The 55,362-nt window shown below is 71.9% G+C and carries 54 protein-coding genes and 6 tRNA genes (2 of these 60 only partly in view); 39 read left to right on the top strand and 21 right to left on the bottom strand.

Annotated features, from left to right (window positions below; translation table 11 throughout):
* Positions 1–857: the 5' portion of a hypothetical protein gene (locus ACFRIC_RS23985; RefSeq protein ID WP_382789024.1), read on the bottom strand. 163 nt of this gene lie to the left of the window's left edge; only the first 857 of its 1,020 coding nucleotides appear in the window; its start codon is at positions 855–857; the stop codon falls past the left edge of the window.
* Positions 858–1,142: 285 nt separating this feature from the next.
* Between ACFRIC_RS23985 and argC the strand changes: the two genes are divergently transcribed.
* Genes argC through ACFRIC_RS23960 form a run of 5 tightly spaced genes read left to right on the top strand, consistent with a single transcriptional unit; the run spans position 1,143 to position 5,997 of the window.
* Positions 1,143–2,171, top strand: coding sequence for an N-acetyl-gamma-glutamyl-phosphate reductase (gene argC / locus ACFRIC_RS23980; protein WP_382789021.1), 1,029 nt, complete (start codon positions 1,143–1,145; stop codon positions 2,169–2,171).
* The gene (gene argJ, locus ACFRIC_RS23975; protein ID WP_382789018.1) at positions 2,168–3,322 is read left to right on the top strand and encodes a bifunctional glutamate N-acetyltransferase/amino-acid acetyltransferase ArgJ; all 1,155 of its coding nucleotides are present in this window, start codon (positions 2,168–2,170) and stop codon (positions 3,320–3,322) included. Before argC ends, argJ begins: the two co-directional genes overlap by 4 nt.
* On the top strand, positions 3,319–4,233 hold the full coding sequence (gene argB, locus ACFRIC_RS23970) for an acetylglutamate kinase (RefSeq protein WP_382789015.1): 915 nt from the start codon (positions 3,319–3,321) through the stop codon (positions 4,231–4,233). The genes argJ and argB overlap by 4 nt, the downstream gene beginning before the upstream one ends.
* Entirely contained in the window at positions 4,230–5,438 is a 1,209-nt protein-coding gene (locus ACFRIC_RS23965) for an acetylornithine transaminase (RefSeq protein WP_382789012.1), read from the top strand. The genes argB and ACFRIC_RS23965 overlap by 4 nt, the downstream gene beginning before the upstream one ends.
* A gap of 22 nt (positions 5,439–5,460) precedes the next feature.
* Complete coding sequence (locus ACFRIC_RS23960; protein WP_328454389.1) at positions 5,461–5,997, top strand: arginine repressor; 537 nt, start codon at positions 5,461–5,463, stop codon at positions 5,995–5,997.
* 81 nt (positions 5,998–6,078) lie between these two features.
* Here ACFRIC_RS23960 and ACFRIC_RS23955 read toward each other — a convergent pair whose 3' ends face one another.
* From ACFRIC_RS23955 to ACFRIC_RS23935, 5 genes are all read right to left on the bottom strand, one after another.
* Positions 6,079–6,816, bottom strand: coding sequence for an FAD:protein FMN transferase (locus ACFRIC_RS23955; RefSeq protein ID WP_382789597.1), 738 nt, complete (start codon positions 6,814–6,816; stop codon positions 6,079–6,081).
* 46 nt (positions 6,817–6,862) lie between these two features.
* Positions 6,863–7,663 (bottom strand): FMN-binding protein, encoded by an 801-nt coding sequence (locus ACFRIC_RS23950; protein WP_382789009.1) that lies wholly within the window; start codon positions 7,661–7,663, stop codon positions 6,863–6,865.
* Positions 7,664–7,682: 19 nt separating this feature from the next.
* Positions 7,683–9,020, bottom strand: a complete 1,338-nt coding sequence (locus ACFRIC_RS23945; protein ID WP_382789594.1) for a ferric reductase-like transmembrane domain-containing protein — start codon at positions 9,018–9,020, stop codon at positions 7,683–7,685.
* Between the two features lie 125 nt (positions 9,021–9,145).
* Entirely contained in the window at positions 9,146–9,658 is a 513-nt protein-coding gene (locus ACFRIC_RS23940; protein WP_382789007.1) for an FMN-binding protein, read from the bottom strand.
* A gap of 7 nt (positions 9,659–9,665) precedes the next feature.
* Complete coding sequence (locus tag ACFRIC_RS23935) at positions 9,666–11,027, bottom strand: ferric reductase-like transmembrane domain-containing protein (protein WP_382789004.1); 1,362 nt, start codon at positions 11,025–11,027, stop codon at positions 9,666–9,668.
* 205 nt (positions 11,028–11,232) lie between these two features.
* Between ACFRIC_RS23935 and ACFRIC_RS23930 the strand changes: the two genes are divergently transcribed.
* Together ACFRIC_RS23930 and ACFRIC_RS23925 are read left to right on the top strand one after the other, a co-directional pair.
* Positions 11,233–12,072, top strand: coding sequence for a response regulator transcription factor (locus ACFRIC_RS23930; protein ID WP_382789000.1), 840 nt, complete (start codon positions 11,233–11,235; stop codon positions 12,070–12,072).
* A gap of 86 nt (positions 12,073–12,158) precedes the next feature.
* Entirely contained in the window at positions 12,159–13,598 is a 1,440-nt protein-coding gene (locus ACFRIC_RS23925) for a sensor histidine kinase (protein ID WP_382789591.1), read from the top strand.
* A gap of 138 nt (positions 13,599–13,736) precedes the next feature.
* Here ACFRIC_RS23925 and ACFRIC_RS23920 read toward each other — a convergent pair whose 3' ends face one another.
* From ACFRIC_RS23920 to ACFRIC_RS23910, 3 genes are all read right to left on the bottom strand, one after another.
* Positions 13,737–14,438 (bottom strand): L,D-transpeptidase, encoded by a 702-nt coding sequence (locus ACFRIC_RS23920; protein ID WP_382788998.1) that lies wholly within the window; start codon positions 14,436–14,438, stop codon positions 13,737–13,739.
* A gap of 3 nt (positions 14,439–14,441) precedes the next feature.
* Entirely contained in the window at positions 14,442–15,029 is a 588-nt protein-coding gene (locus ACFRIC_RS23915) for a pyridoxamine 5'-phosphate oxidase family protein (protein ID WP_382788995.1), read from the bottom strand.
* Between the two features lie 134 nt (positions 15,030–15,163).
* Positions 15,164–16,006: a hypothetical protein gene (locus tag ACFRIC_RS23910; protein ID WP_382788992.1), complete on the bottom strand. Its 843-nt coding sequence runs from the start codon at positions 16,004–16,006 to the stop codon at positions 15,164–15,166.
* Between the two features lie 248 nt (positions 16,007–16,254).
* Between ACFRIC_RS23910 and ACFRIC_RS23905 the strand changes: the two genes are divergently transcribed.
* From ACFRIC_RS23905 to ACFRIC_RS23885, 5 genes are all read left to right on the top strand, one after another.
* Complete coding sequence (locus ACFRIC_RS23905; RefSeq protein WP_382788990.1) at positions 16,255–17,448, top strand: argininosuccinate synthase; 1,194 nt, start codon at positions 16,255–16,257, stop codon at positions 17,446–17,448.
* A gap of 137 nt (positions 17,449–17,585) precedes the next feature.
* On the top strand, positions 17,586–19,019 hold the full coding sequence (argH, locus tag ACFRIC_RS23900; RefSeq protein WP_382788988.1) for an argininosuccinate lyase: 1,434 nt from the start codon (positions 17,586–17,588) through the stop codon (positions 19,017–19,019).
* A 144-nt stretch (positions 19,020–19,163) separates the two neighbouring features.
* Complete coding sequence (locus tag ACFRIC_RS23895; RefSeq protein ID WP_382788986.1) at positions 19,164–20,135, top strand: aldo/keto reductase; 972 nt, start codon at positions 19,164–19,166, stop codon at positions 20,133–20,135.
* Positions 20,136–20,214: 79 nt separating this feature from the next.
* Positions 20,215–20,766: a TetR/AcrR family transcriptional regulator gene (locus ACFRIC_RS23890; protein ID WP_382788984.1), complete on the top strand. Its 552-nt coding sequence runs from the start codon at positions 20,215–20,217 to the stop codon at positions 20,764–20,766.
* Positions 20,763–22,280 (top strand): MFS transporter, encoded by a 1,518-nt coding sequence (locus ACFRIC_RS23885; RefSeq protein ID WP_382788981.1) that lies wholly within the window; start codon positions 20,763–20,765, stop codon positions 22,278–22,280. The genes ACFRIC_RS23890 and ACFRIC_RS23885 overlap by 4 nt, the downstream gene beginning before the upstream one ends.
* Positions 22,281–22,561: 281 nt before the next feature.
* Here the strand turns inward: ACFRIC_RS23885 and ACFRIC_RS23880 are convergent, their stop codons facing one another.
* Positions 22,562–23,251, bottom strand: a complete 690-nt coding sequence (locus tag ACFRIC_RS23880; RefSeq protein WP_382788979.1) for a lysophospholipid acyltransferase family protein — start codon at positions 23,249–23,251, stop codon at positions 22,562–22,564.
* A 390-nt stretch (positions 23,252–23,641) separates the two neighbouring features.
* Here ACFRIC_RS23880 and ACFRIC_RS23875 point away from each other — a divergent pair, with 390 nt between their 5' ends.
* From ACFRIC_RS23875 to ACFRIC_RS23865, 3 genes are all read left to right on the top strand, one after another.
* Entirely contained in the window at positions 23,642–24,805 is a 1,164-nt protein-coding gene (locus ACFRIC_RS23875; RefSeq protein WP_382788977.1) for a glycerophosphodiester phosphodiesterase, read from the top strand.
* 199 nt (positions 24,806–25,004) lie between these two features.
* Positions 25,005–25,496 carry a sigma-70 family RNA polymerase sigma factor gene (locus tag ACFRIC_RS23870; protein ID WP_382788974.1) on the top strand — a complete coding sequence of 164 codons (492 nt, stop codon included), beginning with the start codon at positions 25,005–25,007 and terminating at the stop codon, positions 25,494–25,496.
* Positions 25,497–25,554: 58 nt separating this feature from the next.
* Positions 25,555–26,058 (top strand): GNAT family N-acetyltransferase, encoded by a 504-nt coding sequence (locus ACFRIC_RS23865; protein WP_382788972.1) that lies wholly within the window; start codon positions 25,555–25,557, stop codon positions 26,056–26,058.
* A 27-nt stretch (positions 26,059–26,085) separates the two neighbouring features.
* On the opposite strand, the gene ACFRIC_RS23860 is transcribed toward ACFRIC_RS23865, so the two are convergent.
* Both ACFRIC_RS23860 and ACFRIC_RS23855 read right to left on the bottom strand, forming a co-directional pair.
* Positions 26,086–26,532, bottom strand: coding sequence for a hypothetical protein (locus ACFRIC_RS23860; RefSeq protein WP_382789588.1), 447 nt, complete (start codon positions 26,530–26,532; stop codon positions 26,086–26,088).
* A gap of 40 nt (positions 26,533–26,572) precedes the next feature.
* Positions 26,573–26,932, bottom strand: coding sequence for a hypothetical protein (locus tag ACFRIC_RS23855; RefSeq protein ID WP_382788969.1), 360 nt, complete (start codon positions 26,930–26,932; stop codon positions 26,573–26,575).
* A 547-nt stretch (positions 26,933–27,479) separates the two neighbouring features.
* On the opposite strand from ACFRIC_RS23855, the gene ACFRIC_RS23850 reads away from it, so the two are divergent.
* The 8 genes from ACFRIC_RS23850 to ACFRIC_RS23815 all read left to right on the top strand — a co-directional run bounded on the left by ACFRIC_RS23850 (position 27,480) and on the right by ACFRIC_RS23815 (position 38,972).
* The gene (locus ACFRIC_RS23850) at positions 27,480–28,571 is read left to right on the top strand and encodes a methionine ABC transporter ATP-binding protein (protein ID WP_382789585.1); all 1,092 of its coding nucleotides are present in this window, start codon (positions 27,480–27,482) and stop codon (positions 28,569–28,571) included.
* Complete coding sequence (locus ACFRIC_RS23845) at positions 28,568–29,320, top strand: methionine ABC transporter permease (protein ID WP_382788967.1); 753 nt, start codon at positions 28,568–28,570, stop codon at positions 29,318–29,320. Before ACFRIC_RS23850 ends, ACFRIC_RS23845 begins: the two co-directional genes overlap by 4 nt.
* A 51-nt stretch (positions 29,321–29,371) precedes the next feature.
* Complete coding sequence (locus tag ACFRIC_RS23840) at positions 29,372–30,202, top strand: MetQ/NlpA family ABC transporter substrate-binding protein (RefSeq protein ID WP_382788964.1); 831 nt, start codon at positions 29,372–29,374, stop codon at positions 30,200–30,202.
* A 210-nt stretch (positions 30,203–30,412) separates the two neighbouring features.
* Positions 30,413–31,051, top strand: a complete 639-nt coding sequence (locus tag ACFRIC_RS23835; RefSeq protein ID WP_382788961.1) for a GNAT family N-acetyltransferase — start codon at positions 30,413–30,415, stop codon at positions 31,049–31,051.
* Between the two features lie 396 nt (positions 31,052–31,447).
* On the top strand, positions 31,448–32,656 hold the full coding sequence (gene cbiE, locus ACFRIC_RS23830) for a precorrin-6y C5,15-methyltransferase (decarboxylating) subunit CbiE (protein ID WP_382788959.1): 1,209 nt from the start codon (positions 31,448–31,450) through the stop codon (positions 32,654–32,656).
* 345 nt (positions 32,657–33,001) lie between these two features.
* A complete protein-coding gene (cobT, locus tag ACFRIC_RS23825; protein WP_382788957.1) occupies positions 33,002–36,700 on the top strand; it encodes a nicotinate-nucleotide--dimethylbenzimidazole phosphoribosyltransferase in 3,699 nt (1,232 codons plus the stop codon).
* A gap of 156 nt (positions 36,701–36,856) precedes the next feature.
* Positions 36,857–38,089: a uroporphyrinogen-III C-methyltransferase gene (gene cobA / locus ACFRIC_RS23820; RefSeq protein WP_382788954.1), complete on the top strand. Its 1,233-nt coding sequence runs from the start codon at positions 36,857–36,859 to the stop codon at positions 38,087–38,089.
* 64 nt (positions 38,090–38,153) lie between these two features.
* Entirely contained in the window at positions 38,154–38,972 is an 819-nt protein-coding gene (locus ACFRIC_RS23815; RefSeq protein WP_382788951.1) for a TrmH family RNA methyltransferase, read from the top strand.
* Positions 38,973–39,136: 164 nt separating this feature from the next.
* Here the strand turns inward: ACFRIC_RS23815 and ACFRIC_RS23810 are convergent, their stop codons facing one another.
* Entirely contained in the window at positions 39,137–40,471 is a 1,335-nt protein-coding gene (locus tag ACFRIC_RS23810) for a serine/threonine-protein kinase (RefSeq protein WP_382789582.1), read from the bottom strand.
* Positions 40,472–40,667: 196 nt separating this feature from the next.
* On the opposite strand from ACFRIC_RS23810, the gene ACFRIC_RS23805 reads away from it, so the two are divergent.
* The 4 genes from ACFRIC_RS23805 (at position 40,668) to ACFRIC_RS23790 (ending at position 43,171) form a co-directional block, all read left to right on the top strand.
* Positions 40,668–40,901 carry a hypothetical protein gene (locus ACFRIC_RS23805; protein ID WP_326788867.1) on the top strand — a complete coding sequence of 78 codons (234 nt, stop codon included), beginning with the start codon at positions 40,668–40,670 and terminating at the stop codon, positions 40,899–40,901.
* Positions 40,902–41,142: 241 nt separating this feature from the next.
* On the top strand, positions 41,143–41,349 hold the full coding sequence (locus ACFRIC_RS23800; RefSeq protein WP_382788948.1) for a hypothetical protein: 207 nt from the start codon (positions 41,143–41,145) through the stop codon (positions 41,347–41,349).
* A 455-nt stretch (positions 41,350–41,804) separates the two neighbouring features.
* Positions 41,805–42,788: a phosphotransferase family protein gene (locus ACFRIC_RS23795; protein ID WP_382788945.1), complete on the top strand. Its 984-nt coding sequence runs from the start codon at positions 41,805–41,807 to the stop codon at positions 42,786–42,788.
* A gap of 74 nt (positions 42,789–42,862) precedes the next feature.
* On the top strand, positions 42,863–43,171 hold the full coding sequence (locus ACFRIC_RS23790) for a zf-TFIIB domain-containing protein (RefSeq protein ID WP_382788942.1): 309 nt from the start codon (positions 42,863–42,865) through the stop codon (positions 43,169–43,171).
* Positions 43,172–43,345: 174 nt separating this feature from the next.
* On the opposite strand, the gene ACFRIC_RS23785 is transcribed toward ACFRIC_RS23790, so the two are convergent.
* The 5 genes from ACFRIC_RS23785 to ACFRIC_RS23765 form a co-directional block, all read right to left on the bottom strand.
* Positions 43,346–43,417 (bottom strand) — tRNA-Val (locus tag ACFRIC_RS23785).
* A gap of 40 nt (positions 43,418–43,457) precedes the next feature.
* A tRNA-Val gene (locus ACFRIC_RS23780) sits at positions 43,458–43,529 on the bottom strand.
* A 34-nt stretch (positions 43,530–43,563) separates the two neighbouring features.
* Positions 43,564–43,635 (bottom strand) — tRNA-Val (locus tag ACFRIC_RS23775).
* Position 43,636: 1 nt separating this feature from the next.
* Positions 43,637–43,710: transfer RNA gene (locus ACFRIC_RS23770), tRNA-Cys, on the bottom strand.
* Between the two features lie 40 nt (positions 43,711–43,750).
* Positions 43,751–43,823: transfer RNA gene (locus tag ACFRIC_RS23765), tRNA-Gly, on the bottom strand.
* A gap of 156 nt (positions 43,824–43,979) precedes the next feature.
* On the opposite strand from ACFRIC_RS23765, the gene ACFRIC_RS23760 reads away from it, so the two are divergent.
* The 3 genes from ACFRIC_RS23760 to ACFRIC_RS23750 all read left to right on the top strand — a co-directional run bounded on the left by ACFRIC_RS23760 (position 43,980) and on the right by ACFRIC_RS23750 (position 46,973).
* The gene (locus ACFRIC_RS23760; RefSeq protein WP_382788940.1) at positions 43,980–45,026 is read left to right on the top strand and encodes a chorismate-binding protein; all 1,047 of its coding nucleotides are present in this window, start codon (positions 43,980–43,982) and stop codon (positions 45,024–45,026) included.
* A gap of 89 nt (positions 45,027–45,115) precedes the next feature.
* On the top strand, positions 45,116–45,937 hold the full coding sequence (locus ACFRIC_RS23755) for an aminotransferase class IV (protein WP_382788937.1): 822 nt from the start codon (positions 45,116–45,118) through the stop codon (positions 45,935–45,937).
* Between the two features lie 211 nt (positions 45,938–46,148).
* Positions 46,149–46,973: a GNAT family N-acetyltransferase gene (locus ACFRIC_RS23750; RefSeq protein WP_382788933.1), complete on the top strand. Its 825-nt coding sequence runs from the start codon at positions 46,149–46,151 to the stop codon at positions 46,971–46,973.
* 70 nt (positions 46,974–47,043) lie between these two features.
* Here the strand turns inward: ACFRIC_RS23750 and ACFRIC_RS23745 are convergent, their stop codons facing one another.
* Positions 47,044–47,577, bottom strand: a complete 534-nt coding sequence (locus ACFRIC_RS23745; protein ID WP_382788930.1) for a DsbA family protein — start codon at positions 47,575–47,577, stop codon at positions 47,044–47,046.
* Between the two features lie 244 nt (positions 47,578–47,821).
* Between ACFRIC_RS23745 and ACFRIC_RS23740 the strand changes: the two genes are divergently transcribed.
* Positions 47,822–48,268: a hypothetical protein gene (locus ACFRIC_RS23740; RefSeq protein WP_382788928.1), complete on the top strand. Its 447-nt coding sequence runs from the start codon at positions 47,822–47,824 to the stop codon at positions 48,266–48,268.
* 178 nt (positions 48,269–48,446) lie between these two features.
* Entirely contained in the window at positions 48,447–48,599 is a 153-nt protein-coding gene (locus ACFRIC_RS23735) for a hypothetical protein (RefSeq protein WP_167455603.1), read from the top strand.
* A 155-nt stretch (positions 48,600–48,754) separates the two neighbouring features.
* Here the strand turns inward: ACFRIC_RS23735 and ACFRIC_RS23730 are convergent, their stop codons facing one another.
* Both ACFRIC_RS23730 and ACFRIC_RS23725 read right to left on the bottom strand, forming a co-directional pair.
* Entirely contained in the window at positions 48,755–49,312 is a 558-nt protein-coding gene (locus tag ACFRIC_RS23730) for a CGNR zinc finger domain-containing protein (RefSeq protein WP_382788924.1), read from the bottom strand.
* Between the two features lie 245 nt (positions 49,313–49,557).
* Complete coding sequence (locus tag ACFRIC_RS23725) at positions 49,558–49,971, bottom strand: SsgA family sporulation/cell division regulator (protein WP_003959770.1); 414 nt, start codon at positions 49,969–49,971, stop codon at positions 49,558–49,560.
* Between the two features lie 191 nt (positions 49,972–50,162).
* On the opposite strand from ACFRIC_RS23725, the gene ACFRIC_RS23720 reads away from it, so the two are divergent.
* The 7 genes from ACFRIC_RS23720 to ACFRIC_RS23690 all read left to right on the top strand — a co-directional run.
* Positions 50,163–50,597 (top strand): TIGR02611 family protein, encoded by a 435-nt coding sequence (locus ACFRIC_RS23720; protein ID WP_382788921.1) that lies wholly within the window; start codon positions 50,163–50,165, stop codon positions 50,595–50,597.
* A 42-nt stretch (positions 50,598–50,639) separates the two neighbouring features.
* Positions 50,640–50,711 (top strand) — tRNA-Val (locus ACFRIC_RS23715).
* Between the two features lie 688 nt (positions 50,712–51,399).
* Positions 51,400–52,689, top strand: coding sequence for an ABC transporter substrate-binding protein (locus ACFRIC_RS23710; protein WP_382788919.1), 1,290 nt, complete (start codon positions 51,400–51,402; stop codon positions 52,687–52,689).
* 11 nt (positions 52,690–52,700) lie between these two features.
* Positions 52,701–53,657, top strand: coding sequence for a carbohydrate ABC transporter permease (locus tag ACFRIC_RS23705; protein ID WP_382788915.1), 957 nt, complete (start codon positions 52,701–52,703; stop codon positions 53,655–53,657).
* Positions 53,654–54,559, top strand: a complete 906-nt coding sequence (locus ACFRIC_RS23700) for a carbohydrate ABC transporter permease (protein WP_382788912.1) — start codon at positions 53,654–53,656, stop codon at positions 54,557–54,559. The genes ACFRIC_RS23705 and ACFRIC_RS23700 overlap by 4 nt, the downstream gene beginning before the upstream one ends.
* Before the next feature lie 2 nt (positions 54,560–54,561).
* Positions 54,562–55,182 (top strand): hypothetical protein, encoded by a 621-nt coding sequence (locus ACFRIC_RS23695; protein ID WP_382788909.1) that lies wholly within the window; start codon positions 54,562–54,564, stop codon positions 55,180–55,182.
* Between the two features lie 106 nt (positions 55,183–55,288).
* On the top strand, positions 55,289–55,362 hold the 5' end (the start) of the coding sequence (locus ACFRIC_RS23690) for a Tat pathway signal sequence domain protein (protein ID WP_382788907.1). The gene runs 2,665 nt beyond the window's last position; the window shows 74 of its 2,739 coding nt (coding positions 1–74); the start codon lies at positions 55,289–55,291; its stop codon lies beyond the right edge, outside the window.

Raw genomic sequence — 55,362 nt, 5'->3', positions numbered from 1 at the left:
ACGGTGCCGTCCAAGACGATGGCGAACTGGTTCTGAGGCGAGGCGTTCAGGGAGAGGCGCCGGGTCACCTCGGAGAACTGCCGGGCACCGACGGAGTCGAAGTCCAGCCGCACGCGCCAGGTCCCGGTCTGGGGCTCCTTCACTGCCTTCGCCGAGGACACATGGGCCCCGTCCACCGCCGTCGGCCCCAGCGCGAACTTGGCACGCGAGCCGGACGCCGCGCCGTCGCTCCCGCAGGCGACGACCGATTCCCGCGCGGCGGCCTCCCGCTCTGTGGCGGGCCGCTCCCGCACCGAACAGTCCAGCGCCGCGAAGCGCGCCTGGAGCGCCGCCTCCTCGGCGCTCCCCTGGGCCGGAGCCGGGGCGGCACTCGCGCTCGGCGAGTCGGCGGCACGCGGGCGCCGCAGACCGTCGGTGACGGCCCGCCCCCGTGTGGGGGCGGCGCTGGCCGAGGGCGTCGGTGTCGGGGTCGGTGCCGCGCCGACCACGTCCTCGGCCAGGACGGGCCGGAAGCCCAGGTGTCCGGACATGCCCAGTTCGGTCAACTGCTCCAGGTCGGCGGCACGGCCGGTGACCGTGATCTCGTTGCCCTGTGTGGCGACTCGCGCGTCCTTGAGCCCCAGCGCCTTGGCGCGCGCCCGCATGCGGTCCACCGTCCGGCGCAGGGGGTCGGCCGCGAGCGGTGACGCCCCGGCGAAGGTCACCACCGTCCGGCGGGAGTCCCCCGAGGCGGAGACCGAGGTGCCCGGCGAACGGCCGGCGGCGCCGGATCCGGATCCGGACGCGGAACAGCCCGCGAGCGCCACCGCGACCGCACAGACGAGGAGAGCCCTGTGCGGGGCCCGGGGAAGAGACATGCGGGGGATGGTTCCAACCTGCGGCCCGCCGCCGAAGGCGATGTCACCCTTTGGCCGGAATTCATGCGGAGGGCGCCCGCGGTTACTCCAGATTCGATCGTGTGATGCGCGAGTGGGGACTGCGACGGTGACGGGTATACGTCTTCGGTGCCCGTCGCCCGCGCCGGTCGCACGGAACCGGGTGTCTCCGCCCTTCACGCCGGGCGATGCTCCCGGCCGCCACTGCGGAGGATTGCATAAACGTGCATGGAAACGTATAGTCATGCCATCCAAGAGGAGGGTTCCATGGCGATGCGTGCGGCGGTGGCGGGAGCGAGTGGATACGCGGGCGGGGAACTGCTGCGTCTGCTGCTGGCACACCCCGAGATCGAGATCGGCACCCTGACCGGCAACTCCAACGCGGGCCGGCGGCTCGGCGGGATCCAGCCCCATCTGCTCCCGCTCGCGGACCGCGTCCTCACCGAGACCACCGCCGAGGCCCTGCGCGGCCACGACGTCGTCTTCCTCGCGCTGCCCCACGGCCAGTCCGCCGAGGTCGCCGAGCAGCTCGGCGCCGACGTCCTCGTGGTCGACATGGGCGCCGACTTCCGGCTGAAGGACCCGGCCGACTGGGAGCGGTTCTACGGCTCCCCCCACGCCGGGACCTGGCCCTACGGCCTCCCCGAACTGCCGGGTGCCCGCGCCGCGCTGGAGGGGTCCAAGCGCATCGCGGTACCCGGTTGCTACCCGACGGCCGTCTCGCTCGCCCTGTTCCCGGCCTACGCGGCGGGGCTGGCGGAGACCGAGGCCGTGATCGTCGCCGCCTCCGGCACCTCGGGCGCCGGCAAGGCGCCCAAGGCGCACCTGCTCGGCAGCGAGGTCATGGGGTCCATGACCCCCTACGGCGTCGGCGGCGTCCACCGGCACACCCCGGAGATGATCCAGAACCTCTCCGCCGCCGCCGGGGAACCCGTCACCGTCTCCTTCACGCCCACCCTCGCGCCCATGCCCCGCGGCATCCTCGCCACCTGCAACACCAAGGCCAGGCCCGGCGTCACCGCCGAGTCCGTCCGGGCCGCCTACGAGAAGGCCTTCGCCGACGAACCCTTCGTCCACCTCCTTCCCGAGGGGCAGTGGCCCGCCACGGCGTCCGTCTACGGTTCCAACGCCGTTCAGGTCCAGGTCGCGTACGACGCCGCCGCACACCGCATCATCGCGATCAGCGCCATCGACAACCTGACCAAGGGCACCGCAGGCGGTGCCGTCCAGAGCATGAACCTCGCCCTCGGCCTTCCCGAGGAACTGGGGCTTTCCACGATCGGAGTCGCACCGTGAGTGTCACGGCAGCACAGGGATTCACCGCGGCCGGCGTCGCCGCAGGAATCAAGGAGAACGGCAACCCGGACCTGGCCCTCGTGGTCAACACCGGGCCCCGCCGCGCCGCCGCGGGCGTCTTCACCTCCAACCGTGTGAAGGCCGCGCCGGTCCTGTGGTCCGAGCAGGTCCTCAAGAGCGGCCGCCTGGACGCGGTGGTCCTCAACTCGGGCGGCGCCAACGCCTGTACGGGCCCCAAGGGCTTCCAGGACACCCACGCCACCGCCGAGAAGGTCGCCGAGACGCTCGGGGACATCGGCGCGGGCGGCGTCGCCGTCTGCTCGACCGGCCTCATCGGCCTCCTGCTCCCGATGGACAAGCTCCTCCCGGGCATCGACCTGGCCGTCGCCCAGCTCGGCCCGCACGGCGGCGAGAAGGCCGCCATCGCCATCAAGACCACCGACACCGTGCACAAGACGGCCGTCGTCACCCAGGACGGCTGGACCGTGGGCGGCATGGCCAAGGGCGCCGGCATGCTCGCGCCGGGTCTGGCCACCATGCTGGTCGTGCTCACCACCGACGCGGACGTGGACAGCGCGGACCTGGACCGGGCGCTGCGCGCGGCCACCCGCACCACCTTCGACCGGGTCGACTCCGACGGCTGCATGTCCACCAACGACACCGTGCTGCTGCTCGCCTCCGGAGCCAGCGAGGTCACCCCGGACCACGCGCAGTTCGCCGAGGCCGTCCGCGCGGTCTGCGACGACCTGGGCCAGCAGCTCATCCGGGACGCCGAGGGCGCCAGCAAGGACATCAAGGTCGAGGTGATCAACGCCGCGAGCGAGGACGACGCCGTCGAGGTGGGCCGCTCCATCGCCCGCAACAACCTGCTCAAGTGCGCCATCCACGGCGAGGACCCCAACTGGGGCCGTGTCCTGTCCGCGATCGGCACCACGAAGGCCGCCTTCGAACCGGACCGGCTGAACGTCGCCATCAACGGCGTGTGGGTCTGCAAGAACGGCGGTGTCGGCGAGGACCGCGACAAGGTCGACATGCGCTACCGCGAGGTCCACATCGTCGCGGACCTCGCCGCCGGCGACGCGACCGCCACGATCTGGACCAACGACCTCACCGCCGACTACGTCCACGAGAACAGCGCGTACTCCTCATGAGCAATCCGACCCGCAAGCACACCGCTCTGCCCAAGGCGCAGATCCTCATCGAGGCGCTGCCCTGGCTGACCCGGCACCGCGGCAAGACCGTCGTCGTCAAGTTCGGCGGCAACGCCATGATCGACGCCGAGCTGAAGGCCGCCTTCGCCCAGGACATCGTCTTCCTGCACCACGCCGGCCTCAAGCCGGTCGTCGTGCACGGCGGCGGCCCGCAGATCAGCTCCGCGCTCGACCGGCACGGCATCGTCAGCGAGTTCAAGGCGGGCCTGCGCGTCACCACCGAGGACGCGATGGACGTCGTCCGCATGGTGCTGGCCGGACAGGTCCAGCGCGAGCTGGTCGGACTGCTCAACGAGCACGGACCGCTCGCCGTCGGCCTCACCGGCGAGGACGCGCACACCATCACCGCCACCAAGCACCGGCCCATGATCGACGGGGAGTTGGTCGACATCGGGCGGGTGGGCGAGATCACCGCGATCGACACGGGCGCGATCGAGGCCCTGCTCGCCGACGGCCGCATCCCGGTCGTCTCCTCGATCGCCCGGAGCCAGGACGACGGACATGTCTACAACGTCAATGCTGATACGGCGGCTGCGGCACTCGCTGCCGCGCTGGATGCCGAGACCCTCATGGTCCTCACCGACGTCGAGGGTCTCTACGAGGACTGGCCCGACAGCGACGAGGTGATCAGCCGCCTCACCGCCTCCCAGCTCGAAAAGCTCCTTCCCGAGCTGGCCAGCGGCATGGTGCCGAAGATGGAGGGGTGTCTGCACGCCGTACGCAACGGCGTCACCACCGCCCGTGTCATCGACGGCCGGGTCCAGCACTCGATCCTGCTGGAGATCTTCACCGACGAAGGCATCGGCACGATGGTCGTGCCGGACGACGAGGAAGCGGGGGACGCCGAATGACCGGCAGCGCGACGAACGCGGAGCTCACCCAGCGGTGGCAGGGCGCGCTCATGGACAACTACGGCACCCCGCGACTGCCGCTCGTCCGCGGTGCCGGCACGAAGCTGTGGGACGCCGACGGCAACGAGTACCTCGACTTCGTCGGCGGTATCGCGGTCAACGCCCTCGGACACGGCCACCCCGCGATCGTCGAGGCCGTGAGCCGGCAGATCCGCTCGCTCGGCCACGTCTCCAACCTCTTCGTCGCCGAACCGCCCGTCGCCCTCGCCGAACGGCTCCTCCAGCTCTTCGGCCGCGAGGGCCGGGTGTACTTCTGCAACTCGGGCGCCGAGGCCAACGAGGGCGCGTTCAAGATCGGCCGGCTGACCGGCCGGACCCACATGGTCGCCACCACCGGCGGCTTCCACGGCCGGACCATGGGCGCCCTCGCGCTCACCGGCCAGGCCGCGAAGCAGAAGCCCTTCCTGCCGCTGCCCGGCGACGTCACCCACGTCCCGTACGGCGACCCGCAGGCCCTCGCCGAGGCGGTCACCGAGGACACCGCACTGGTGATCATCGAGCCGATCCAGGGCGAGAACGGCGTGGTCGTACCGCCCCCCGGCTACCTGAAGGCGGCCCGCGCCATCACCGCCGCCCATGGCGCGCTGCTCGTCCTGGACGAGGTGCAGACCGGTATCGGCCGCACGGGCCACTGGTTCGAGTACCAGGCGCACGAAGGCGTCCTGCCCGACATCGTCACGCTCGCCAAGGGCCTCGGCGGCGGACTGCCGCTCGGCGCCACCGTCGCCTTCGGCCGGGCGGCCGGGCTCCTTGAGCCGGGCCACCACGGCACGACGTTCGGCGGCAACCCCGTCGTCTGCGCCGCCGGGCTCGCCGTGCTCGACACCATCGAGTCCGAGGGGCTCCTGGAGAACGTGAAGCGCGCCGGCGAGAAACTGCGGAACGGGATCGAGGGGCTCGGCGACGGTTCCGGCCATCCGTTGATCGACCATGTCCGGGGTGCGGGCCTGCTCCTGGGTATCGTGCTCACCGAGCCGCTCGCGCCCCAGGTGCAGCAGGCGGCTCAGGACGCCGGTCTCCTGGTGAACGCGCCCGCCCCCGATGTCGTACGGCTGATGCCGCCGCTGAACCTCGGCGACGACGAGGTGGACGCGTTCCTCCGGGCCCTCCCCGGCATCCTCGACGCAGCCAACGGGGACGGGTGAACCGGGAAATGGGACGACGACGATGAGTCAGGCGCAGGACCACGAGCACGCAGGGCCTGCCGTGCCGCAGACCCGCACCGCACGCCACCGCCGGATCGTGGACATCCTCAACCGGCAACCGGTGCGCTCGCAGAGCCAGTTGGCGAAGCTTCTCGCCGACGACGGGCTGAACGTCACCCAGGCGACGCTCTCCCGGGACCTCGACGAGCTGAACGCGGTGAAGATCCGCAACAACGACGGCGACCTCATCTACGCGGTGCCGAGCGAGGGCGGTTTCCGCACCCCGCGCGCGCCGCTGGGGGAGTCGGCGAAGGAGGAGCGGATGCGCCGGCTCTCCTCGGAGCTGCTGATCTCCGCGGAGGCCTCGGCGAACCTCGTGGTCCTGCGCACCCCGCCGGGGGCCGCGCAGTTCCTCGCCTCGGCGATCGACCAGGCGGAACTGCACGACGTCCTCGGCACGATCGCCGGGGACGACACCCTGATGCTGATCAGCCGCGATCCGACGGGCGGGCAGGCGCTGGCCGATCATCTGCTGCGGCTGGCCCAGAACGATCACTGACACGTACGACGGTGGAGGCGCACCCCGCAGCGGGGTGCGCCTCCACCGTCGTACGCCCGCCTGACGTGGGGGCCGCCCCGCTCAGCCCAGGCGCTGGGCGAGGCCTCCCGTGCATCTGACCTCGTTGCCCGCCGTGATGAGCAGCGCCTCGACGTCCGGGAGCGACTCCAGCCAGTCGAGGCCCGCCCGCGAGCCCATCGCGAAGGCCGCGGTCGCCCAGGCGTCCGCCCAGGTCAGACGGGGGGCCACCACCGTCACGGCCACCAGGTCGGTGACCGCCGACTTCCCGGTGCGCGGATCGACGATGTGGGCGCCGCGTTCGGCGGTGCCGGAGGTCGCGACGGCCAGCTCGTCGACGCCGGCCGCGGAGACCACCGCGGCGAGCGCGCCCGGTCGGAGCGGGTCGGACACACCCACCCGCCAGGGGCGGTGCGGCCCGGGGACGCCGCGGAGCTGGACGTCGCCGCCGCCGTTGACGCTCACTCCGCTCGCCCCCGCCGCGGTGAGACGCCGGGCCGCGCGCTCGACGGCCCAGCCCTTGACGATTCCGGTGGGGTCGAGCCGCCCCTCGTACCGTGTGCTGAACCAGCCGTCGCTGACCCGTTCCGCCTCGGCGCCCAGCTCCAGCACCTCGGCGACCTGCGGGTCGCACTCCTCGACCGTGATCTCCCCGCGGGCCAGCCGCGAGATCTGGCTGTCCTCGCGGTAGGTGCTGAACACCTCGTCCACGCGGTGCAGCTGGGCGACCGCCTCCTCCAACGCCGTCCGCACGGCGTCGGGTTCGCCGCCGCGCACGTCGAAGGAGAAGACAGTGCCCATCACCTCCTCGGCGTGGCGCAGCTCCTGGGGCGCGTCCTGCGCGGGCTCAGACACCGGCCTTGTCCAGGGCCGACTGGAGGGACTTCTTGTAGCCCTCGCTGGTGTAGGTCGCGCCGGAGACGGTGTCGATCTGGGCGCTGCCCGCGGCGACGGCCTCCTGGTTGAGCTTGGGCACGGCGAGTTCGGTCTTCTGGGAGCTGGTCCCGCCCGAGGGTGCCTGGACCGCCTCGGCCTTGGTGATCTTCTTGCCGGAGAGGGTGACCCGGACCTGGACCGGTCCGTACTGGGTGTTCGTCGCGGCGCCGGTGACGACCCGGGCCTGCGCGGCCGGTGCCGCGGGCGACGCCCCCGCCGAGCCCGAGGACCCGGAGGATCCCGAGGTGCCGCCAGCGGCCTTCGCCTTGTCCAGGGCCGACTGGAGGGACTTCTTGTAGCCCTCGCTGGTGTAGGTCGCGCCGGAGACGGTGTCGATCTGGGCGCTGCCCGCGGCGACGGCCTCCTGGTTGAGCTTGGGGACGGCGAGTTCGGTCTTCTGGGAGCTGGTCCCGCCCGAGGGCGCCTGGACCGCGTCCGCCTTGGTGATCCTGCCGCCGCTCATGCTGAGCCGTACCTGGACCGGACCGTACTCGGTCCGCACCACGTCACCGAGGACGGTGCCGGCACCCGCCTGCTCGGCGGCGCCGCCCTGCGCCCCCTGGGCGGCCGCCGTCTGCTGGGGCACGGCACCGGCCTGGGCCGACGCCGCGGCCGGGTCGGACGCCGGCTTGAGCGCCAGCAGCAGCACGATCCCGGACACGGTGGCGGCACTGGCCAGCACGAACCGGCGTATGGGGTGATTCTTCTTCATTGTTCCTGACTCCCGTCGCTCACATCTCGAACGACTCGTGATGGATGCGGCGGGCGGGGACCCCCGCGCCGCGCAGTGCCGCGTACACCTCCTGGGCGAAGCCGGGCGGCCCGCACATGAAGACGTCGTGGTCGTCTATGTCGGGCAGCTTGCGGCGCAGGGAGTCCGCCGAGATGTCCGGGCGTTCGCCCTCGGGGCTGTTCACCGCGTACATCAGCCGCGCCCCGCGCTCCTTGGAGATGGCGGCCAGTTCGTCCCACAGGGCCAGATCCTGGGTGGTGTTGGCCCGGTAGAGCAGCGTGAGGTCGCCGGACGCGCCGGGAAGGGTCTCGAACAGCGTCCGCATCGGCGTGATGCCGACACCGCCCGCCACCAGGAGCACCTTGCCGCGGCTGCGCTTGCCGGCGGTCAGCGCGCCGTAGGGGCCCTCGGCCCAGACCCGGGTGCCCGGCTCCAGATCGCGCAGGGCGGCACTGTGGTCGCCGATCGCCTTCACGGTGATGCGCAGCATGTTGGGCCGGGGCGACGCGGACAGCGAGTACGGGTGGGAGCTGAACCGCATCCCGGGCGTCAGGAAGCGCCAGCGGAAGAACTGCCCGGCCTCCGCGCCCATCCGGTGCAGCTTGCGTCCGCTGATGAGCACCGACACGATGCCCGGCGTCTCCTCGATGACCGCCTCGACCCGCATCCGGTGCTTCAGGTTCAGCCGGATCGGAGAAAGGATTCGGTACCACAGGACCAGCGCGGTCACCGATCCGTAGAGCCCGTACCAGACGGTCTTGGCGACGGGTTCGACGGCGAAGTCGTTGCCGGTGGAGAGCTGGTGCCAGAACGTCAGGAACACCGCGGCGTACGTCAGCAGGTGCACGTGGTACCAGGTGTCGTACGGGATCAGCCGGCGGAGCCAGCCCATGGAGATGAACCCGATGAGCACGAGCAGACCCGTGCCGATCGCGGCCTTGCCCATGTCGGGAAGCTGGTTGACCGAGTCGACGGTCTGCTGCACGATCCCGCCGAGCCCCTTGCCGGACTGAAGGGCGTAGCCCCACATCGTCAGGAAGAGATGGGCGAGGACCATGCAGATGGTGTAGCGGCCGGTCATCGCGTGCCAGCGCGCCACCCGGTCGGAGCCCACCCGGCGTTCGAGCGCGGGGACGCGGGCCATCTGGAGCACCACGAGGGCCATCAGGTATCCGGCGAGCAGCCCGGTGATACGGCCGGCGTTGAGGATCCTGCCGTTGTTGTCCGCGATGGACGGGGTGTTGTTCCACCACAGCCACAGGACCGCGGCGGCGCCGGCCCAGACGGCGATCAGCAGCGGGACGGCGGGCGAGCGGCGAGGGCGGATTCGGCGCATGGTCTGGCGCCGCGCGGCGCGACCACCGGCGATCGTGGACACGGTTCCTCCGTGTTCGTCCTGGAGAGACGGGGTGAGGGGAGTGGCCCCCTGGCCCAGAGATACGGTCCACGACGCCCGTGCGTTCAGAGGCCTGCCGAGTCGAGTGCGGACTGGAGTGACTGCTTGTATCCGTCACTGGTGTACGTGGCTCCGGACACCGAGTCGATCTGCGCGCTCTGCGCGGCCAGGGTCTCGCGCCTGAGCGTGGGGATCGCGTAACTGTTGATCTCCGGGTCCCGGGGATTGTCGGAAGGATAGACGACCGCGGTGGACTCGGTGATCCTGCCGTCCTTCACCGTGACGCGCACCTGGACCGGGCCCCAACGGGTCTGCACCGCATCGCCGGTGACGGTCCTGGTCCCCGCGCTCTTCGACCCGCCGGACGTCCCCGAGGAGCTTCCCGAGGAGCTTCCGGAGGAATCCCCGGACGAGCCTCCGGGGGACGAGGTGGAGGAGTGCCCCACGGGCGAGGAGGCGTCGGCCGCCGTCGGCGCCGTGTGCGGCTTCAGCGACAGCATCAGGACGAAGCCGGTGACCGTGGCGGCGGCCGCCAGCGTCACCCGGCGCAGCGGACGGTTCTTCTTCAGGGCGTGCACGGCGGCCTCACAGTTCGAACGACTCGTGGTGGATACGGCGGTCGGGGACGCCCGCTGCGCGCAGTTCCCCGTACAGGTCCCGGGCCATGGCGGGGGGCCCGCAGAGATAGACGTCGTGCTCGGCGATGTCCGCGACGGCCTCGCGCAGGGAGTCGGCCGTGAGCCGCGGGCGGGTGCCGTCGGCGGCGTTGAGCGCGTACAGGACCCGGGCCCCGCGCCATCGCGCGATGTCCTCCAGTTCGCCGCCCAGCGCCAAGTCCTCGGCGGTGCGCGCCCGGTAGAGCAGCGTGACCCGGCCGGGCAGCGTCTCGAACAGGGCCCGCAGCGGTGTGATGCCGACGCCGCCCGCGATCAGCAGGGCCTTCGACGTCGTGCTCCGGTCGGCGGTCAGCGAGCCGTAGGGGCCCTCCGCCCACACCCGGGTCCCGGGACGCAGCATCCCCAGGGCGGCGCTGTGGTCACCCAGGGCCTTCACCGTGATCCGCATCCGGTCGGGGCGCGGCGGTGCCGACAGCGAGTACGGCGTCGAGGTCCACCGCAGTCCGTCCGCGAGGAACCGCCAGCGGAAGAACTGGCCCGCCCGCGCGTCCAGTTCGTCCAGGCGCTCCCCGCCGACCACGACGGAGAAGACCCCGGGCGACTCCCGGTGCACGGACTCCACGCGCAGCCGGTGGCGCAGGTTGAGCCGTACCGGGGTGAGCAGCCGGAACCACACGACGAGCGCGGCCGTACCGAGGTAGAGGGCGTACCAGGCGAACCGGGCCGCCGCGTCGCCGACGAAGTCGGAGCCGAGCGCGAGCTGGTGGAAGAAGGCCAGGAACACCGCCACGTACGTCAGCAGGTGCACGTAGTACCAGAACTCGTGGCTGATCCGGCGACGGGCCGCGCGTGCCGAGGTGATCCCGACGGCGAACAGGATGAGCGTGCCGATCGTCGCCTTGAGCATGTCCGGATAGTCGAGGACCACGCTCAGCGTCTCGTCCACGATGCCGGACCCGTCCTGGGCCGCGTAGCCGAAGAGGATCAGTGTCACGTGCGCGACCAGCAGGCAGATCGTGTACCGGCCGGCCATGGCGTGCCAGCGGGCCACCCGGTCGGAGCCCACGCGCCGCTCCAGCAGCGGGACCCGGGCCATCAGCGCCACCAGGACCGCGCAGGCGTAGCCGCACAGCAGCCCGGCCATCCGCCCGGCGTCCGTCAGCCAGCCGGCCGGGCCCACCACCGACCGGGTGTCGGCCCACCACAGGGCGAGGACGCCGGCCGCTCCCGCCCACAGCAGGGCGAGCAGCGGCCCGGCGGGCGAGGGCCGGGGGCGCCGGCGTCCTCGTGTCGTGCGCGGGTCCGCCACCCGCTCGTGCACCGTGGTCATCCGTCCGTCCCTCTCTCCTGTGCTCCGGGAGGAAACTGTGCGTCGGGAACCTCTGAGGAGCCTCTGAACCGGCGCCTTCGGAGCGGACTCACAGGAAACTCAGAGCGGGGCCGGCACCGAGGCGCGGGGGCGCGGGTCCTCGCGCCGAGGCGACTCAGAGGAAACTCAGAGGCCGCACAGAGGGGAGGGACCGCCGGGAGGAGCGATGCTGGAGGACGACATGAACGCTCCCACCCCAGACCCAGGCGCTCCCCGGGACCCCGGCACCGGCTCCCACCCGGAGCGGGGCGACGGATCTCCCGAGCCCGGCACTCCCCGCAGGGCGCCCTCGCTCACCCGCCCCGACGGCACCCCCGTACGCGTCCTCGTCGTCGACGACGATCCCGACCTGGCCGAGGTCCTGTCCGGCGTGCTGCGCTACGAGGGCTGGGAGGTCCGTACCGCCTGCGACGGCGCCTCGGCCGCCGCCGCGGCGCGCGAGCTGGTGCCCGACGCCGTCGTCCTCGACGTGATGCTCCCGGACACCGACGGCTTCGCCGTGCTGCGCGACCTGCGCACCGTGCTGCCGGACGTCTGCGTCCTCTTCCTCACCGCGCGTGACGCGGTGGAGGACCGCATCGCCGGCATCACCGCGGGCGGCGACGACTACGTCACCAAGCCGTTCAGCCTGGAGGAGGTCGTCGCACGGCTGCGCGGGCTGCTCCGCCGCGCCGGGATGGCCCGCCGCGTGGACGAGGGCCCGCGGCTCGTCGTCGGGGACCTGTCGATGGACGAGGAGGCCAGGGAGGTGACCCGGGGAGGCGACCTGATCGAACTGTCGCCGACCGAGTTCGAGCTGCTGCGCTTCCTCATGCGCAACCCGCGCCGGGTGCTCAGCAAGGCCCAGATCCTCGACCGCGTCTGGTCGTACGACTTCGGGGGCCAGGCCCACGTCGTCGAGCTGTACATCTCCTACCTGCGCAAGAAGGTCGACGCGGGCCGGGATCCGATGATCCACACGGTCCGGGGCGCCGGGTACGTCATCAAGCCCGTGGCGGCCCGGTGAAGCCGGAGACGCCGGAGGGAGCCGGGGCCGGGCGGCAGGGGTGGGCCCGGATCGCGGCGGCCGTCCGCGCGCTGCGGCCCCGCACGATGCGCGCCCGACTCACCGCCGGCCTCGTGGTGCTCCTGGCCCTGAGCTGCGCGGCCGTCGGCGTGGCCGCGGTCTACGAACTGGACGGCTTCCTGACCGGCCGTCTCGACCAGCAGCTCCAGGAGGCCGGGCCGCGGTTCCCGGCGAGCCTGGAACACGGCGCGGCGAACCCCTCGGGCAAACCGTCCGACCACGACGGCGACGAACACGGCGACACCCGCCGTCAGGCCACCGGTACCTTCGGAGCACGCCTGGTCGGCGACGACGTCACCAACGCCGCCGTCGTGCCGCCGGGCACCGGCACGTCGGTCCGCAACGTGGATCCGACCGCCCACGACGAGGCGGTCCTCGCCGCGGTGCCCGTGGACGGACGGGCCCACACCGTGTGTCTTTCGGACCTGGGCGGGTACCGCGTCCTGGCGACGGCGGGCAAGGACGGTGACGTGCTGATCACCGGACTGCCCACCGAGCCCGTCGACGCGGCCGTCCACCGGCTGGAACTCGTCGCCTCCCTCGTCTTCGGCGTGGCCCTCGTGGTCGCCGGAGTCGCCGGCGCCCTGTGGGTGCGCTGGTCGCTGCGCCCGCTGAACCGGGTCGCGGCGACCGCCACCCGGGTCAGTGAACTGCCGCTCGCCAGCGGCGAGGTGGCCCTGCCTCCCCGGGCGCCCGAGTCGGACCCGCGCAGCGAGGTGGGCCGCGTCGCCGGTGCCTTCGACCGCATGCTCGGCCATGTCGAGGACGCGCTCACCAAGCGGCACGCGAGCGAGGAACGGCTGCGCACCTTCGCCGCCGACGCCAGCCACGAACTGCGCACCCCGGTCGCCTCGGTCCGCGGCCACGCCGAGCTCGCGCTGCTGCATCCCGGCCCGGTCCCCCCGAAGGTGACGCGCGCCCTCGAACGGATCGCCGCCGAGTCGGCGCGGATGGGCGAGATGGTCGACGACCTGCTGCTGCTGGCCCGCCTCGACGCCGGCCGTCCCCTGGAACGCCTGCCCGTCGACCTCACCCGTCTCGTCCTCGACGCGGTGACCGACGCCCGCGCGGCGGGCCCCGGTCACCGCTGGGTCCTGGAACTGCCGGAGGAGCCGGTGACCGTGACGGGCGACGTCCACCGGCTCCAGCAGGTCTCGGCCAACCTGCTGGCCAACGCGCGGGTCCACACGCCGGCGGGCACGCGGGTGACGGTGTCCCTGGGGCATGCCGGGAAGGCGGCCGTGCTGAAGGTCCACGACGACGGCCCCGGGGTTCCCGAGGACGTCCGGCCGGGCGTCTTCGAGCGCTTCACCCGGGCGGACCGCCGCCGCGCCGACGTCTCCGGCAGCGGGGCGGGGCTCGGTCTGTCGATCGTCGCCGCCGTGGTCGAGGCCCACGACGGCACGGTCACCCTGGAGAGCGAGCCCGGGTCGACCACGTTCACGGTCACGCTCCCGGCGTCCTGAACGACGGCCGGCCCGCTTCCGGTGGCCGGGTCGGGTGACCTGGGTCCGGTGGCACGGCTCCTCACGCGCGTCGCCGGGTGCCGGTGAATCGTGGCCGGGGTTCAGTCCCTCCCGCCGGATCTCGACCGCACGGGGGCCTCAGTACCGGGTGATCGTCGTTCCTCCTGTTGTCGTGCCGATGGCGATGTGGGGGGCTCGTGCGGGGTTCGCCCAGGTGAGGAGGCGCCGCATCGTGTCCTTGGGCACGGAGATGCAGCCGGCCGTCGGGCCCTTGCCGTTGACGTGCAGGAAGATTCCGGCGCCCCGGCCCCGTACGGGGCGCTCGTAGTTGAAGCCGATGACGAGGGCGTGCGCGTACTGGCCGGTGTAGGTGATCAGGTGCTCGGACTCCTTCTCCCGGCAGTCCGCGGGGCGCGGTTCGGTCCACCGGTTGTACGAGCGGGACGCGTTGTCCTGGCACCACCAGGAGTCCTTGGTCACCCGGCGGTACGGCATCGAGGTCCCTCGCGGTGCCGCCCGGGTTCCGAACGCGTACGGCAGCTCGTACAGACCGGTGGGTGTCGTGTTCGTGCCCTGGAGCCTGGCTCCGCCCTCGACCAGTCCGCGCGCCCCGAACCGTGCCGGCGCCGAACCGGACCGCACCCAGCGCCCGCCTCGCAGGTCCCACCAGGTCAGGGTCCCGGAGGTCGCGCCCAGGCGTGGGGCCTCGGCCGTGATGAGCTGGCTCCCGCCGCCGGTGTCCGCCAGCCGCGCGGGAAGGACGGTGGTGGGCGGCGGCCCGCTCGGGACCAGGGCGAGCAGGGACACGGACGCGAGGGCGGCGGCGGCTCCGAGGCGCATGGCTCAGACCGTAGTGGGGGGCAACGGCAGCGGCAGCCCGGGAAGTCCGTCCAGGCTCGTCGCGATGTGCTCCTTCTTGGTGAAGTACGCGCTCAGCGAGGCGTCGTCCTCGCGCGAGAACCGTCTGCCGTGCAGGTCGCGGTCCTCCTCGTAGGACATGTGGGGCACCGCGTAGCCGCAGGAGTCGCGGACGAGCTCGGCGGTCACGACGATGATCGCGCGCAGCCCGTGCGAGGCCGGGTCGATGCCGTCGAAGTGGGTGAGGAGTCCGGAGAAGCGCGGGTCGTCGCGGAAGACCGGTTCGCCCCGGCCGTGCACCCGGACGATGTTGGGCGGGCCCTGGAAGGCGCACCACATCAGGGTGATCCGGCCGTTCTCGCGCAGATGGGCGATCGTCTCCGCGGTGCTCCCGGCGAAGTCCAGATACGCCACGGTCAGTTCGTCGAGAACGGCGAACGACCCGGTGAGCCCTTTGGGGGAGAGGTTGACCGTGCCGTCCCCGGACAGGGGCGCGGTCGCGGTGAAGAAGAGGGGCTGGGCCTCGATGAACGAGCGGAGGCGGCCGTCGATGCGCTCATAAGTCTTTCCCATGTCTAACGATTATCGGGGAAAGTCCTTCGTCTGTCTAAGGGGTTGCGGGTTCCGGCGGCGTCGTTCAGGGGCACCGCCGGAACCCGCGGACCGCCCCGGCCCTTGCCGTCGGGGTGGTCGCATCGAGGGTCAGGTCACTTGGTGAGCGTGCAGGCGGCGAGGGTGTCCAGGCCGGTCGGCTTGGCGGCGGTGCGGCCGATGGAGATGGCGATGCGGTCGATGGTGGAGACGCGCTTGTCCTTGAGGGGGCCGAGGATCGCGTTCTGGACGAAGTTGGGGCCGCCCTGTCCGACGGTGTCGGCCAGCCGCTTGTTCGCCTCGGCGATCTGGGTGTTCAGCAGGGTGAGGTTGCGGTCGACCTCGGCCTTCGCGGAGGCCGGCACGGCGGGCAACTGGGAGGCGACGTCCGGGCAGGTGATCGTGCCGGCGGCGGTGGCGGCGCCCGTTCCGGAGCCGGCTCCGCCCGCCTGTGCGGTGGCGGGCGCGCTCGGCGCGGTGGACGCGGCGCCCGTACCGCCGGCGGCCGCTCCTCCCGCCGTGTTGAGGGTGCAGGGCGCGAGCGCGTCCAGACCCTGCGGCTTGGCGGCCGTGCGGCCGATGGCCGTCGCGATCCGGTTGACGGTGGCGACCCGCTTGTCCTTGAGGGGGCCGAGGATCGCGTTCTGGACGAAGTTGGGGCCGCCCTGTCCGACGGTGTCGACCAGTCGCTTGTTCGCCTCCGCGATCTGCGTGTCGAGGAGGGCGAGGTTGCGGTCGACCTCGGCCTTCGCGGAGGCGGGGATCGCGGGCAGGCTCGGGGCGACGGCCGGGCAGTTCACCGTGTTCGCGGCGGCCTTCGTCGTGGCGTTCTGCGCGGTGCCGTGCGTCTCGCCCGCCAGGGCGCTGCCGGCGATCACCGCCGCGGACAGCACCACGGCGGAGGCTCCGCCGATCATCACGACGCGCCGCTTGTTGTACTTCGGAAGAGCCCTGGACATGCGGAATCCTCACTCGGGTCGGGGGTGGACGACCACCCGGCGTTCGGCCGGTCGGTCAATGTCCGTGTGTCTGCCGTGCGTGAACGCGGCGCCTGCGTTCAGCGGGAGATACGCGGAAACGATTACGAGTGTTCAACCCTCGGTGAGGATTCCTCGGCCGGGCGTGCCAGGGCGGGTCGCGATTGACGAACCATGCAGAGTGCTGCATACTCATGCATGTCAGCGAATGCACTGTTGAGGAGAATCCCGTGACCGAGCGCGTCGTACTCGCCTACTCAGGCGGTCTGGACACCTCCGTCGCCATCGGCTGGATCGCCGAGGAGACGGGCGCCGAGGTCATCGCCGTCGCGGTCGATGTCGGCCAGGGCGGCGAGGACCTGGACGTCATCCGTAAGCGCGCCATCGCGTGCGGTGCCGTCGAGGCCGAGGTCGCGGACGCGAAGGACGAGTTCGCCGACGAGTACTGCCTCCCGGCGATCAAGGCCAACGCCCTCTACATGGACCGCTACCCGCTGGTCTCCGCCCTCTCCCGGCCGACGATCGTCAAGCACCTCGTGGCCGCCGCGCAGAAGCACGGTGCCACCACGGTCGCCCACGGCTGCACCGGCAAGGGCAACGACCAGGTGCGGTTCGAGGCCGGCATCGTCGCCCTCGCCCCCGACCTCAAGTGCATCGCCCCGGTCCGCGACTACGCGATGACCCGCGACAAGGCGATCGCCTTCTGCGAGGAGAAGCAGCTCCCGATCGCCACCACCAAGAAGTCCCCGTACTCCATCGACCAGAACGTCTTCGGGCGCGCGGTCGAGACGGGCTTCCTGGAGGACATCTGGAACGCCCCGATCGAGGACATCTACGAGTACACCTCGAACCCGGCCGAGCACCGCGAGGCCGACGAGGTGATCATCACCTTCAAGCAGGGTGTCCCGGTCGCCATCGACGGCAAGCCCGTCAGCGTCCTGCAGGCCATCCAGCAGCTCAACGAGCGCGCCGGCGCCCAGGGCATCGGCCGGATCGACATGGTCGAGGACCGGCTCGTGGGCATCAAGTCCCGTGAGGTGTACGAGGCCCCGGGCGCGATCGCGCTGATCACCGCGCACCAGGAGCTGGAGAACGTCACGGTCGAGCGTGAACTCGCCCGGTACAAGCGGCAGGTCGAGCAGCGCTGGGGCGAACTGGTCTACGACGGTCAGTGGTTCTCCCCGCTCAAGCGCGCCCTGGACGGCTTCATCGACGAGGCCAACCAGCACGTCAACGGCGACATCCGGATGACCCTGCACGGCGGCCGCGCGGTCGTCACGGGCCGGCGCTCCGACACCTCGCTCTACGACTTCGACCTCGCCACGTACGACACCGGCGACACCTTCGACCAGGCCGCGGCCAAGGGCTTCATCGACATCTACAGCCTGTCGTCGAAGATCGCCGCCAAGCGGGATCTGGCGTAAGCGGTACGGGACTTGGCGCGGGCCGTGTCGTGTCCGCCATTTCCGACCCTCCCGAGCACTAGCCTGGCAGCCGCCTCCTCACGCACGTACGCGTGGGGAGGCGGTGGCACATCCACACCTTTCGAGGAGTAACGCAAGTGAGCAGCAACAGCGGTGACGTCCGGCTCTGGGGCGGACGGTTCGCCGACGGTCCCGCCGAGGCCCTGGCCAAGCTGTCCGCGTCGGTCCACTTCGACTGGCGCCTGGCTCCGTACGACATCGCCGGTTCGCGCGCCCACGCACGCGTGCTGCACAAGGCGGGCCTGCTCACCGAGGACGAGCTCACACGCATGATCGAGGGCCTCGACCGGCTGGAGGCGGACGTCGCCGACGGCTCCTTCGTCGGCACGATCGCCGACGAGGACGTCCACACCGCCCTGGAACGCGGCCTCCTGGAGCGCCTCGGCCCGGACCTCGGCGGCAAGCTCCGCGCCGGCCGCTCCCGCAACGACCAGGTGGCCACGCTCTTCCGGATGTACCTGCGCGACCACGCCCGGATCATCGGCGGTCTGATCGCCGACCTCCAGGAGGCGCTGATCGGCCTGGCGGAGGCCCACCCGGACGTGGCGATGCCGGGGCGCACCCATCTCCAGCACGCCCAGCCCGTGCTGTTCGCGCACCACGTCCTGGCCCACGTCCAGTCCCTGTCCCGGGACGCGGAGCGGCTGCGCCAGTGGGACGAGCGGACGGCGGTCTCGCCGTACGGTTCCGGCGCCCTGGCCGGCTCCTCCCTCGGCCTGGACCCGGAGGCGGTGGCGAAGGACCTCGGCTTCGAGCACGGCAGCGCCGCCAACTCCATCGACGGCACGGCCTCCCGCGACTTCGTGGCCGAGTTCGCCTTCGTCACCGCGATGATCGGCGTGAACCTGTCCCGGATCGCCGAGGAGATCATCATCTGGAACACGAAGGAGTTCTCCTTCGTCACCCTCCACGACGCGTTCTCCACGGGCTCGTCGATCATGCCGCAGAAGAAGAACCCGGACATCGCCGAGCTGGCACGCGGCAAGTCGGGCCGTCTGATCGGCAACCTGACCGGGCTGATGGCCACGCTCAAGGCGCTGCCCCTCGCGTACAACCGCGATCTCCAGGAGGACAAGGAGCCGGTCTTCGACTCCTGCGACCAACTGGAGGTCCTGCTGCCCGCCTTCACCGGCATGATGGCCACGCTGACCGTCCACCGCGAGCGCATGGAGGAACTGGCCCCGGCCGGCTTCTCGCTCGCCACCGACATCGCCGAGTGGCTGGTCCGGCAGGGCGTGCCGTTCCGTGTCGCGCACGAGGTCGCCGGTGAGTGCGTCAAGGTCGCCGAGGCGGAGGGCAAGGAGCTGGACGAGCTGACCGACGAGCAGTTCGCGAAGATCTCCGCGCACCTGACCCCGGAGGTGCGGACCGTCCTGGACGTCCCCGGAGCCCTCGCCTCCCGCGACGGCCGCGGCGGTACGGCCCCGAGCGCCGTCGCCGTCCAGCTCGCCGAGATCAAGACGGACGTCGCCGCCCAGCAGACGTGGGCGGCGGCCAAGCGCGGGAAGTAGGACGGCCGCGCCCTGATCCGCCCGCGCCCCCGACCGCCCGCCGGGCGGACACGGTCCGCGGGCGGGAGCGGGTGCCGTACGACGGAGGGTGTCGCGGGTTACGTTGGCCGGGAGCCGTAAAGGTGCCGACCGAACGGAGCCGCGATGCCCTTCGCACGTCTCGCCTCAGCCACGACTCCCACCGCCCACCTCGGCCTGGGTCTCGCCGCGGTGGGCCGCCCGGGCTACATCAACCTCGGGCGCGAGGAGGACCTCCCGGCCGACCGCAGCGTCGAGGCCCTGCGCGAGCGCACCCTCGAACTCCTCGACGCCGCCTACGCCCAGGGCGTGCGCTATTTCGACGTGGCCCGCTCCTACGGCCGCTCGGAGGAGTTCCTGGCCGGCTGGCTCGGCGGCCGTCCGGAGATCGACGACGTCGTCGTCGGCAGCAAGTGGGGCTACCGGTACACGGCCGACTGGCGCACCTACGCCGAGGCGCACGAGATCAAGGACCACGGCCTCGCCATGTACGAGCGGCAGCGCGCCGAGACCGCGGAGCTGCTCGGCGACCGGCTCGACCTCTATCAGATCCACTCGGTGACCCCCGACAGCCCGGCCCTCACCGACAAGGAACTGCACGCGGCCCTGGCCGAGGCGGCCGCCGGGGGTCTGTCGGTCGGCTTCTCCACCAGCGGCCCCGCGCAGGCGGAGGCGATCCGTGCCGCGCTCGCCGTCACGGTCGACGGCGAACCGCTCTTCCGTACCGTCCAGTCCACGTACAACGTCCTGGAGACCTCCGCCGCCCCCGCGCTCGCCGAGGCCCACGACGCCGGGCTCACGGTGATCGTCAAGGAGGGCGTGGCCAACGGCCGGCTCGCCGGGCCGCACGCGCCGGAGGCGCTGCGGACCGTCGCCGCCGAGACCTCCCTCGGCTGTGACGCGGTCGCCCTCGCGCTGATCCTGCGGCAGCCCTGGGCCGGCGTCGTGCTCTCGGGCGCGGCCACCGTCAACCAGCTCGCCTCGAACCTGCACGCGGCCGTTGTCGACCTCGACGACGACCAGCTCTCCCGGCTCGCCGCGCTGGTGGAGGAGCCGCGGGCGTACTGGGAGCGACGCGGGCAGCTTCCCTGGCACTGAGCACCCCCGAGTGACGCCGACATGAGACACGCGCGCTCCTTATGAGACATCGCTGTCTCATGTGCGGTACAGTTGTCTCATGGCTGTCGACCGTGATCACGTGCTGCGCAGCGCAGCCGCCCTGCTCACCCGCAAGTCCACCGCGACGATGGACGAGGTGGCGAAGGCCGCCGGGATCAGCCGGGCCACGCTGCACCGCCAGTTCGCCGGCCGGGACGCGCTCGTCCGCGCACTGGAGGCACTCGGCATCGAGGAGTGCGAGGCCGCTCTGGACGCGGCCCGCCTCGACGAGGGCACCGCGCAGGAGGCCGTGCGCCGCCTGGTGAGGGAGCTGGAGAAGGCCGCCGGCCTGCTCGCCTTCCTCTACACGGAGAACCAGCTCTTCGAGGGCGACGGACAGCACGAGGGCTGGGCCCGGCTCGACGCCCGGATGGCCGCGCTGTTCCGGCGCGGCCAGGAGGGCGGCGAGTTCCGCATCGACCTCAGCCCCGCCTGGCTCACCGAGGCGCTCTACGGACTGATGGCCTCGGCGGCCTGGGCCGTCACCGAGGGCCGGGTCGCCGCCAAGGACTTCCACCACATGATCGTCGAGCTGCTGCTCGGCGGCGCGCTCAGGAGAGAGGAACCATGACCAGCACCCTGCGGCCGGCGGTCGCGACGGAGGCGCCGAAGCGTCCGGGCCGGTGGCTCGCGCTCTGCGTTCTCGTCCTCGCCGTGCTGCTGGTGACCGTCGACGCGACCGTCCTCGGTCTCGCCACCCCGTACATCAGTGAAGACCTCGAACCCTCGGGCACCCAGCTCCTGTGGATCGGTGACGTCTACTCCTTCGTCATCGCCGGCCTGCTCGTCTCCATGGGCAGCCTCGGCGACCGCATCGGCCGCAAGAGGCTGCTGCTGGCGGGCTCCACGGCGTTCGGCCTGATATCCGTGCTCAACGCCTATGCCACGACACCCGAGATGATGATCCTGGCGCGGGCGCTGCTCGGCGTCGCGGGCGCCACCCTGATGCCCGCCACCCTCGCCCTGATCCGCAACATCTTCCACGACGCGCGCGAGCGCAGCCTCGCCATCGGCATCTGGGGCGCGACGGCCTCCGCGGGCACGGCGGTCGGCCCCGTCGTCGGCGGCTTCCTGCTCGAACACTTCTGGTGGGGCTCGGTCTTCCTCATCAACCTTCCGGTGATGGTCGTCCTCGTCCTCGTCGGGCGCCGACTGCTCCCCGAGTCGAAGAGCCCCGATCCCGGTCCCTGGGACCTGATCAGCGTGACGCTCTCGCTCGTCGGTGTGATCGCCGTGGTGTACGCGGTGAAGGAACTCGCCGCGCACGGGCCGTCCGGCGAGGCGCTCGCCGCCGGTCTGCTGGGAGCGGGCGCCCTGTTCTGGTTCGTACGCCGCCAACTGACGCTCCCCACACCGCTGCTGGACGTCCGGCTGTTCCGCAACCGCGGCTTCTCCGGCGCGGTGCTCGCCGACCTGTTCACCGTGCTCGGCATGTCCGGGCTCGTGTTCTTCCTCTCCCAGTACCTGCAACTGGTCCAGGGCCGCGGGCCGTTCGAGGCGGGACTCGCCGAAGTCCCCGCCGCCGTGGGCGCGGTGGCGGCGGGCCTGGTCGCCGGTCGGGTCGCGCGGCGCTTCTCCGTGCGCACCGTCGTGTCCGGCGGACTCGCCGCGGTGGGACTCGCGCTCGGCGCGCTCACCGTGCTGGACCGCTCCACCGGCTATCCGCTGCTCGGCACGGCCCTGCTGGTCGTCGGCGTCGGCGCGGGCTTCTCGTTCACCGTCACCGCCGACGTCATCCTCTCCGCCGTGCCCAAGGAGCAGGCGGGCGCCGCGTCCGCGGTCTCCGAGACGGCGTACGAACTCGGCGCGGCCCTCGGCATCGCCCTGCTCGGCTCCGTCGTGACCGGCGTCTACGCGGGCTTCACCGGCCCCGCGGGCACACCGGCCGCGGCGCACGAGTCCCTGGGCGGAGCGGTGGAGGCCGCCGGGGGCCTGCCCGAGCACACCGCAGAGACACTGCTCACCGCGGCCAGGGAGTCCTTCGTGGACGGTCTGGCACTCGCCTCCGGCGCGGGCGCCGCCGTCCTGCTCGCCACCGCGGCGGCCGCCTGGTTCTTGCTGCGCGGCCAGCGGCTGGAGTCGTAGCCGCACGGAACCGGCGACCGACGGGACGCGCCGGGCCCGCCGGAACGGGACCCCGGCGCCGGACGTGCGGCCGTGTCGGAACGGGGCCCCGGCCGATGGCGTGGGGCCCGCCGGAACGGGGCCCGGCGGGAGACGCGTGGCGTGCCGGAGTCGGCACCCCGGCGGGAGACGCGTGGCCGTGCCGGAGTCGGCACCCCGGCGGGAGACGTGGTCGCAAAAGGGTGGGCTCCGACCGGAAACCTCCGGTCGGAGCCCACCCTTTCGCCTGGTGTGCCGCGCGGCTAGGCGGCCTTCGCCTTGGTGGCGTACATGTCGACGTACTCCTGGCCGGACAGCCGCATGACCTCGGTCATCACGGAGTCGGTCACGGCGCGCAGCACGTACCGGTCGCGGTCCATGCCCTCGTAGCGGGAGAACTCCATGGCCGGACCGAAGCGGACCGTGACCTTGCCCGGACGCGGCATGCCCGCGCCGCCCGGCTGGAGCTTGTCCGTGCCGATCATCGCGAACGGCACGACCGGCGCGCCGGTCATCAGGGTGAGCCGGGCGATACCGGTGCGGCCGCGGTACAGACGGCCGTCGGGGGAGCGGGTGCCCTCGGGGTAGATCCCGAAGATCTTGCCCTCCTCCAGGACGCGGCGGCCGGTCATCAGCGCGGCCACGCCGCCGTTGGCGCCGTCCCGGTCCACCGGGATCATGCCGACGCCGGTGAAGAACCACGCCATGAGCCGGCCCTTGAGGCCCTTGCCCGTGACGTACTCGTCCTTGCCGATGAAGAAGACCTGCCGGTCGCAGACCAGCGGAAGGATCATCGAGTCGATGAACGTGAGGTGGTTGCCGGCGAGGATCACCGGGCCGTTGCCGGGGATGTGCTCCACGCCCTCCACCCGTAGGCGGAACATCAGGCGCATGATCGTTCCGAGCACTGCCTTGATGAGCGCGAAGCGGGACAACGGGCCCTCCGGTGTCAAGGGATCGGTATGGAGTCTGTGCAGGTGAGGACGATACTCGCGGTTCCCGGTCGATTGCACATCGGGTTCACCGACCGGATACGCACTGTTGACGTACGTTTACCTGCGGTTGCGCGCCCGTGAGCGCCGGACACCGGGCCGATCCGGTGTGACGGACATCGCGCGCGGGTACCGGCGAACGGGTGAGCGCCCGGCGAGGGCCGCGCGCCCCGGGTCCTCCTCACGCCTACCCCCGACCGCCGGGCCGATGCCGACGGACCGTCAAGTTCCGCATCCCGCGGTGGATCCGAGGTCACCCACTGTTCCGCCGCGGGCCCCCCTCCCGTCACGCGGCGGCACCTACGATCGTCCCGCTTCGACAGGCAGGCACCTACGGCGGGAGGAGCGCTCATGGGAGCGCAGGAGTCGAACGGTCAGGAGCGGGGCACGGCGCGGCGGACGCTGCTTTCGGCCGCTGTGCTCGGGGCGGGCGGAGCGGCCCTCGGCCTGCCCGGCACCGCGAGCGCGGACGAACGCCACGCGGGCGGCGGCTACCGGAGCCTGCCCAGACCGACCGTCATCGGTCACCGCGGAGCCAGCGGCTACCGGCCGGAGCACACCTTCGGCTCGTACCAGCTCGCCCTCGACCTGGGCGCCGACGTCGTCGAGGCCGGCGACCTGGTCCCCACCAAGGACGGTCACCTCGTGTGCCGTCACGAACCGGAGATCGGCGGGACCACGGACGTCGCCGCGCATCCCGAGTTCGCCGCCCGCAGGACCACCAAGACGCTCGACGGCGTCCCCACCACCGGCTGGTTCACCGAGGACTTCACGCTCGCCGAGCTGAAGACCCTGCGCGCCGTCGAGCGCGTTCCCGCCAACCGTCCGCACAACACCCTCTACGACGGCCGCTGGGAGATCCCCACCTTCGAGGAGGTGCTCCGCTGGCAGGACGAGCAGACCCGCAAGCGGGGCAGGCAGGTCTGGATCTACCCCGAGACCAAGCACCCCACCTACTTCCGGGCGCTCGGCCTCGGCCTGGAGGAGCGGGTCGCGAAGCTGCTGCGCACGCACGGAAAGGACAGGAAGGACTCGCCGGTCATCCTCCAGTCCTTCGAGCCGAGCAGCATCCAGCGGCTGGACAAGCTCGTCGGCAACCCGCTCGTCGTCCTGCTGTCGGCCGCGAACACCCGCCCCTGGGACTTCGTCGCGGCGGGTGACCCCCGCACGGTCGCCGACCTCGTCACGCCCGCGGGCCTGGAGTGGATCGCCTCGTACGCGCAGGGCATCGGCCCCACCCTCGACCTGGTCATCCCGAAGGACGCGGCCGGCAACCTCACCAGCCCGACCACCCTCGTCGCCGACGCGCACCGGGCGGGCCTGATCCTGCACCCGTACACCATGCGCAACGAGAACCCCTTCCTGCCCGCGAACTTCCGCAAGGGCACGGCAGCGGACGCCTACGGGGACCCCTTCGGCGCCTTCAAGGTCTACTTCGAGACGGGCATCGACGGGGTGTTCACCGACAACGCGGACACCGCGGTGCTGGCCCGCGCGGACTTCCTGAAGCGCTGAGTCCGCCGCCCCGGGCCGCCCGCGGAACGCGGCACGAGGCCGGCGCCCGCCCGGAGCGCGGCACGAGGCGGGCGCCCGCCCGGAGCGCGGCACGAGGCGGGCGCCCGCTCTTCGTCAACGCACACCCCGGTCACCCCGGATGGGGTGAGAAGCGGCCGCCCCGGCAACCTGGCGCCGGGGCGGCCGCGTCGTGCCGCACATGACGCACGAAATGCTCACCACCCTGCGCCCGCTGCTCGTCGCCGAGGCGTCGGCGGAGGCCCATGGCTCCGGCGCCGAGAGGGGCGACCTGGAACAGGCCGTCTGGCTGCGGCTGCTGGAACGACTGGAGACGACGGGACCGCCCGCCGACCCGGGGCGCTGGGTGCGCCGGGCCGTCCGCTCGGAGGCCCGCCGCTGCCGGCGCAGGGCGCGTGCCGAGCGGCCCTACGCCACCGAGCCCGCCGACGACGCCCCCGGCCCGGAGCAGCGGGCGATGGCCGGCGACCGGCGGCGTGAGCTGCACGAGGCGGTGCGCCGGCTGCCCGGCCGCTGCCCCGGTCTGATGGCCGCCCTGCTCTCCCCGGAGGACCTCACCTACCGGGAGATCGCAGGCGAGTTGGGTATCTCACAGGGCAATCTTGGTCCGGAACGCTCCAGATGTCTTGGATGTCTTCGCCGATTGCTGACGCCGGAGGTTGCGGCCCGCTGACGACGGGGATAGGAGTGGGGGACGACCGGTGGAACAGGTGAGCGGGAGGCATGCACACATGGGCATGAGCGTGACCATCTCGGCGGCGACCGAGCAGGATGCGGAATCGATCCTGAAGCTGCAGTACCTCTGCTATCAGAGCGAGGCCGAGCTGTACGGCGACTACGGCATCGAGCCGCTCACCCAGCCGCTCGACTCCCTCAGGGCGGAACTGGCGGACGGCACCGTCCTGGTGGCCCGGCTCGGCGACGAGGTGGTGGCCTCGGTACGCGGCGCCGTCGACGCCGACGGCACGGCCCGCATCAACAAGCTCATCGTGCACCCGCGCATGCAGCGGCACGGCCTGGGCGGACGTCTGCTCGACGCCATCGAGGCGCGCCTGGGCACCGAGGGCGCGGCCAAGTCCTTCCAGCTCTTCACCGGCCACCGCAGCGAGCGCAACCTGCGCCTGTACCGCAAGCACGGTTACGCCCCCGTCTCGCAGGAGCGGGTGGGCGAGCGCATGACGCTGGTGACCCTGGCCAAGGGCGCCGACGCAGGCGCGTACGCCGCCAGCGCCTGAGCGGGCGCCCGGCCTCGGCCGGGGCCGTCAGCCGGCGTTCGTACGCGCCTTGCGCAGCCAGTACATCGCCGACAGCGGCAGCAGGACCGGGATGAAGAGATAACCCATGCCGTAGTCCGACCACACCGTGGCGTCGGGGAACGCGGACGGCTCGGCCAGCGTCCAGGTCCCGACGATCAGTACGCCCGCGAGCTCGGCGGCGCAGCACACCAGCGCCGCCCTGCGCGCCGTCTCGCCGCCGCGCACGAGCGAGTACGTGATGAACCCGTAGACGAGACCGGCGACCGCCGACAGCGAGTAGGCGAGCGGCGCCTTGTCGAACTGCGTGGAGATCTGCACGGCCGACCGTGAGACCGCGCCGACCACCATCACGCCGTACAGCCACACCAGCAGGATGCCCGGGCCGCTGATGAGCCGCGCCCGCTTCGTGCCCGCGGCCGCTTCCGCCGAGGTCCCGCCCTGGTCGTCCCGCATGTCCTGCGTCACGGTCGTGTTCTCCTCCGTGGCCGTCATCTCAGCCTCCCCAGATGTCGTAGAGCCGGACCTCGAGCACGGCGAGGACGATGCCGCCGGCCGCCACGGTGACCGAACCCCAGCGGGTGCGCTCCGCGAGCGACATGAATCCCGCGGCCGGGATGCAGGCGAACGCGCCGATCAGATACGCGACGAAGATGGTCGTGCCCTGCTCCGGCTTCTCGCCGCGCGCGAGCTGGACGACGCCGATCACGAGCTGGACCAGCGCGAGCACGCTCACCACGGCCATGCCGATGAAGTGCCAGTCCTTGGTGGGCTGATCGCGGTGTGCGGCCCAGCCGCACCAGGCGGCGAGCGCGAGCGCGGCGACGGCGGTCGCGACCGTCAGGGCATCAAACATGCCGTGACCCTATTACGGGCCAAAAGACCTGATGCGCTCGCCCCCGGGCTGCCCCACGGGCCACTGCCCGCCGGGCTCCGCGCGGACCGGGCGACGGGCGGGCCCACCGTGGCGTTGGCCACAACGCACCGGGCCGGTGACCCCGACGCCGGCCTCGCGGCCGAGGGCCGCTCGCCCTTGTCCGTACTGGTGACGGACGAGGGGATCGGGATCTTCCGCAGCGGCCGAGGTGTCCACGAAACCGTCCATCGCTGTCCGCTATTCGGACAGCGGTGGCGGTCCTGGGGCCCTGGTCTGCTTTACTTCCTTCCATGACCACGACGAGCGACCGCATCCTTGCGACCGAGGCGACCATGACGCCCGGTGCTCGTTGTATGTGTCGAATGTGTGCCTGCTAGAGGGCCCCCGCACCACCGCTTGATCCCGCGCCCCGAAGCGGGACCGCCGCGCCCAGTGTCCGTACCGCGTACGTGACCGGGCTGCCCCGCGCACACGTTCTCCTTCCGGTTCCATCGCCAACGCGAGAACCGTGCCGCGTTCCGACCGCATGCACCCGTGCCCGGCGCACACCCACGCCCCGCACTCGACAGTGACGGAATTCCCAGTGATCACGACAACGGGCCTCACCAAGGTCTACCGCTCGCGCGGCCGTGAAGTGACCGCCCTCGACGGCGTCGATCTCCACGTCCGCGAAGGCGAGGTGTTCGGCGTCATCGGCCAGTCCGGTGCCGGCAAGTCCTCGCTCATCCGCTGCGTCAACCTCCTGGAGCGCCCCAGCTCCGGCACGGTCACCGTCGCCGGCCAGGACCTCACCGCCCTCGCCGGGCGCGGCCCGCGCGCCGGCCGGGAGCTCCGCCAGGCGCGCAGCCGGATCGGCATGGTCTTCCAGCACTTCAACCTGCTGTCCTCGCGGACCGTCCAGGAGAACATCGAGCTGCCGCTCGAAATCCTTGGCGTGTCAGGGAAGGAACGTTCCTCCAAGGCGCTCGGGCTGCTCGACCTCGTCGGGCTCTCCGACAAGGCCAAGGCCTACCCCGCGCAGCTCTCCGGCGGCCAGAAGCAACGCGTCGGCATCGCCCGCGCGCTGGCCGGCGACCCGAAGGTGCTGCTGTCCGACGAGGCCACCAGCGCCCTCGACCCGGAGACCACCCGCTCCATCCTGGAACTGCTGCGCGACCTGAACCGCCGGCTGGGCCTGACCGTCCTGCTCATCACCCACGAGATGGACGTCGTCAAGACGGTCTGCGACTCGGCCGCGCTGATGGACAGGGGCCGCATCGTCGAGTCCGGCACCGTCAGCGAACTCCTCGCGACGCCCGGCTCCGAGCTGGCCGCCGCGCTCTTCCCGGTCAGCGGCACCGCCTCCGGCGAGGACCGCACCGTCATCGACGTCACCTTCCACGGCGAGTCGGCCACCCAGCCGGTCATCTCCCAGCTCTCGCGCACCTACAACATCGACATCTCGATCCTCGGCGCCGCGATGGACACCGTCGCGGGCCGGCAGGTCGGCCGGATGCGCATCGAACTGCCCGGCCGCTACGAGGAGAACGTCGTGCCGATCGGATTCCTCCGCGAGCAGGGCCTGCAGATCGACATCCAGGGGCAGCAGCCCGTCCTGGTGAAGGAAGGTGCCAAGTGACCTGGTCCGAGATGCAGCCACTGCTGTCCCAGGCGTGTTGGGACACGCTCTACATGGTCGGCTGGTCCACGGTGATCGCCGTGCTCGGCGGCCTTCCGCTGGGCGTCCTGCTGGTCCTCACCGACCGCGGCGGCCTGCTGCAGAACACGCTGGTGAACAAGGTCATCGGCCAGGTCGTGAACGTCGTCCGCTCGATGCCCTTCATCATCCTGATGGTCGCTCTGATGACCTTCACCCGCTGGATCGTCGGCACGACCATCGGCCGGGAGGCGGCCATCGTGCCCCTCGCCGTCGGCGCCATCCCGTTCTTCGCGCGGCTCGTCGAGACGTCCGTGCGCGAGGTCGACGGCGGTCTCGTCGAGGCCGTGCAGTCGATGGGCGGCAACACCTGGACCGTCGTCCGCAAGGTGCTCGTACCCGAGTCCCTGCCGTCGCTGATCTCGGCCACCACGACCACGATCGTCGCCATCATCGGCTACTCCGCGATGGCCGGCACCGTCGGCGCGGGCGGCCTCGGCGACCTCGCCATCCGCTACGGCTACCAGCGATTCGAGTCCCAGATGATGTGGCTCATCGTCGCGGTCCTCGCCGTCGTCATCGCCGTCGTCCAGTTCGCGGGCGACTCGGGCGCCCGGGTCCTGCACCGCCGCGCCGGCAAGGGCGGCGAACCGCTCCGCTTCCGCGTCCTCGGCGGATTCCTGCCCGGCGGCCCGGCCGGCGCCACCCGCGCCAAGACCGCCGATTCCTGACTCCCCGCCTCACCCGGCGGGTTGCACCACCCATGGAGAAAGGCACTTTTCGTGCGTAACACCACCAAGATCACCGCAGCAGTCCTCGCCACCGGCGCCCTCACCCTGGGCCTGACCGCCTGCGGCTCCGGCTCGTCCGACGACAAGGCCAAGGCGACCGACACCCTCGTCGTCGCGGCCACGCCCGTCCCGCACGCCGAGATCCTCGACTACATCAAGGACCACCTGGCGAAGAAGGCCGGCCTCAAGCTGGAGGTCAAGGAGTTCACCGACTACGTCCAGCCGAACACGGCCACCGAGGACGGGTCCGTCGACGCCAACTACTTCCAGACCCAGCCGTACCTGGAGGACTTCAACAAGAAGAACTCCACGCACCTCGCCTCGGTCGCCACCGTCCACCTGGAGCCCCTCGGTCTCTACTCCGAGAAGGCCAAGAAGGTCGACGAGCTGAAGAAGGGCGGCACCGTCGCCGTCCCGAACGACGCCGACAACGAGGCGCGGGCGCTGCGCTTCCTCGCCTCCACCGGGCTCATCACGCTCAAGAGCGGCTCCGAGGGCACCGCGACCCCGCAGGACATCGAGAAGAACCCGAAGGACCTTCAGTTCAAGGAGATCGAGGCGGCCCAGACCCCCCGCTCCCTGAAGGACGTCGACGCCGCCGTCATCAACGGCAACTACGCGATCGGCGCCGGACTCTCGCCCGCCAAGGACGCCCTGGCCCTGGAGTCCACCAAGAACAACGCGTACAACAACGTCCTCGCCGTGAAGCAGGGCAACGAGAACGACCCGCGCGTGAAGAAGCTCGCGAAGCTCCTCACCTCGCCCGAGGTCAAGAAGTTCATCGAGGACAAGTACAAGGGCTCCGTCCTCCCGTCCTTCTGAGCCCCGCCCTTCCGGCCGGCTTCGTCTCGAACGGGCCCGGGCCCGGGCCGATTTGCGGCCCGCGGCCCGACTCGTCACCGCACGGGGTCCACTCCATTACCCGGAGTGGACCCCGTTGTGCCGTTCAGTGGTTTCATGCTGCATGCTGGGCAGTTCAGCGGACCCGACGGTATATCAGGTCCGAAGTCCCCGACGGTTACGGAGCGTCGCATGACGAGCACCTTCCCCGACATCTCCATCAGCACGGAGCGGTTGGTCCTGCGTGCGCTCGACGAGGACGACGTGCCCGCGCTGACGGAGATGATGAACGACGAGATGGTGGCGGCCTGGACGTCGATCCCCCAGCCGTTCACCGAGGACGGCGCCCGCGACTGGATCGCCGACTACGCCCCCACGGAACGCGCCCGGGGGCGTGGACTCGACCTCGCCGTGACCGAGTTCCTCACCCAGCGACTCGTCGGCGTCATCCAGCTCGGGAAGACCAACTGGCGCGTCAGGTCCACCGAGCTGTCGTACATCATCGCCCCCTGGGCGCGCGGCGAGGGGTACGCGTCCGAGGCCGCGCTCGCCACCGCCCGCTGGCTCTTCCGCGAGCAGAAGTTCGAGCGCGTGGAACTGCGCACGGCAGCGGGCAACACCGCCTCGCAGCAGGTGGCCCAGAAGATCGGGTGCATCAGCGAGGGCGTGCTGCGCAACGCCTGCATAGCCCGCACCCGGACCGAGGACGGGAACTGGGTGGACCTGCGCACCGACTTCATCGTGTGGAGCCTGCTGCCCGAGGACCTCGACGGCATGGACGGTCACCTCACGGACTCGGGCGGCTTCGCCTCCTTCAACGACTGGAACTGACCCGCACCGGCGAACGGGAGCCGTCACGGCGGGGCGTGCACGGTGAGGACGGGTAGTGCGCGGCTCCGGCAGGGCGTGTGCGGCCATGGCCGGTCGTAAGCGGTCACGGGGGGGGTCGTATACGGTCGGGTCGAGTCACATGGGTGTACGGCGGTCAGCTCACCGGATACCGGTCACGCGACCGCGGATACGGACGCGGATACGGATACGGACGCGGAGCCGGACCGGGACGCGTGGACCCGGGCCGTCGTACCGGCTCCTCGCCCCGGCGCGGCGGGCCCGCTCCCCGCGCCACGCCGACCGTCACACGCCCGGCGCGCCGCACCGGGGTACCCTCACCAAGCCCGCCCGGGCTGCACCTGAGACCTGCGAAGACCTGTCTGGAGACTGACGACGATGGCCGACCGGGTCACGGTGATCGGCTGGGACGGCTCGCCGCTGCCCGTTGCGGCGCGCTCCGCTCTCGGTGCCGCCACACTGGTGGCCGGAGCGGCCCATCATCTCGACCTCCCCGAAGTGCCCGAGGGCGCCGAGCGCGTGAGGCTCGGCAGCGTCGGCCTCGCCGCCCGCCGCATCGCGAGCCACCGGGGCACCGCCGTCGTCCTCGCCGACGGGGACCCCGGATTCTTCGGCATCGTACGGACCCTGCGCGCGCCCGAGTTCGGCCTGGAGGTCGAGGTCGTGCCCGCCGTCTCCGCCGTGGCCGCCGCCTTCGCCCGCGCCGGAATGCCCTGGGACGACGCCCAAGTGGTCGTCGCACACAGCCGCACGCTGCGACGCGCGGTGAATGTATGCCGAGCCCACACCAAGGTTGCCGTCCTCACCTCACCCGGCGCCGGGCCCGCCGAACTCGGGCTGCTGCTCGAAGGAGTGCACCGCACCTTCGTCATCTGCGAGGAACTCGGCACCTCCCGGGAACAGGTCACGATCCTCACCTCCGACAAGGCGGCCGACCACACCTGGCGCGACCCGAACGTCGTGATCGTCATCGGCGGCTTCGTCGCTGCGGCCGAGGGCGGCTGGATCGCCGGCCGGGAACCCGCCGGCGGGCCGCGCGGCTGGGCGCTGCCCGCGCGGGCGTACGGCGGCGCCCTCGGCGAGGGCGAGGCGGATCTGCTGCGCGCCGCCCAACTCGCCCGGCTGGGACCGCGCGTCGGCGACCTCGTCTGGGACATCGGCTGCGGCAGCGGTGCCTTCGCCACCGAGGCCGCCCGCACCGGTGCCGCCGTCATCGCGGTCGACCGCAGTCCCGGCTCCTGCGCCCGCACCGAGCACTCGGCCCGCCGCTACGGCGTGCAGATGCAGATCGTGCACGGCAGTGCCCCGCACGTCCTCGAGGACCTGCCCGAACCCGATGTCGTGCGGGTCGGCGGCGGGGGAGCGGCCGTCGTCTCCGCGGTCGCCGACCGCCGCCCCCAGCGGATCGTCGCGCACGCCGCGACCCGTGACGCGGCCGAACTCATCGGCCGCGATCTGAGCGAGCACGGCTACGACGTCGAGTGCGCGCTCATTCAGTCCGTCGAACTCGATACACGGGCCTGGACGGAGAAGGAGCGGAGCGTCGCGTTCCTGCTCAGCGGCCGTCTGCCGGATCGCGCCCCGTGATCCTGTTGTCGTACCGCGCGCGGTAGGCTGGCCGATCGTTGTACCGCTCCTGGGGGTCGGCCTTTCGTAGGTCAATGTCCGGAAAACCCGCCCGTTTTGAGGCGTGTGTGGTACGGCGCAACCCGGAGGACGCGCAACGTGGCGTAGTCCACAGCGGGCTCTCGCGGATCACGCTGTCGCGAGGGCGGGATGACCGGGACAATGCCTGTTAATGGCTTTGTCGTCTTTGTTGGCCGGTCGTACGTGCCGCTGGGCACGCACGCTCGTTCTTCACTGTGGGGCGGTCGGTGCGCCGTTCCGGGCGAGCTGGACTTTGGAGCACTAACCGATGGGCGAGGGGTACGCATGACCGACACCGGCCAGGTCCCGGGCGAGGGAATGCCGGAGAGCGCAGGCATGGTGGAGCAGCCGGGCGTCACCACACCGGGCGCGTACACCTACCTCGACTCTCCCGAGAGCCCCGTCGAGGAGGACGACCTCCTTCTCCTGCCGGGCGCGCCCGGAGCCCAGGGTGCCTGGGGCAACGAGGTGCCGCCGCCGGCCCCGATGCCCTTCTCCGACGAACCCGGCCCGCACGAGACGGACGGACGCGACACCGGCGCGATCGACCTCGGCGCCGTGCGCGCGCCGAGCCCGGCGCCCGTGCCCCAGCCGGCCCCGCAGCCCGTGACGCCGCGCCGTCCGCTGCACCTCGGCCCGCCCACGCCGGACGGATCCTCCAGCCCGGTGCGCTCGCTGGCCGACCGCGGACCCGCGGGCGCCCGCCCGAGCACCATGGCCACCCCGGTGACCCCGCTGCGTCAGGCCGGCCCGCCGACCGTCGGTCCCGAGTACCTGGACGTGGCCGCGCCCGTCGACGCCGCGCCGCAGGCCGCGGCGCCGTGGGGGACGGTGCTCGTCGGCGGCGAGGCCGTGACCGCCGTGGCCCACGAGGTGCCGCTGCCCGAGTCCGCCGTGAGCGGGGAACCCGTACCGGTTCCCGAGACGCCGCAGGCCGCCGAGGCCGAGCAGGTACCCGGCCTCGTGGCGGCGCCCTTCGTCCACGACCCGGCCCAGCCGCAGGTGCCGGCGGCCGACGGCACGGCGCTCGACCTCCAGGACCAGACCGACGTCCCGGCTCCCGAGGCCGAATCCGCGACGGACGACTCGGCCGCCCGGCAGATCCCCGCCGCCCCGCAGTTCCAGGACGCCCCGGTCGCACCGGCCGCGGCCGACCTCGGGGACCCGGCCGTGAGCGAGACGCCCGGGCACGAGGCCGTACCGGCGCAGCCCACCGAGGACACCGGGCACATCGCCGTGCCCGCGCAGCCGCTCGCGCCCGCCGAGGACCCCACGCCGGCCGAGGACCCCGCCGCGCAGGTCCCGGCGCAGCTCGCCGACCCGGACACCCACGCGGCGGACCCGGCCGCCCCCGACGTCCAGGAGGCCGGCTTCACCGAGCCCGCCGTCGAGACGCCGGAGCCCGCCGCCCCCCTCGCGGACGACGCGTCCCTGCCCGGCACGGAGCCGTCCCTCGGCGTCCCGGCCGTCGCCCACGCCTACGAGACCCCGGACTCCGCCCTGTCGGCGCTCTCCGCGCGCTCGGCGGAGGCCTCGCTCGGCGGTCAGGGGCTCGCCCTCGACGCGATCCAGGCCCAGCAGTTCACCGACCGGCTCACCGCCGTGGAGAACGGCGCGGTGCCGTCCGAGGACGGCCCCCTCGCCGACGAGGCCGACGCCCTGCCCGCGTCCGGCACCGTCGACCCGCAGGCCGTGGCCGTCGGCGTGGCCGCGCAGGGCGAGGCCGCCCACCTGGCCGCCGATCCGCACCAGCCCGCCGCCGATCCGCACCAGCCGATCGCCGGTCCGCACCACCCGGCGCACGGCGACCAGCACCCCGAGAGCGCCCTGGACGAGGCGGGCGTCCCCGGATTCCCCGGCGCGCCCCTCGTTCCCCAGGCCGACCGGAGTCTCGGCGGATTCGTGTCCGTGGACGGCCCGGTGCCCATGACCGTCCACGCCGACCCGACCCCGCCGCACGGCATGACCCTGGCGCCCGCGCCCGACGAGGAACAGCCTCCCGCGCAGGACCTCCAGGCCGTCGTACCGCTCCCGGCCGAGGAGATTCCCGCGGCGGAGGCCGAGCCGATCGCCCAGGCGTCGGTGCCCGCCCCCCGGGAGGCGGAGGCCGACCCCGAGGCCATGCCCGTGGCGGAGCCGCTCCCCGCGGAGCCGGAGCCCATGGCCGCACAGCAAGCGGAGGACCTGCACACGCAGGTCGCCGACCAGGAAGAGAGCACGGCCGTGGTGGAAGACGTACGCGAGTCGACCGGCCCGGCGGCCGCAGGCTTCAACGACGCCGAACGCGAGGCCGTCCTGCGCGTGATCCGCGAGCGCCGCGACATCCGCAACGGCTTCCGCGACGACCCCATCCCGCACGACGTGCTGCTGCGCGTCCTGGAGGCCGCGCACACCGCGCCGTCCGTCGGCCACTCCCAGCCCTGGGACTTCGTCGTCATCCGCTCCGCCGAGACCCGGCGCAGCATGCACGAACTCGCCCAGCGCCAGCGCGAGGCCTACGCCAAGTCGCTTCCCAAGGGCCGCGCCAAGCAGTTCAAGGAAATGAAGATCGAGGCCATCCTCGACACCCCGGTGAACGTCGTCGTCACCGCCGACCCGACCCGTGGCGGACGCCACACCCTCGGCCGGCACACCCAGCCGCAGATGGCCCCGTACTCCGCCGCGCTCGCCGTGGAGAACTTCTGGCTCGCCGCCCGCGCCGAGGGCCTCGGCGTCGGCTGGGTCAGCTTCTTCGACGAGCGCGAGATGGTCCGCGCGCTCGGCCTGCCCGAGCACCTGGAGGTCGTCGCCTACCTGTGCGTCGGGTACGTCGACGAGTTCCCGGAGGAGCCCGAGCTGATGCAGGCCGGCTGGTCCAAGCGCCGCCCCCTGTCGTGGGTCGTCCACGAGGAGACGTACGGCCGTCGCGCGCTGCCCGGCGAGGAGCCGCACGACCTGCTCGCCGAGACGGTCTCCAACATCCGCCCGCTCGACGCCAAGGCGCTCGGCGAGGCGTGGGAGCGCCAGAAGCGGATGACCAAGCCCGCGGGCGCCCTCGGCATGCTGGAGATCATCTCCGCGCAGTTGTCGGGCCTGTCCCGGATGTGCCCGCCGCCGATCCCGGAGCCGGCCGCCGTCGCGATCTTCGCCGGTGACCACGGTGTCCACGCGCAGGGTGTCACCCCCTGGCCGCAGGAGGTCACCGGCCAGATGGTGGCCAACTTCCTCGGCGGCGGCGCGGTCTGCAACGCGTTCGCCAACCAGGTGGGCGCCGAGGTCTGCGTCGTCGACGTGGGCGTCGCCTCCGACCTCCCCGCCACACCGGGTCTGCTGCCGCGCAAGGTCCGGGCGGGCACCGCCGACATGACCACCGGTCCGGCCATGACCCGCGAAGAGGCCGTCGCCGCGCTGGAGGTGGGCATCGAGACGGCCCGCGACCTGGTGGCCGCGGGCAACAAGGCCCTGCTCACCGGCGAGATGGGCATCGCCAACACGACCGCGTCGGCCGCCCTGATCTCGGTGTTCACCGGCGCCGACCCGGCCGAGGTCACGGGCCGCGGCACGGGCATCAACGACGAGACCCTGGCCCGCAAGACCGAGGTCGTCCGGCGCGCCATCGAGTTCCACCAGCCGGACCCGGCGGACCCGATCGGCGTCCTCGCCGCGATCGGCGGCCTGGAGCACGCCGCGATGGTCGGTCTGCTCCTCGGCGGGGCGTCCCTGCGGACGCCGGTGATCCTGGACGGCGTCAGCGCGGGAGCCGCCGCGCTGGTGGCCCGCGCCATCGCCCCCGAGGTCCTGGCCGCCTGCATCGCGGGCCACCGCAGCGCCGAACCCGGACACGTGGCCGCCCTGAACAAGCTGGGCCTGCGCCCGCTGATCGACCTCGACCTGCGCCTCGGTGAGGGCACCGGCGCCCTGCTCGCCCTGCCCATCGTGCAGAGCGCGGCGCGGGCGATGCACGAGGTCGCCACGTTCGACTCGGCCGGGGTGACCGAGAAGTAGGCCCCGGCACCGGTGGGGTGGGGCGGGCAGGCGTTCCGACCTGCCCGCCCCACCCTCGCCGTAGTCTGGATCCCTACCGAAGAACCCCACGTCAGGGCCGCTCCAGAGCCGCAGCGCCCCACCGCACCGCCTGCCCGTACGAGGAGCCGCACCTCCATGGCCGAACACCCCGCCTACCCCGTAGGCCTCCGCCTCGCCGGCCGTCGTGTCGTCGTCCTCGGCGGCGGCCAGGTGGCCCAGCGCCGGCTCCCCGCGCTCATCGCGGCGGGCGCGGACGTCCACCTCGTCTCCCCGCAGGCCACCCCGTCCGTCGAGGCGATGGCCGACGCGGGCGAGATCACCTGGACCAGGCGCCCGTACGAGCAGGGCGACCTCGCCGACGCCTGGTACGCGCTCATCGCCACCAGTGACCCCGAGGCCAGCGCCGAGGCCAGTGCCGAGGCCGAGAGCCGGCGCGTCTGGTGCGTCCGCTCGGACGACGCCGACGCGGCGACCGCCTGGACCCCGGCCACCGGCCACAGCGAGGGCGTGACCGTCGCCGTCCTCACCACCGACGCCAAGGGCCGCGACCCCCGCCGCACCGCCGCCATCCGCGACGCCGTGGTCGAGGGCCTGCGCGACGGCACGCTCGTCGCGCCGCACCACCGCACCCGCACCCCCGGCGTCGCCCTGGTCGGCGGCGGCCCCGGCGACCCCGACCTGATCACCGTCCGCGGCCGCCGGCTGCTCGCCGAGGCCGACGTGGTCATCGCCGACCGCCTCGGCCCCCGCGACCTGCTCGCCGAACTCCCGCCGCACGTCGAGGTGATCGACGCGGCGAAGATCCCGTACGGCCGGTTCATGGCCCAGGAGGCCATCAACAACGCGCTCATCGAGCACGCGCGGCAGGGCAAGTCCGTCGTCCGGCTCAAGGGCGGCGACCCGTTCGTCTTCGGCCGCGGTATGGAGGAGGCCCAGGCGCTCGCCGAGGCCGGCATCCCCTGCACGGTCGTCCCCGGCATCTCCAGCTCGATCTCGGTGCCGGGCGCCGCGGGGATCCCCGTCACCCACCGGGGTGTCGCCCACGAGTTCACCGTGGTCAGCGGTCATGTCGCCCCCGACGACGAGCGCTCCCTCGTCGACTGGCCCGCCCTCGCCAAGCTGCGCGGCACCCTCGTCGTCCTCATGGGCGTCGACAAGATCGGCAAGATCGCCGACACCCTCGTCGCGCACGGCAAGCCCGCCGACACCCCCGTCGCCCTCGTCCAGGAGGGCACGACCGCCGCGCAGCGCCGCGTCGACGCCACCCTGGCCACCGTCGCCGACACCGTGCGCGCGGAGGACGTGCGGCCGCCCGCCGTCATCGTCATCGGCGAGGTCGTGGACGTCGGTCCCGGGCTTCCCGAGTAACCCCGGGTAACACAACCCGTTCCCAGCCGTTGGCACCGCACCCAGGACAAGGCAGTATCACCCTGTGGCCGATCTCATCACCGTCGAGAACCCCGACGACCCGCGTCTGCGCGACTACACGGGCCTGACCGACGTGGAACTGCGCCGCAAGCGCGAACCCGCCGAGGGCCTGTTCATCGCCGAGGGCGAGAAGGTCATCAGACGGGCCAAGGACGCCGGCTACGAGATGCGCTCGATGCTGCTGTCCGCCAAGTGGGTCGACGTCATGCGCGACGTCATCGACGAACTCCCGGCACCCGTCTACGCGGTCAGCCCCGAGCTCGCCGAGCAGGTCACCGGCTATCACGTGCACCGCGGAGCACTCGCCTCGATGCAGCGCAAGCCGCTGCCCACGGCCGAGGAACTGCTGCGCACCGCACGCCGCGTCGTCGTCATGGAGTCGGTCAACGACCACACCAACATCGGCGCCATCTTCCGCTCCGCCGCCGCGCTCGGCATGGACGCGGTGCTGCTCTCCCCGGACTGCGCCGACCCCCTCTACCGCCGCTCGGTGAAGGTCTCGATGGGCGCCGTCTTCTCGGTCCCGTACGCCCGTCTCGACACCTGGCCCAAGGGCCTGGAGTCGGTCCGCGACGCCGGGTTCAACCTGCTCGCCCTCACCCCGGACGAGAAGGCGCGGTCCCTCGACGAGGCCGCCCCGCACACGATGGACCGGGTCGCGCTGATGCTCGGCGCTGAGGGCGACGGGCTGTCCACCCGGGCCCTGATGGCGGCCGACGAATGGGTCCGCATCCCGATGGCCCACGGAGTCGACTCCCTGAACGTCGGCGCGGCGGCCGCCGTCGCCTTCTACGCGGTGGCGACGGGCCGGCCCACGAGCTGAGAGCCCCGCTCCACGGAGTGCCGCCGTCGGGGTGTCGTCAGGGCCGGATCGGATCAGGATCGGCCCGGCCCGAAAGGCACCCCTGGCCCGTCGTCGTGCGGGCCCTGGCCGTCGTCGAACCGCCCCGGCCGCAGTGATGCAGCCCTGGCCGCAGGGGTGCAGCCCTAGCCGTAGTGGTGGAGTGCGCCCCGGTCCGGACGGTCGGCCGCGACGCCCACCGCCAGGGCCCCGGACGCCGACCGTTCGCGCTGTACGCCGCCCCGCGGGCCGTCGTCGAGTCCCCGGGACGGCCCCTGGCATCCCTGCGCGGCCGCGATACCCAGCGCGACCAGCAGCGTCACCACCACGAACACGAAGAGCCGCTGGCGCAGCAGCCGCGGATTGGCGGGCCGCCGGCCGGTGCCGGTGGTGCGCGGACCGGTGCGTCCGGTGCCGCTGCGCGGGGCGGGCCTGTTGCCGGTGCGGCCCGTGTTGCGGGCGGGCGCCGGACGCGAACCCGACCGCGATCCGCCGTTCGTGCCGCCGGTGCGCGGCACGGGAGTGGTCCCGCGCGGCGGGGGAGTGGTCCCCGGCCGCCGCTGGGTGCGCTGCTCGGCGTACTGCTCGGCCAGACGGCCCGTCGGACGGTCCGGGTCCGAGCGCGGCGCGGGCGGCCGCGCGTCCACCATGCCCTGGGCCTCGCGGGCCGCGATCTCCTTGAGCCGCAGGGACAGTTGGAGGGTGCTGGGCCGTTCCTCGGGGTCCTTGGCCAGGCAGGCCCGGACGAGCGGGGCGAGCGCGTCCGGTACGCCGTGGAGGTGGGGCTCCTCGTGCACCACGCGGTAGAGCATCACCTCGGAGCTGCCCTGCCCGAACGGTGAGTCCTGGGTGGCCGCGTACGCGAGGGTCGCCCCGAGCGCGAAGACGTCGGTCGCCGGGGTGACGGCGACGCCGCGCACCTGCTCCGGCGCCAGGAAGCCCGGGGAGCCGACCGCCGTGCCGACGTGCGTGAGCGTGCTCGCCCCCGTGGCCCATGCGATCCCGAAGTCGATGATCCGCGGTCCCTTCGGGGACAGCAGGATGTTGGACGGCTTGAGGTCACGGTGGACCACCCCGGCCTCGTGCACCGCGACCAGGCCCTCCGAGAGGGCGGCGCCGACGGCGGCCACGTCGGCGGCCGACAGCGGCCCCTCCTCCGCGACCTTGTCGTGCAGCGAGGGGCCGGGCACGTACTGGGTGGCGAACCACGGACGCTCCGCCTCCAGGTCCGCGGCGACGAGCCGCGCCGTGCAGCCGCCCCTGATCCGCCGTGCCGCCGAGACCTCGCGCGCGAACCGGGAACGGAATTCCTGATCCTCCGCCAGATCAGGCCGGATCACCTTCAGTGCGACCCGCTGGCCCCGCCGGTCGGAGCCCAGGTAGACAACACCCATACCCCCCGCGCCGAGCCGTCGGTGAAGCCTGAACGAGCCGACGACACGCGGGTCCTCGCGCCTCAGGCGCATCATCGCCATGTCCATCCCCGCTGCCCGGTCCGTTTGACGAGCCACAGCTTACGTTTCCACGGCCGGGTGCGCGCAGAGGCCGCGCCCTCTCGTCCCGATCGATTGTCAGTGCCGGGTGGGAAACTTGAGAGGTGGTCAGGGAGCGTGCGAACAGCGCCTCCTTGGCCTGCTCTTGATCCCAACCATCCATCGCTGAAGGGGGATTGAGCCCGTGAGGGGTGACCGCGTGGAGATAGTCGTGGACGCAGGGGACACGACGCGCACGTACGAGGTGGTGGCGAGCAGGGCGGGTCGCCGGGTGGAGACGGCGGTGCGCCGAGGTGTGGTGGAAGTGAGCGAAGTCACTCGAAACGGAACAGTGGTACGGACCGCCCGCTTCATGGCGACTCGGGTGCTGGCACTCGTGGAGCAGCCGGTTCCGCGGGAGGACAGCTCGGAACAGTAGGGGCACATCGGACGTCCCCTCCGGGAAGACCCCGAGACCTGGGCCCGCGTCTCCACCCACGGTAGTACTCAGCAGGTCACGGCTCATCCTCCGGGAGGCCCGGCAATCGGTACGAGGGCATGACGACCCGTCGTCGTCGCGCGCCTAGATTTGAGGTCAAGCGGCGGGTGCAGCACTCGTCCCCCGAGGTCAGACACCCGCCGCTGCCAGGCACAACAGAATCTCGGTCAGGAGAGGGACCATGGCCCACACGGCATCGCGGACGGAGCTCCGCACGCAGGGACGCAAGGCGTACGCCGCCGCGTTCGGCACCCGCCAGGGCCGCCGCCACCCCTTGGTGGCGACAGCGATGGTCCTTCCTCTGGCGGCCCTGCTCGTGGTCGTCTTCGGCGGCTGGGACGCGGTGGTCACACAGGCGTCGTCCGTGGGCGTGATGCTGGGGCGCTGAGCGGCGCCCCAGGCCCGGAAGAGCGGTCCGGGCGGGGACATCCGGCCATGAAACCCCGTGGGGACGGGGGTGCGGCGGACGGCAGGAAGATGCCCGCGCAGCTGGGGAGCTGCGCGGGCATCTCTTTTTGTACGGGGGCGAGGCGCGGGGCGCGGTGACAGGGGCCGGGGTGACGGGGGCGGCGTCGTGCCCGGTGCCTGGGCGCCGGCTGTCCAGAGTGTCCGGGCCGCCGACGCGTTGCGGTTCCGGGTGCCCGAGCTGCCGGTTGTCGGGGCTGTCGGGTGTCTGGGGTCGTCGTGGCGCCGGTCCGTTGACGTGCCGGGTGGCCGGGGAGCCGCGGTGCCGGGTGTTCGGGGTGGGCTTCGGCTGCGTACCCTCACCCGGAGGTGTCCCGGCCGGGCACCGCCGTCGTCGGCGGGCTCCGTACCGGGCCGTCGTCCAGTCCAGGGAGATCCGTGACCGTGCGCAGCCTGCCGACCGTGCTCGGCGCCGCGGCGCGTGCCGCGGCTCATCGGGCCGCCGCACCCGTGGCAGTACTTGGTCCCCGCGGAGCCGGTCCCCGCGGAACCTGTTCCTGCGGTGCCGAGCACACGCTCCTCGCGGACCGCGACGACGGCACCGTGGTCCGCCACGGCGGCATCGTCGCCAAGGCCCACGCCCCGGACACGGAACCCCACGCCCTCGCCCTCCGCGTCGCCGCGGCCACGCGCCTCCCCGGCATCCTCCTGCCGCCGGTGGACCCGGCCCCCGCCGACCTCCTCGGCCGCCGGGTGACCCTCTGGCCGTACGGCGTTCCCGTCGACCCCGACGCACCCGACGCGGCCCCCTGGGAGGCCGCCGCGACCCTGCTGGCCCGCCTGCACCGGGCGCCCGCTCCGGACGGGCTGCCGCCCATGCGGGGCCCCGTCAAGGCCGCCCGCGCGCTCGCCCGGATGCGCGCGGCCGGCCCGCACCCGGCCGCCGCCCCGGTCCTGCGGGCCTGGGCCGCGCTCCCCGCCTGGGCGCGGGCCGAGGCCCCGATGCCGGACGCGACGACCCTGTGTCACGGCGACCTGCATCTCGGCCAGCTCATACGCCACCCCGCGCCGGACGGTCCCTGGCTCCTCATCGACGTCGACGACCTGGGCGTCGGCGTCCCGGCCTGGGACCTGGCCCGCCCCGCCGCCTGGTACGCCTGCGGGCTGCTGCCGCCCGACGCGTGGTTCCGCTTCCTGGCCGCCTACCGGTCCGCGGGCGGCCCCGCCGTCCCGGCGGACGGCGATCCCTGGCCCGCCCTGGACGTCGCCGCCCGCGCCCTCACCGTGCAGACGGCCGCCATCGCGGTCGCCAAATCCGCCGCCGCGGAACGGCCGTTGGACGAGGTGCAGCAGGCCGTGGTCGACGCCTGCGACCGAATGAGTGCCGTCCCGCCCGAGTTGACCCGAGGATTGGCGACGTAGGCTGCAACCGACCGAGGCCGGACAGTGTCTGTCCTGGCGGAAGCAGTACCGACCGGCGAGGAGTTGAGCCGAGCATGCAGTGTCCGAAATGTCATGCGCCGATGCACACGTACAACCGCAATGGCGTCCAGATCGAGCAGTGCAGCGGCTGCCGCGGGATCTTTCTCGACTACGGCGAGCTGGAGGCGCTGACCCGCGTCGAGTCGCAGTGGTCCCAGCCCGCGCCGCCGCCCCCGGGCGCCCCGCAGGCGTACCCGTCCGCGCCGGCCCCCGCGTGGGGTGCCCCGCAGCACGGCGGTCACGGCGGCCACGGCGGTCACTACGGCGGCCATGGCGGCCACCACCGTCACAAGAGCTTCGGCCACATGCTCTTCTCCTCCTGAGCCATCCGTCCTGAGCCATCCGAAGGGGCCCCTCCCGATCAGAGGGGCCCCTTCGGCGTGTCCGGGCCCCCGCGACTCAGGTCACACAGGTCCGCCGGACCGGCCAGGGGCCGAGGGCCAGGGGTCGGGGAACGACGAAGCCCCCGGTCGCCGAGACGACCGGGGGCTTGCTTGTGCGCGATACTGGGATTGAACCAGTGACCTCTTCCGTGTCAGGGAAGCGCTCTCCCGCTGAGCTAATCGCGCAGGTCACGCGACCGAAGCCACGCTTGCTGCTGGTACTGCGTGCGCGATACTGGGATTGAACCAGTGACCTCTTCCGTGTCAGGGAAGCGCTCTCCCGCTGAGCTAATCGCGCGGGGATCCTCGCGGATCGAGTCCTTGCGGACCAGTGGACGATACTGGGATTGAACCAGTGACCTCTTCCGTGTCAGGGAAGCGCTCTCCCGCTGAGCTAATCGTCCTTGGAGGTGGAGACGGGATTTGAACCCGTGTAGACGGCTTTGCAGGCCGTTGCCTCGCCTCTCGGCCACTCCACCAGGAGTGCGGGGGTTCGGGAAGATCCCCCACTTTCCTGCGAGCGGACGACCAGGTTCGAACTGGCGACCTCAACCTTGGCAAGGTTGCGCTCTACCAACTGAGCTACGTCCGCTTGTCGTTTCCGTTTCGCTTGCGCGTCCCGGCGACGAGTTGAACTCTAGCGGATTCCCGGGCCAGCACAAAAACGCGTTTGTGCAGCGTGCTGCGGTCTGTCCCCCCGAGGACATGGTCAGGGCACTCGCGGGACACCCGCCCTAGACTCGTCTGCGTGCTCGACCTCCCTCCTCTCGCCCGTTTCGGCGGCCTCGTCGCCACCGGTCTCCTCGACGTCACCAGCGATCCCGCGGCCCTGGACTCGACCGGCTTCTGGGCCGTCTCGGCCGACTTCGAAGGGCGTCTGACCTGCGCCCGCTTCCGTGACGTACGAGAGGAGCCGGTGCCCGCCCCGGTGCCCGGACGGTGGCACGGACCGGCGGCCGGTGACTGGACGTCGTCCCTCGACCGCGCCGCGTACACCGCCGGTGTACGACGTATCCGTGAGCACATCGCGGCCGGCGAGGTCTATCAGGCGAACCTCTGCCGCGTGCTCTCCGCGCCCGTCCCGGCCGACGCCGACGTCGACGAGCTCACCGCCCTGCTGGCCCGCGGCAACCCGGCCCCGTACGCGGGAACGATTCGGCTGCCGGACCACGGCGTCGAGATAGCCACCGCCTCCCCGGAACTCTTCCTGCGCCGCGCGGGCCGTTCCGTCGAGTCGGGGCCGATCAAGGGCACCGGACGCACCGAGGCGGACCTCCTGGACAAGGACTACGCCGAGAACGTGATGATCGTGGACCTCGTCCGCAACGACATCGGCCAGGTCTGCGCCACCGGCACCGTGACCGTGCCCGACCTGTGCGTCGTCGAGAAGCACCCGGGGCTCGTGCACCTCGTCTCCACGGTCGGCGGCGAACTGCGCGAGGACGTGGGCTGGCCCGAGCTCCTCGCCGCGGCCTTCCCGCCCGGCTCCGTCACCGGCGCCCCGAAGTCCAGCGCCCTGCGGATCATCGACGCCCTGGAGACCGCGCCGCGCGGCCCGTACTGCGGAGGCATCGGCTGGGTCGACGCCGACCGCGGCACCGGCGAGCTGGCCGTGGGCATCCGCACCTTCTGGATCGACCGCGCCGACGGCGTCCTGCGCTTCGGCACGGGAGCCGGCATCACCTGGGGATCCGACCCCGAGGGGGAGTGGCGGGAGACCGAGCTGAAGGCGTCCCGGCTGCTCGCGGTAGCGTCGGGAACGTACGACGCGGGTGACGGAACCCTCACCGACTGACCCGGTTCCCGGGTCGGCGCGGGGGACCGGGGCCGGAACACCGTGCCGGAGGACACGTCCGGCACATTTCACATGCGAGGTAGGGACCAGTGAAGCTTTGGCTCGACGGCGGGCTGCAGGACATCGAGGCCGCCCGCGTCTCCGTCTTCGACCACGGACTGACCGTGGGTGACGGCATCTTCGAGACGGTGAAGGCGGTCGACGGCCGGCCCTTCGCGCTGACCCGCCACCTCGACCGGCTGGCCCGCTCGGCGCGCGGCCTCGGACTGCCCGAGCCCGACGCCGACGAGGTGCGCCGCGCCTGCGCCGCCGTCCTCGATGCCAACCCGATGCCCCTCGGCCGGCTCCGCATCACCTACACAGGCGGTCACGGCCCGCTCGGCTCCGACCGCGGAGAGCACGGTCCGACCCTCGTCGTCGCGCTCGGCGGCTCGGCCCCGCGCCCCGACTCCACGGCCGTCGTCACCGTCCCCTGGACCCGCAACGAGCGCGGCGCCCTGACCGGCCTCAAGACCACCTCGTACGCCGAGAACGTCGTCGCCCTGGCCCGCGCGCGTGAACACGGCGCGTCCGAGGCGCTGTTCGCCAACACGGTGGGTCAACTCTGCGAAGGCACCGGGTCGAACGTCTTCGTCGTCCTCGACGGCGAGATCCACACCCCGCCGGTCGCCTCCGGCTGTCTCGCCGGCATCACCCGCGCCCTCACGGTCGAATGGACCGGCGCCAAGGAGACCGACCTGCCGCTGGACGTCCTGGAGCGCGCGGACGAGATCTTCCTGACCTCCACGCTGCGCGACGTGCAGGCCGTGCACCGGGTCGACGCCCGCGAACTGCCGGGCGCGCCGGGCCCGGTGACCGCCAAGGCGATGCGCGTCTTCGACGAGCGGGCCGGGGACGACCTCGACCCCTGACCGGGCCCGGGCGGCCACCGGCCGCCTGTCGCCGGGGACTTCGAGCGTCGGCCGTCTGGCGTCGGGTGTTTCGAGCGACGGTCGCTGGTTGCTGGTTGCTGGTTGCTGGTTGCTGGTTGCTGGGCGCCGGGCGACCGGCGACCGGCGGTTCGAGCGGCGGGTGCCGGATATTCGGCTGACGATTCGGCCGGCAGTGGGTAGAACACCCCTGATGACCACGACTCTGCGGCCGACCGAGCCGCTCCACCGCGCCGCCGACGGGACGCTCTCACGCCGCTACCAGGTGTGCGTGAACAGCCGTCCCGTCGGCCGGGTACACCTCGCCACGGAACTCGGCGCCGGACCGCCCGCCGCCAGGATCCAGGAGCTCCGCATCGACGAGCCGGACCGGGGCCGGGGCCGGGGCACCGTGGCCGCGCTGGCCGCGGAGGAGGTCGCGCGGGGATGGGGCTGCCGGCAGATCGTGCTGACGGTCCCCGGCGACGCCGCCGCGGCCCTGGCGCTCACCAGGGCGCTCGGTTACGTCCCGCGCAACCGCATCATGGAGAAGGCGGTCGACGGCTCCGCGCTCGTCCTGCCCCCGGGCTGTGCCGACCGTCCCATGACGCGGGACGAGTACGAGATCTGGGACCGGGTGGGCAGGCAGCGGTACGCCGAGGACTGGATCCGGCGCGGGCTGCCGGAGGCCGAGGCGCTCGCCAAGGCGGACCGCGACTTCGGCGGCGCGCTGCCCGAGGGCCCGGACACCGCCAACATGTGGCTGAGCGTCCTGGAGCACGAGGGAGTGCCCGTGGGCGAACTCTGGCTGGGGCGCCGGGGCGGATCGGCCTTCGTCTACGACGTCGGGGTCCGCGCCGACCAGCGCGGCCGCGGGCACGGCCGGACCCTCATGCGGCTCGCCGAGGTCCGGGCCACGGCCGCCGGACTGAACCGCATCGGGCTCAACGTCTTCGCGGGGAACACCCCGGCCGAGCGGCTCTACGAGTCACTCGGCTACGAGACGACGGCGTACCACCTGTACAAGACGCTGCTCTAGGTCCGTACAGGACGCTGTTCCAGGTCAGTGCGAGACGCCGTTCCAGGTCTGTACGGGACGCTGTTCCAGGTCAGGCCTGTTCGGCGAGGAGCCGGTCGGCGATCTCCTCGATCCGCTCGCGCAGTCCCTCCTGGCTCTTGCCGCCGTCCAGGCGTTCACCGCCGATGACGTACGTCGGGGTGCCGGTGACACCGATCGCCTTGCCCTCGGCCTGGTCCGCGTCGACGATCAGGATGTGCCGCCCGTCGATCAGGGCCGTGTCGAACTCCTCGGCGTCCAGGCCGAGTTCCCGGGCCACCTCGACCAGGAAGGCCTCGCCGCCCTTGCGGTCCAGCTCCTCCACCCGACCGAGCACGGCCTCCACGTAAGGCCAGGCGCTGCCCTGCTCGGCGGCCTCCTCGGCTGCCTGGGCGGCGGCGAAGGCGTGCTTGTTCTTCTCCAGGGGGAAGTGCCGCAGCCGCAGCTCCAGGCGGTCGCCGTAGCGGGCGCGCAGCGCGCCCAGGTCGGCGAGGGCGCTTCGGCAGTCGGGGCACTGGAGGTCGCACCAGACGTCCAGGACGACGGGGGCCGGGCGCGCGGCGGAGGTGGCGGAGAAGTCGTTCATGGAACCAGTCTCCCAGTCCCGTGCGGGGGAGGCTCCACCAGTCCGGTGCGGGCGGCCCTACCCGTGGTCCGGTTGCGGGGGCACCGGTGGCCCGCCGGACGGGCGGGGGTACCGGGACCTGAGGAGGACGGTTACCCCGAGATGTCCCTGAGGTGTGCCCGGACCGTGGCATACCGGGCATGCGGCGGTGCAGGATGGAGGGGATGAGGAACATGCCCCACCGAGCCCTGCCTGGAGGACCGGAATGATCGCAGAGACCGTCTGCTCCGCCGTCTCCGTCGCAGGCCTCGGCATCGCCGCGGTGACGGCGTACCGCAAGCGTTTCCTGGCGGCCGCGCGGATCGCCGCCTACTCCCTGGTGCCGATCGGCCTGGTCATGACCGGCGTGGTCGGCTGGCTGGCCGACACCGCGTTCAGCCCGACCGCCTGGGCCGGCTTCGTGGTGCTCGGCGGCGCCTGGGCGCTGTTCATGATCACTCGTGCCGTGGAGCGGCGCGGCGGCGGGACCCGGAAGGAACGCAAGGCGGCCAAGGCCGCTGCGCAGCGCGAGGCGGCGGCGCCCGGCGCCTCGGCTCCGTCGCTGGGCCCGGCCGCCGGACTCGGCTCCCGGCCGGCGTCGACACCGCGGGCGACGGGCTCCGGGGACGACTTCAGTGACATCGAGGCGATCCTGAAGAAGCACGGCATCTGACCGGAACGAGGCACGGCGTGTGACCGGCGGAAACGACACAAGATCACAAGCGTGACGCAGGGAACGCGCCGAACCGTTCACGTTCGGGCGCGACCGTCACATCATCCAGCGAACTCCCGTATATTCCGGGCGTGTTGATCGCGTCGCGGGCGCGTTCTGCGTCATCATCGCCCGCGAGATGCTGGACACAACAACGAGCGACACCGCTGCTCCGCCCGAGGAGCGGCGCGGTTGTCTCTTCGCGCTCTCCCAGCCGCCGCTGATGATCTTCCTTGCGGTGATCGGCTGTCTGCTGCTCATGGCTTCGCTGCACGACCTGCTGCTGCTCTGAGCTGTACACGGAGCCCCTGGCGTCACCCGCCGAGGGCTCCGTCAGTCCGGCAGTCCGGCCCATCGGGGCGGAGGCCCTTCAGCCCGGCAGGCCGGCAGTCCGGCCCGGGGGCGCGGGCGGCTGCTTCCGGGGGTCTGGTGTGAGCGGGGCGGCTCTCAGCCCGCGGCTTCCTTGCGGCGCGCCCGGTAGGCGGCCACGTGGAGCCGGTTCCCGCAGGTGCGGCTGTCGCAGTAGCGGCGGGAGCGGTTGCGGGAGAGATCGACGAAGGCCCGTCGGCAGTCCGGGGCCTCGCAGCGCCGCAGCCGGTCCTGCTCCCCGGCGACGACGAAGAAGGCCAGCGCCATCCCGCAGTCGGCCGCGAGGTGGTCGGCGACCGAGGCGCCCGGGGCGAAGTAGTGGACATGCCAGTCGTAGCCGTCGTGGTCCGTCAGCCGGGGCGTGGTGCCTGCGGCCGCGACGAGTTCGTTGATCAATGAGGCGGCGGTCCGCGGATCGTCGGCCGCGAAGATCCCGGCGAACAGGCCCCGTACGTCCTGTACGGCGGAGAGATCACGCTCCGACAGCACCCCGACATCGCTGATCTCGTGCTTTCGTACGAAATCGGCGAGGGACGACACATCGGCGAGCCCGTCCGCCGTCTCGTCCTCCGGCGCGGTGTTCACCAGATCCACCACGGCGTCGAGTGCGCACCGGGTGTCGTGGGTGATCAGCACGTTTCGCTCCCTGGCCTGGGGGTCGGGCGAGGGCGCCCGCCCGATGCTGGCCGATGGTAGTGGCTTCCCGGCGCGACCGAGACGGGCGTGGGGGCGGGAGCTTGTGCCTGGGGGGCGGGGGACGCGCAGCGGCGCCGCCACCGCGAGACGTTCGCGGTGCCGACGCCGGTGCCTTCCCTATGCGGTTGTCTAGGCCCGAGCCGTCTCCCCGAGTGGACGGCGCCGGGCGGCTCTGTCGTGACGCGTCAGCTCTCGGCCAGGATGTGTGAGAGCTCCGTGTCGAGATCGAAGTGCCGGTGTTCCGTGCCCGGGGGCACGGCTGCGTCCGTTCGCTTCAGGAATGACTCCAGGGCCCGCGCAGGGGCTTCGAGCAGGGCTTCACCCTCTGGGGAGCTCAGGGCGATGCATACGACGCCCTGGCCGTGGCTCCGGGACGGCCAGACTCGGACGTCGCCGGTACCGGTGGGCCGGTGCAGGCCCTCGGCGAGGAGGTCGCGGGCGAACACCCACTCGACGGTTTCCTCGGCTCCGGTGTGGAAGGTGGCGTGCACGGCATAGGGATCGGCCGTGTCATACCGCAGTCCTGCGGGTACAGGCAGTGAGGACTCGCTCGACACAACGAGGCGCAGGTGCAGCTCGCAGCTGACCGTGGTGTTCATAAGCGCCAGGGCCTTTCGCTCAGTGTGCGCTCGGGGATTCGCACGTCGGCGAAATCGACATGCCACCTACGGTGCCGTTGTAAACCCCTCTGAGGGTTTTGCATGTCTTTATGTAACTCATCCGGCCGAGGGTGCGTTCTCCGGATAGGGCCATTCCGGTGACTGGTTTCTCTCGGGTAGGGTTTGGTCGTATGAATACGGGGAGTGACGAGTCGGGCGAGGTCGCCACGGCGGGCGACGGGGCGAACGATGAGCGAGCGCTCGGTTCGCGTGCGCCTGAATACATCAAGGCTCGGCGTGCGCTGCACGTGAGCTGGCAGGTCGGCGTTTTCGTCGTCGGGCTCGCGGTGGTCGCGGCCGGTGTGATCATGCTTCCGCTGCCGGGGCCCGGGTGGCTGGTGATCTTCGGGGGCATGGCGATCTGGGCGACCGAGTTCGTCTGGGCGCAGCTCGTGCTGCGCTGGACGAAGCGCAAGGTCACGGAGGCCGCGCAGCGGGCGCTCGATCCCAAGGTCCGGCGTCGCAACATCATCCTCACCACGGTGGGTCTGGTGATCGTCGCCGTGCTGGTGGGGGTGTATCTGTGGAAGTTCGGGCTGGTGATGCCGTGGAACATCACCGAGTGACCGGGGCACCCCCTGACATGGGGTAATGTTCTTCCTGCGCCCGGGCGATTAGCTCAGCGGGAGAGCGCTTCGTTCACACCGAAGAGGTCACTGGTTCGAACCCAGTATCGCCCACATGCAGGAAAGACGGCCCCGATCCACGACACCGTGGACCGGGGCCGTTTGTCGTTGCCCGTGGGTGCGCCGCCGGCCGCCGGTCCTGGTCGGTGGGTGGGTCGGGGCCGCGCCGGTACATCCGCCCGCATCCGAACGGATCCCGGCGGGGTCAAGAGGTGCGGGCAGGTTCTGATCCGTCCGGCCTGCGGGCATTTGATGTACCGGCACGTCCCCTTCCGTGCGCTGCCGACTGCGGGTGCGTTCTCGTGGCCGGTCCACACTTCAGCCCCCGGTCGGCAGGGTTCGGCTCCTTCCGCGATCGGGGAGCGGACTCCGGGCGGAGCCCCAGGTGCGGGACGGGTAGGGGCGGAGGGGGCGAGAGGAGTCCCCGCCCTCACGCTCTGTTTCCGGCGGCTCCGCCGACACCCCGTCAGCACCCTTCACAGGAGTACGTTTTCGGCCGCGCCGGCGGATCGTCCCGGCGGGCACGGAATGTTCGGCGGGTCGACCGCGGGGGCCCGACCTGCGTACTCCTGTGCGAATGCGCCGGGAGGGGCGCGACGGCCGGTGCGGCGGGATCGGAGTGCCGCACATCAATTCCTGTCCGAATCATTGACGCGCCCGGAGCGCCTCCGTACCTTGTGCCAGCAAGCGCTTACTTGAAACGATTCATGCAGTGGAGTCGACATCGCGGGGAGGCCTGGCAGTGGGGAATGACGGGAGTGTCGAGAGGCGGGCGGTGCTCAAGGCGGCCGGAGCCTCGGTGGCCGCGCTGGGGCTCGGCGCGGCCACCGGCTGCGGTGGGAGCGAAAGCGGCGCCGGGGACGGGACGGTGACGATCCGTTACGCCTGGTGGGGTGCGGACGAGAGGGCGAAGCGGATCAACCGGTGCATCGCGCTCTTCGAGAAGAAGTATCCGAAGATCAAGGTGCAGACGGACTTCCAGGATTATGCGGCCTTCTGGGAGAAGTTCCAGACGCAGGCCGCCGGCGGAAATCCGCCGGACGTATTCCAGAACGCCGTCGGATTTCTGCGGAAGTACGACAAGCGAGGGATCCTGCTGGACCTCAAGTCCCAGATAGACGCCGGAAATCTCCGTCTGAAAGGCTTCCGCGCCGGGGTCGAGAAGGTCGGCCAGGTCGACGGAAAGCAGCTCGGAATTCCGGTCGGATCCAACACCATGTCACTTGTCATAGACGAGAAGGTGTTCGAGAAGGCGGGCGTCACACCGAAGCAGGGCTGGACCTGGGACGAGTACTTCGCCGCGCTCAAGAGGATTCACGACACGCAGAAGGTCGCGGGCGACACCGGCTACTTCGGCATCATGTACCTGTACGACCTCTACCTCCGGCAGAACGGCAAGGCGTTCTTCACCGAGGACGGACTCGGTTTCGACGAGGCCGATCTGACGGAGTGGTGGACCGACGGCTACAACCGTGTGAAGGCCGGCATCGTCACCGATCCCAAGCGGGTCGAACAGGACAAGCCCAAGTCCTCCCTCTCGGCGGGCCACGCGGCCTCCGAGTTCACATGGGACAACTTCACCGTCCGTTATACGGCCGAGGGCGACAGCAGTTACGGTCTGGCACCGATCCCGACGACCGACGGCAAACACACCGGGCAGTACCTCGCCTCGCTGATGCTCAGTGCTTCCGCACGCACCGAACACCCCGAGGAAGTCGCCCGGTTCATCGATTTCATGGTCCACGACCCCGAGGTCGGCAAGATCATGGGGTACGACCGCGGGATCCTCGCCACCACCGAGCAGTACGAGGCGTTCCAGCCCTCCGACGCGCCCAGCAAGGCCATCGCGCGGTACGAACAGGACGTCGCCGCGGCGGGTGTGCTCGGGACGATCACCCCGCATCCGGCGGGCGCCGACACCGTCGAGGCCGCCTTCCTGCGCATCGGCGGCGACATGTCGCAGGGCACCACCAAGGTCTCCGACGCGGTGAAGCAGTTCTTCTCCGAGGCGAAGACCGCCCTCGCCGTCTGATGGGAACCGCCGTGACGCTCGTCAAGGACGCCCCGCCCGACGCGGCGCGGCCGCGCCCCGCCGTCCGCGGCGCCGCCACGCGGCGGCGACGCGGGGAGAATCTTGCCGGCTATCTCTTCATGTCGCCCTGGATCGCGGGCTTCCTGCTGCTGACCGCGGGCCCGATGGCCGCCTCCCTGTACTTCGCCTTCACCGACTACGACCTCTTCGACGCGCCGCGGTGGGTCGGCTTCGACAACTTCACCGCCCTGTTCGACGACCCCCGGTGGCAGAAGTCCGTCGAGGTGACCGCCAAATACGTCGTCATCGGTACGCCGCTCAAGCTGCTGCTGGCCCTCGGGGTGGCCCTGCTCCTCGCGCAGAGCCGCCGAGGCCAGGCCGTCTACCGGGCCGCGTTCTACGCCCCCTCGCTGATCGGCGCGAGCGTCTCGGTCGGCTTCGTCTGGCGCGCGCTGTTCTCCGACGACGCCGTCGTGGACCGCACGCAGTCCTTCCTGGGCTTCCACACGGGGGGCTGGGTCGGCGATCCGGACTGGGTGCTCTACAGCCTGGTGGCGCTCACCGTCTGGCAGTTCGGCGCCCCGATGGTCATCTTCCTGGCCGGGCTCAAACAGGTGCCGAAGGAGCTGTACGAGGCGGCCGAGGTGGACGGAGCCGGACCGCTGGGCAGGTTCTGGAGCATCACGCTGCCGATGATCTCCCCGGTCCTGTTCTTCAACGTGCTCCTGGAGACGATCCACTCGTTCCAGATCTTCGGTTCCGCGTACGTGGTCTCCAACACCACCTGCGGACCGGCCGACGCCACGCTCGTCTACACCTGTTACCTCTACCAGAAGGGCTTCAAGGAGTCCCAGATGGGCTTCGCCTCCGCCATGGCCTGGATGCTGCTCCTGGCCGTCGCACTGGTGACGGCGGTCCTCTTCTGGTCGCAGAAGCGCTGGGTGCACTACGAGGAGGACGTCCGATGAGCGGTGTCAGCGGCCGGGTGCCCGGGTCCGGCGCCAGGGCGGCCCTGGACAGCGCACGGACGCCGGGCCGAGGACGGGCCGGTTCGCTCGCCTGGCACCTCGGGGCCCTGCTGATCCTGGCGGTCGTCCTCTACCCCGTCCTCTGGGTCGTCGGCGCCTCCTTCAAGCCCGGCCGCGAGATCATCGGCAGCCTGGAGCCGCTCCCGACCGACCCGATCCTGGCCAACTTCGCGGGACTGGCGGACGGGATCGCCGACATCTCGATCGCCACCTTCTTCCAGAACTCCCTCTTCTACGCGCTCGGTTCCGTCGCCGGCATCCTGATCTCCTGCTCGCTGACCGCGTACGCCTTCGCCAGGATCCGCTTCGCCGGGCGGAACGTGCTGTTCTCACTGATGATCGGCACGCTCCTGCTCCCGTACCACGTGCTGCTCATCCCGCAGTACGTGATGTTCCAGAAGGCCGGGCTGATCAACACCTATGTGCCGCTGCTCCTCGGCAAGTACCTGGCCACCGAGGCGTTCTTCGTCTTCCTCATGGTGCAGTTCATGCGGAACCTGCCGCGCGAACTGGACGAGGCGGCACGGCTCGACGGCTGCGGGCATCCGCGGATCTACTGGTCGATCGTGCTTCCGCTGTGCCGCCCGGCCCTCATCACCAGCGCCATCTTCACCTTCATCAACGCCTGGAACGACTTCATGGGCCCGCTGATCTACCTCAACGAACCGGGCAAGTACACGGTCTCGCTCGGCATGATGATGTTCCGCGACCAGGAGGGGGTCGCGAACTACGGCGGCATGATCGCGATGTCGCTGGTGGCGCTGCTGCCCGTGCTCCTGTTCTTCCTCGCCTTCCAGCGGTATCTGATCGACGGCATGGCGACCTCGGGACTGAAGGGCTGAGCATGACCGTCATCGAGCAGAGGGCCCGCGCCGGGGCGAAGGCCCGCCGGACACCCGGTGAGTCCCTCCTCGCGGAGCGGTTCGCCCTCTTCGCGGAGTGTCTGCTGACCGGTGTGTGGATCGCGGTGGCCTCGTTGCCGCTGGTGACCGTGCCCGCCGCGTTCGCGGCCGGCGCGCGGCATCTGCGCCGGCGCACGGCGCACGAGGGCGGCGGACGGCGGGAGTTCGTGGCCGACTTCCGGACGGCACTACGGGGCGGCTGGCTCGTCGGCCTCGCCGGCTGGGCCGGGGCGGCCGCGGTCCGGGTGGACGTCCAGGCCGTACGCGCCGGAATCCCCGGAGGTCCCCTCGTCGGGGCCGTCGGGCTCCTCGCGCTGATCGGGGGAGTCGTCGCGGGGCTGCGCGCGGCCGCGGTCTGGGAGCCGGGGGCCGCCTGGCGCGGACTGCTCGCGGAGGCCGGTCGCCGTACCGTCCTCGATCCCGCCGGGTCCTTCCTGCTCGTCGGCGGACTGGCCGTGGTCGTCTGCTCCGCCGTTCTCGCCGCGCCGTTGGCGGTGCCCGTCCTGGGGGCCGTGGCCGCGGCGGCCGTGGCCGTCGAGGAGCGTCACCGCCGGCGCCGCTGACTCCGCACTCCCACGGGCCGGGGCACGAAACGCCCGGCCCCGCTCCGTCGCGCCCTCATGAATGTCATGCCCCTGACCATCCCGTAAGGAAAGGAAAGGAAAGGCCATGTCACCCATCCCCCGCAGGTCCCTGCTCAAGGCGGCCGCCGTCGCCGGAGCCGCCACGCAGGCCGGCTGGGT

This window comes from Streptomyces sp. NPDC056738 (assembly GCF_042790435.1).
Classification (GTDB): Bacteria; Actinomycetota; Actinomycetes; order Streptomycetales; family Streptomycetaceae; genus Streptomyces.
The sequence above is the reverse complement of the archived record's forward strand: the minus strand, read 5'-3'. Positions and strand labels throughout refer to the sequence as shown.

Coding starts and splice junctions, on each gene's coding strand:
- ACFRIC_RS23885 (WP_382788981.1), top strand. CDS start 20,763: ATGACCAGCACCCTGCGGCCGGCGGTCGCGACGGAGGCGCCGAAGCGT.
- ACFRIC_RS23890 (WP_382788984.1), top strand. CDS start 20,215: ATGGCTGTCGACCGTGATCACGTGCTGCGCAGCGCAGCCGCCCTGCTC.
- ACFRIC_RS23855 (WP_382788969.1), bottom strand. CDS start 26,932: ATGTTTGATGCCCTGACGGTCGCGACCGCCGTCGCCGCGCTCGCGCTC.
- argC (WP_382789021.1), top strand. CDS start 1,143: ATGGCGATGCGTGCGGCGGTGGCGGGAGCGAGTGGATACGCGGGCGGG.
- cbiE (WP_382788959.1), top strand. CDS start 31,448: ATGGCCGACCGGGTCACGGTGATCGGCTGGGACGGCTCGCCGCTGCCC.
- ACFRIC_RS23955 (WP_382789597.1), bottom strand. CDS start 6,816: ATGGGCACTGTCTTCTCCTTCGACGTGCGCGGCGGCGAACCCGACGCC.
- ACFRIC_RS23865 (WP_382788972.1), top strand. CDS start 25,555: ATGGGCATGAGCGTGACCATCTCGGCGGCGACCGAGCAGGATGCGGAA.
- ACFRIC_RS23850 (WP_382789585.1), top strand. CDS start 27,480: ATGCACCCGTGCCCGGCGCACACCCACGCCCCGCACTCGACAGTGACG.
- ACFRIC_RS23920 (WP_382788998.1), bottom strand. CDS start 14,438: ATGCGCCTCGGAGCCGCCGCCGCCCTCGCGTCCGTGTCCCTGCTCGCC.
- ACFRIC_RS23725 (WP_003959770.1), bottom strand. CDS start 49,971: ATGAACACCACGGTCAGCTGCGAGCTGCACCTGCGCCTCGTTGTGTCG.
- ACFRIC_RS23800 (WP_382788948.1), top strand. CDS start 41,143: ATGGCCCACACGGCATCGCGGACGGAGCTCCGCACGCAGGGACGCAAG.
- ACFRIC_RS23695 (WP_382788909.1), top strand. CDS start 54,562: ATGACCGTCATCGAGCAGAGGGCCCGCGCCGGGGCGAAGGCCCGCCGG.
- ACFRIC_RS23950 (WP_382789009.1), bottom strand. CDS start 7,663: ATGAAGAAGAATCACCCCATACGCCGGTTCGTGCTGGCCAGTGCCGCC.
- ACFRIC_RS23720 (WP_382788921.1), top strand. CDS start 50,163: ATGAATACGGGGAGTGACGAGTCGGGCGAGGTCGCCACGGCGGGCGAC.
- ACFRIC_RS23790 (WP_382788942.1), top strand. CDS start 42,863: ATGCAGTGTCCGAAATGTCATGCGCCGATGCACACGTACAACCGCAAT.
- ACFRIC_RS23870 (WP_382788974.1), top strand. CDS start 25,005: ATGACGCACGAAATGCTCACCACCCTGCGCCCGCTGCTCGTCGCCGAG.
- ACFRIC_RS23915 (WP_382788995.1), bottom strand. CDS start 15,029: ATGGGAAAGACTTATGAGCGCATCGACGGCCGCCTCCGCTCGTTCATC.
- cobT (WP_382788957.1), top strand. CDS start 33,002: ATGACCGACACCGGCCAGGTCCCGGGCGAGGGAATGCCGGAGAGCGCA.
- ACFRIC_RS23740 (WP_382788928.1), top strand. CDS start 47,822: ATGATCGCAGAGACCGTCTGCTCCGCCGTCTCCGTCGCAGGCCTCGGC.
- ACFRIC_RS23935 (WP_382789004.1), bottom strand. CDS start 11,027: ATGACCACGGTGCACGAGCGGGTGGCGGACCCGCGCACGACACGAGGA.
- ACFRIC_RS23745 (WP_382788930.1), bottom strand. CDS start 47,577: ATGAACGACTTCTCCGCCACCTCCGCCGCGCGCCCGGCCCCCGTCGTC.
- ACFRIC_RS23835 (WP_382788961.1), top strand. CDS start 30,413: ATGACGAGCACCTTCCCCGACATCTCCATCAGCACGGAGCGGTTGGTC.
- ACFRIC_RS23860 (WP_382789588.1), bottom strand. CDS start 26,532: ATGCGGGACGACCAGGGCGGGACCTCGGCGGAAGCGGCCGCGGGCACG.
- ACFRIC_RS23930 (WP_382789000.1), top strand. CDS start 11,233: ATGCTGGAGGACGACATGAACGCTCCCACCCCAGACCCAGGCGCTCCC.
- ACFRIC_RS23960 (WP_328454389.1), top strand. CDS start 5,461: ATGAGTCAGGCGCAGGACCACGAGCACGCAGGGCCTGCCGTGCCGCAG.
- ACFRIC_RS23700 (WP_382788912.1), top strand. CDS start 53,654: ATGAGCGGTGTCAGCGGCCGGGTGCCCGGGTCCGGCGCCAGGGCGGCC.
- ACFRIC_RS23965 (WP_382789012.1), top strand. CDS start 4,230: ATGACCGGCAGCGCGACGAACGCGGAGCTCACCCAGCGGTGGCAGGGC.
- ACFRIC_RS23945 (WP_382789594.1), bottom strand. CDS start 9,020: ATGCGCCGAATCCGCCCTCGCCGCTCGCCCGCCGTCCCGCTGCTGATC.
- ACFRIC_RS23925 (WP_382789591.1), top strand. CDS start 12,159: ATGCGCGCCCGACTCACCGCCGGCCTCGTGGTGCTCCTGGCCCTGAGC.
- ACFRIC_RS23875 (WP_382788977.1), top strand. CDS start 23,642: ATGGGAGCGCAGGAGTCGAACGGTCAGGAGCGGGGCACGGCGCGGCGG.
- ACFRIC_RS23810 (WP_382789582.1), bottom strand. CDS start 40,471: ATGGACATGGCGATGATGCGCCTGAGGCGCGAGGACCCGCGTGTCGTC.
- ACFRIC_RS23910 (WP_382788992.1), bottom strand. CDS start 16,006: ATGTCCAGGGCTCTTCCGAAGTACAACAAGCGGCGCGTCGTGATGATC.
- ACFRIC_RS23750 (WP_382788933.1), top strand. CDS start 46,149: ATGACCACGACTCTGCGGCCGACCGAGCCGCTCCACCGCGCCGCCGAC.
- argB (WP_382789015.1), top strand. CDS start 3,319: ATGAGCAATCCGACCCGCAAGCACACCGCTCTGCCCAAGGCGCAGATC.
- ACFRIC_RS23895 (WP_382788986.1), top strand. CDS start 19,164: ATGCCCTTCGCACGTCTCGCCTCAGCCACGACTCCCACCGCCCACCTC.
- cobA (WP_382788954.1), top strand. CDS start 36,857: ATGGCCGAACACCCCGCCTACCCCGTAGGCCTCCGCCTCGCCGGCCGT.
- ACFRIC_RS23735 (WP_167455603.1), top strand. CDS start 48,447: ATGCTGGACACAACAACGAGCGACACCGCTGCTCCGCCCGAGGAGCGG.